Origin of the sequence: Novilysobacter viscosus (assembly GCF_046600715.1) — a bacterium.
GTDB classification, from domain to species: domain Bacteria; phylum Pseudomonadota; class Gammaproteobacteria; order Xanthomonadales; family Xanthomonadaceae; genus Lysobacter_C; species Lysobacter_C viscosus.
In genome coordinates, this window is record NZ_JBJMAV010000006.1 from 114,477 (window position 1) to 170,680 (window position 56,204).

Consider the following 56,204-nt stretch of genomic DNA (forward strand, 5'->3'; position numbering starts at 1 on the left):
GTCCGACCCTGTTCGACCACCTGCATCGGCCGCAGCCCCAGGCGCGCGAACAGCGCCAGGTCGCGTTCGGTGTCGGGGTTGCCGGTGGTCAGCAGCTTCTCGCCGTAGAAGATCGAGTTGGCACCGGCGAGGAAGCACAGCGCCTGCAACTCGTCGGACATCGACTCGCGCCCGGCCGACAGCCGCACCATTGAGCGCGGCATCAGCAGGCGGGCGACGGCAATGGTGCGCACGAACTCGAACGGGTCCAGCTCGGCGGTGCCCGACAGCGGTGTGCCTTCGACCTGCACCAGCCGGTTGATCGGCACCGAGTCCGGGTGCGCGGGCAGGTTGGCCAGCGCCTGCAGCAGGCCGGCGCGCTGGTCGCGCGACTCGCCCATGCCGACGATGCCGCCGCAGCAGGTCTTCATGCCGGTGTCGCGAACGTGCGCCAGCGTGTCCAGGCGGTCCTGGTACTCGCGGGTGTGGATCACCTCGCCGTAGAACTCCGGCGCGGTGTCCAGGTTGTGGTTGTAGTAGTCCAGCCCGGCGTCCCGGAGTGCCCGCGCGTGCTCGCCACTGAGCATGCCCAGGGTGGCGCAGGTCTCCAGGCCCAGCGACTTCACCTCGGCGATCATCGCCGCGACCTTGGGGATGTCGCGGTCCTTGGGCGAGCGCCATGCCGCGCCCATGCAGAAGCGGCTGGCGCCGGCGGCCTTGGCCTGGCGCGCCTTCTCTACCACCGCGTCGGTCGACATCAGCTTGGTGGCGTCCACGCCGGTGTGGTAGCGCGCCGCCTGCGGGCAGTAGCCGCAGTCCTCCGGACAACCGCCGGTCTTGACCGACAGCAGCGTGCTGACCTGCACCTCGGCCGGATCGAAATGCGCGCGGTGCACGCTGGCGGCGCGGTGCAGCAGGTCGTTGAACGGCAGCTCCAGCAGCGCCAGCACCTCGGCGCGCGACCAGTCCTGGCGCAGCGGCGCGGCGGGATCGCTGGATGGGGCGGCCGCGGTGCGCGCGGGCATCTCACTGACGGCAGGCATGGGGGTTTCCCGACGGACGCGGCAAGGCAGGTCCGGCAGTCTGGAAAGCATGCCCGACGCTGTCAACCTGACCCCCTCGTTCCGGGTTGACGGCCTCGGTGCACGGCTGGCCCGCCGCATCTGGCGCCCCCGTTGCCTGCTCTGCGGCGAGGCCGGCCACCTTGGATTGGATCTGTGCAGCGCGTGCGTGGAGGCGTTGCCGTGGAACCGGAGCGCCTGCGACCGCTGCGGCCTGCCACTGCCGCCTGCCCCCGAAGGGGTCGATGGCACGTCTGCGACCTGCGGGGCGTGCCTGCGGCGCCCGCCCCCGCAACGGCGGTGCGTCGCGGTCTTCCGCTACGCACCGCCGCTGGACCGGCTGCTGCCGCGGCTCAAGTTCCACGCCGACCTGGCCGCCGGCCGCCTGCTGGCGCAGCTCACCGCCGCCGGCTGCGAGGGTGCCGACCGGCCCGACGCGCTGGTGCCGCTGCCGCTGCACCGCGCCCGCCTGCGCGAACGCGGCTACGACCAGGCGCTGGAGCTGGCGCGTCCCCTGGCACGCGCGCTGGATATCCCGTTGCTCCGCGACCGGCTGGTGCGCGTTCGCGCGACCCCGCCGCAGTCGCGCCTGGACGCCGCGCAGCGGCGCCGCAACGTGCGCGGCGCCTTCGCCGTCGGTGCCGCCGGCAGGCTTCCCCGGCATGTCGCGCTGGTGGACGACGTCATGACCACCGGCGCCACCGTCCATGCCGCCACCCGCGCGTTGCTGCGGGCCGGGGCCACCCGGGTGGACGTCTGGGTGTGCGCCCGGGTGCCGTGATGGATCCAGGCCCGGCCCGTTGCGGATTCTTGACCCGCCCCACCCTGACCTGTGAACCTGCACCCCGCGCAAGCAGCAAGGAGGCCCGATGCGCCCGATCCACGTTCCGTCCCGTCGTGCCCGTTTCCGCCGCCCCCTGTTGGCCGCGGTGCTCGCACCGACCTTCTTCCTCAGCGGATGCACCACTGCCATGACCCAGCCTTCCGATGCCGGCGGAAGTGCCGGCGCGTCGTCGCACCAGAGTCTGCCGTTCGAATGGCCGCTGCGGTTTGAGAAGCACAATTTCCAGGTGATGGGCTACGAGGTCCGCGATCTAAAGGTCCACTATGCGGATCGTTGGCAGAGGTTCCGGGATGACGGCGTACTCCAGCCCTCTCGAGCCAGTTTCGGCCCGAACTATCAGTTGAACTGGGGCGGCGGGCACGGAAGCATCAAGAACTTTCCCGCGCCTGCCCGTGTGAGTTGGCGGTCCAGGGATGGTGACTCACTCGAAGCAACTGTAGATGTCGGGAAGATATTCGCGGACCAATTGATCCGCCACAGGGTGCCGCGTGAACAGATTCCTGATCACGCGACCTTCGGCCCTCCGACGGTGATTCTTGAAGTCAACGACCGCACGATCAATGTGTACATGCGCTCCTATGTTGGTACCAAGGAGCTTCAGATCCCTGGGAATCCCTACAGCCACGGGCGCGATGACGTGATTCTGGCTTACACACAGACGTACTGACTGGGGAGCTGTGCCATGGGAGGCAAGAAGCCGGACGGAGTCGGCAGCTATCGCGCTAGCGAGCATGATTTTGCTGTTTATGAGGCCGTAGAGGTTCGCCTGACGAGCCTTCCCGTTCCCACGTTGCTGCCTTCCAATTCGACCGATCACTACTTGTACGTTGCGGCGTTCGATGGCACCGGGCAGGACTTGCATCGCAAAGGCGCCTCTCCGACGAACGTCGGGTCTCTGCACCAGCAGGTCGATGAATTGGCGAGTACTGCGGGGAGCAGGGTCGCTGGAGGCTACCAAGCCGGCCCGGGCACTCAGCGGAACCCCCTGGTCCGCATCCCCGACCAGTTGTTGGGTTCCAGCGTCGACGATCGCGCCATGGCGATGTATCGGCAGTTCGCCGAACAAGTATTTCGGTGGAAAGTCGACAACCCTGCCGCCGAAGTCCACATCGCCGCCCTCGGCTACAGCCGCGGTGCGATTTCGGTCCCCGCGTTCACCCGCATGGTGGACCGGTTCGGCATCGCCCACCCCGACGGCATGGAGTTCGGGCGCGATGCCCACGGCGAAATCACCGTCGTCAGCCGCCATGCACCGCTGGTGCCACCCGGCCGGACCGCGCAGGCGGTGCTGCTCTACGACCCCGTCGCCACCGGCGTGCCCCGGGACTTCGACCTCCGCCTGCCCCCCTCGGTGATCTCGGGCCTGACCCTGATGGCGCGGGACGAGCGCCGCGCGCTGTTTCCCCACACCACCCTGATCGGCCAGGGGATGTCCGAGGACGGCCGCTTCCTGGGGGTGACGGTGCCCGGCGCGCACTCCGACGTGGGCGGCGGCAATACCCGCAACGGGCTGGAAATCCGCGCCGGCAACCTCGGCATCGACTACCTCAACGCGCTCACCGATTCGCGGCCGTTCAACAAGCGCGCGCTGCCCGAGGACCCCTCGCTGACCGTCGTCCACCGCTCGCACCAGGCCATGCTGGGCGCGTTCGCCATCGGGGCATCCGACCCGGGCGACCCGCGCTACCTGCGCGAGCGCCTGTGCGTGGTGGTGGACCCGTGCCGCGACGCGGAACCGCGCAATGACGCCCTGGCGTCACGGTTCACCACGCAGATGCCCACGATCGGCCCCGTGCCGACGGTCGCGACGGCTGCTCCGTTGCCCGACCAGATCACCATGGCCTCTTCGCACGCGCCTTCGCTGCACGATGTCGCGCACCCTGGCCACGGCATCTTCATGCAGGCACGCGACGGCCTGCATGCCCTGGACGGGTGGCAGCCCCGCGCCACGCCGGGCGACGGTGACCGGCTGGCCGCCGCACTCGCGGCGCAGGCGCAGCGCAGTGGCCTGGCCGCGATCGACCACGTGCTGCTGGCCCGTGACGGGGATCGCGTCTTCGCCGTGCAGGGTGCCCTGCACGATCCCGCACACCGGCGCACGTCGGTCGAGGCCGCGTCCGCGCTCGCCCAGCCGCTGTCGGAAAGTGCGGACGCCCTGTCGCGCGAGCCCGCCCTTCGCGAACCTCAGCACGCGCGCGACCTGCCTGCGCCACCGATGGTCGAACCCGCGTCGCGCGCGACACCCGTTCTGTAGCGGCGGACGGGCAGTCCGGCCCTTCGCTCGTCCGCCCCTTCGCCCCGCCCGGTCACCCCACGCGGACCGGGCCTGCCGCGTCAGCGCGCCGCGTACTCCAGAGCGATCCCTGCGAACACCGCCGCGCCCACCCAGTGGTTGTGCAGGAACGCGCGGAACAGCGGGGCCGGCTCGCGGCCGCGTGCGATCCAGAACTCCCATACGACGAGCACCGCCGCCACCACGACGCCCGTCCAGTAGTAGTGGCCGAGCCCGGCGCGCTGGCCCACCAGCGCCAGCGCGGCCAGGAACAGGACGTACAGCACGCCCTGGGCGACCAGGTCGAGTTCGCCGAACAGGATCGCGGTCGACTTGCTGCCCATGCGGATGTCGTCCTCGCGGTCGACCATCGCGTACCAGGTGTCGTAGGCCGTGGCCCAGAAGATATTGGCGACGTACAGCAGCCACGCCACCGCCGGTACCTCGCCGCGGATGGCCGCGAAGGCCATCGGGATACCCCACCCGAACGCCAGCCCCAGGTACACCTGCGGCAGGTGGGTGTAGCGCTTGAGGTACGGGTAGCTGGCGGCCAGCGCGATGCCGACGAAGCTGAGCAGCACCGTCAGCCGGTTGAGCGTGAGCACCAGCGCGAACGCGACCAGCATCAGCACCGCGAACACCGCCAGCGCCTCCCGCCCGCGCACCGCGCCGGTGGCCAGTGGCCGGTCCCGGGTGCGCTCCACGTGCGGGTCCAACCAGCGGTCGGCGTAGTCGTTGATCACGCAACCGGCCGACCGCGTCAGCCACACGCCGGCGCTGAACACCAGCAGCGTCCACAACGGCGGCAGGCCTTCCGCCGCCAGCCACAGCCCCCACCAGGTGGGCCACAGCAGCAGCAGCCAGCCGATCGGCCGGTCGGCGCGGACCAGCAGCCAGTACTGCGCCAACCGGTCGCGCCATGCCGGCGTTGCGCTGGGTCGGGGGGACGGCTCGCTCATGGGGCTCCTCGTGGGTCGCGGCGGTCGCTGCGGTTGCGGCCGGCGGGCCGGACCACGGCGGCAGCGCGCAGCCGCGCATTTGCCGCTAGAATGCCAGCCCCGCGCGGACCGATGCCCTTGGCTCGCCTGCGCGGATCTCAGCCAGGCGCCCGTAGCTCAGCCGGATAGAGTAGTGGCTTCCGAAGCCATTGGTCGGGGGTTCGAATCCCTCCGGGCGCGCCATCCCCTGCACGTGTGCGGGGCAGGTCCGCATGGCGGCTGGCGTTCTCCGTCGATTGCTTCACGCGCCGCGACCGGCGCGCCAACAGGTGGATCGTGCGCAACTACGACCTCGAATTCCTCAAGAAATTCTCGATGGTGATCGGCTTCCTGGTGCTGGTCACCCTGGCCCTGATCATCGGCTCGGTCATCCTGCACGGCCAGCTGCCGCCGGAAGTCGACCCGCGGGCGGCGGCCCGGACCGAGCGCCGCATCGCCCCGATCGGCGCGGTCTACGCCGGCAGCACGGGTGCCGCCGCCCAGGCCGCGGCCCAGGCTGCCGCGGCGGCGTCCGCCGCCTCGCAGGTCGCCTACGGCGGCACGCTCGACGGCGAGGTCATCTACAACAACCTGTGCGGCGGCTGCCACACCTCCGGCGCCGGCGGCGCGCCCACCCTGGTGGCCTCGCAGTGGACCGCGCGCATCGCGCAGGGCGCCGACACCCTGCACCGCAACGCGATCGAGGGTTACACCGGCGCGGCCGGGGTGATGCCGGCCAAGGGCGGCAACCCGGCGCTGTCGGACGAGCAGGTCATCGCCACGGTCGACTGGATGGTCGACAACCTGCAGTAACGGCCACCTGCACCTCGCCGAAAACGCCGCCTCCGGGGCGGCGTTTTCGTGTCCGGCCGCGGCCCGGTCCCCGCCGCGGCTGGGTATGCTCGACGCCCCGCCAGCCGCGAGGCCCCCATGGTCACTTCCCCGATGCCCACCCTGCGCCTGCTCTGCACTTGCCTGCTGCTGGCACTGGCCGGCTGCCGTTCGCTCGAACTGCCGCCGGTGCAGCCGATCGGCACGGTGCAGGGCGCGGGCGCGGAGAGCCCGCTTGCCGGCAGCCCGGTGTGGATCGAAGGGGTGGTCACCGCGGGCCTGGATGGAGCGGACGGCGCGGGGGGCGTGTTCGTGCAGGACGCCGGCGACGGCGACCTCGCCACGTCCGATGCGCTGTTCGTCACCGGCATGCCCACGGTGGCCACGCTGCCGGAAGTCGGCCAGCGGATCCGTGTCCACGGCACCGTGGGCGAGCTGGACACGGGCGGCGGTGCACGGCTGACCGCTGTGCGACCCGAGCAAATCCAGCGCCTCGGGCCGGGCGCGGTGGCGCCGGCCACCCTGCTGGCCGCGCCGTACGACTGGGAGGCCTTCGAGGGCATGAAGGTCGTGATCGTCGCCCCACTGACGCTGGCGAACGTGGATGACGCGGCGCGCAGGGGCGAGCTGCTCGTCTCGTTCGACGGGCCCCTGTGGGAGCCGGCCGAACGCGCCGCCCCCGGCAGCGACGACGCCGTCGCCCTGGCCTCGGCCAATGCCCAGCGCCGGCTGGTCCTGGACGATGGGCGGCTGGAGGAGAACCTGCCCACCGCGCCGGGCCCGCTGCCGGAGGGGATCGAGCGCGCCCGTGCCGGCAGTACGTTGGAGGACGTCGCCGGTATCGTCGACCACCGCTCCGGCACGCACCGGCTGCAGCTCACCGCGACCCCGCGGCTGCTGGCCGCGCCCCGGCCCGCACCGCCCCGGGTCGGAGGCGACACCCGGCTGGCGGCATTCAACGTCGAGAACCTGTTCAACGGCGACGGCCGGGGCGGCGGCTTCCCGACCGAGCGCGGCGCGCGCACGCCCGGGGACTTCTCCCGCCAGCTGGGCAAACAGGTCGCCGCGATCCATGCGCTGGACCCGCACGTGGCGGCACTGATGGAGTTGGAAAACGACGGCCACGGCCCCGGCTCGTCGATCGACGCGCTGGTCACCGCGCTCAACGCGGGGATCGCGGGTGCCCCCTGGCGCGCGATCGACGCCGGCCAGGGCCCCGGCAGCAATGCGATCCGGGTCGGGCTGGTCTATCGCCACGACCGGGTCCGCCCGGTGGGTTCCCCGGCGACGCTGACCGGGGGCCCGTTCGACGCACTCAGCCGGGTGCCGCTGGCCCATGCGTTCGTCGCCCTGGGCGCGGGTGGGCGACGCGGCGAACCTTTCGTGGTCGTCGCCAACCACTTCAAGTCCAAGGGGTGTAGCGAAGCGGCGGGGGCCAATGCCGACCAGGGCGACGGCGCCGCGTGCTGGAACCCGGCGCGAGTGGAATCGGCACGGCGCCTGCACGCCTGGCTGCAGAGCGACCCGACCGCCAGCGGCACCGATCAGGTTGCCATCCTCGGCGATCTGAATGCCTACGGACAGGAAATGCCACTTCGCTGGTTGCGCGAAGCGGGCTGGAAGGATGCATTCGACGGCCAGCCGGGCGCCTACAGTTACCGCTATGACGGCGAGCGTGGCCGGCTCGACCACGCCCTGCTCAGCCCGGCGCTGGCCGCCCGCCTGCGCGGCGCCGCCTACTGGCACGCCAACGCCGACGAACCACGCGCGGCCGGCTACCGCGACCCCGACAGCGCCGGCACGCCGTGGCGCAGTTCCGACCACGATCCGCTGCTGCTGGGCCTGGAGCTGGCGCCCTGAGGCGCGACGCGGACCGCACGCGGACGCCGCTGGCCGCGACACCCGCCTTCCACACCGCCCCGTATGATTGGCCGATGACCGAACCCGTCTTCCCCACAGAAGAGTCAACCGCGCTGGTGCTGGAAGGCCCGGCCGGCGCGATCGAGACCATTGTCGAGGCCGCCGAGGCCGATGCACGCCCGCTGGTCGCGGTGCTCTGCCACCCGCTGCCCACCGAGGGCGGCACCATGCACAACAAGGTGGTGACGATTGCCGCCCGCGCGCTGCGCGAGTCCGGCGCGGCCACGGTGCGCTTCAATTTCCGCGGCGCCGGGCAATCGGAGGGCACGTTCGACAATGGCGACGGCGAGGCCGACGACCTGCGAGCGGTCGTTGCCTGGGTGCGTCGCCAGCGACCGGACGCCAAGCTGTGGCTGGCCGGCTTCAGCTTCGGCGCGTACGTCTCACTCAAGGTGGCCGCCGAACTGGCGCCCGACATGCTTATCTCGATCGCCCCGCCGGCCGGCCGTGGCTGGGAATTCGACGCCATGGCGCCGCCGGAATGCCCGTGGCTGGTGATCCAGGGCGAGGCCGACGAAATCGTCGACCCCTCCGCGGTCTACGCCTGGCTGGACGGGCTCAAGGGCCTGAAGAACACGCCCGAGCTGGTGCGCATGCCCGACACCAGCCACTTCTTCCATCGCCGCCTGATGGACCTGCGCGGCGCGGTCAAGAACGGCGTGCGCCCCTACCTGCCTGCCGTGGCGACGATGCCCGATGACTGAGGCCGCGCAGCGGCCCAGCGAGCGCTACGCCCAGGGGGCCGCAATGGGCAGCTGGGACGAGGACCCCGCCCAGCACCCGGCACTGGCCCAGCTTGACCGCTTGCACGCTGCGCTGGTGGCCCCGCCCCGGCAGGGCCTGCTCGATCGCCTGCGCGGCACGACCGCGCCCGCACCCCGGGGGCTGTACCTGTGGGGCGGCGTGGGCCGCGGCAAGACCTTCCTGGTGGACCTGTTCTTCGACGGGTTGCCGATCGAGGGCAAGCGACGCACCCACTTCCACCGCTTCATGCGCGAGGTCCACGCCCAGCTCAGGACGCACGCCGGCGAGTCCGACCCGCTCAAGGCCATCGCCGGGCATTGGGGTGGCGACCTGAGGGTGCTGGTCCTGGACGAATTCTTCGTCAACGACATCGGCGACGCGATGCTGCTGGGCCGGCTGATGGAACGGTTGTTCGCCGAGGGCGTGGCGCTGGTCACCACCTCCAACATCGCCCCCGACGGCCTGTTCCAGGACGGGCTGCAGCGCGAGCGGTTCCTGCCGGCGATCGAGCAGATCAAGCGCCACTGCGTGGTGCTGGAGCTGGACAGCGACATCGACTACCGCCTGCGCGAACTGACCCGTTCGCCGGTCTACCGGGCACCGCTCGATGGCGGCAGCGAGGCATGGCTGGCACAACGCTGGGCCGCGTTGACCGCCGGCAGTCCCGACGATCCCGGCGCCGCGGGCGGGCACCTGGAGATCGACGGCCGCCTGGTCCCTGCGCGCGCGCTGGCCGAAGGCCATGCCTGGTTCGATTTCGCCGCGCTGTGCGAAGGCCCGCGCGCGGCCAGCGACTACATCGAGATCGCCACCGAGCACCACACCGTGCTGGTCGGCGACATCCCGCTGTTCGACGGCGAGAACGACGACCCCGCGCGCCGCTTCGTGCACCTGGTGGACGAGCTGTACGACCGCCACGTCAACCTGGTCTGCACCGCCGCCGCCGCGCCGACCGACCTCTACACGGGGCGCAAGCTGACGGGTGCGTTCGAGCGCACCGCCTCGCGCCTGGTCGAAATGCAGTCGGCCGACTACCTCGCCCTGGAGCACCGCGGCTGACCGCACGGAACCTTGCGCATGGACCTGGCGCTGTTCGACTTCGACGGCACGATCACCACCCGTGAGACCTTCCCGGACTTCGTCCGGCGTGCGGTGCCGCCCGGCCGGCAGCGCTGGGGTGGCGCGCTGCTGGCACCGCTGGTCGCCGGCTACCGCCTGGGGCTGGTGCCCGGCACGACGGTGCGCGCGGCAATCGTGCGGATCGGCCTGAAGGGCCTGCCGTGGGTGGAATTGGAGGCGCACGGGGAGGCGTTCGCGCGACAGGTGCTGGCGCAGGCCCTGCGCGTCGACGCAATGCGCCGCGTGGACTGGCATCGCGAGCGCGGCGACACGGTGGTGGTGGTGTCCGGCGCGCTCGACGCCTACCTGCGCCCGTGGTGCGAGTCGCACGCGCTGCCGGTCCTGTGCTCGGCGCTCGAAGTCTCCGACGGCCGCCTGACCGGTCGCTACGACGGGCCGCAATGCGTCCTCGAGGAGAAGGCCCGCCGGGTGCGTGCCAACTACGATCCCGGCCGCTTCGAGCGCATCCATGCCTACGGCGACACGCCCGAGGACGCACCCTTGCTGGCGATGGCACACGAGCGCTGGTACCGCGGCCGGCGGGTCGGCGCGGGCGGCAGCCCGTTGTCCGGGCAGGCCTGACCACCTCGCTCCGATACCACGGGGCTAGTCTTCGGCGCTGGCGGGGGCCGTCTGTTCCCGGAAGTTGCGCGGCAGGCGGTTGTGGATATCGGTGGCGGCGATCGCGGCATGGCCGACGGCGACGCTGATCTGGTTGAGGGCGCTGACGATGTCGCCGATCGCATACAGGCCCTCGACGCTGGTCTGCATCTTCTCGTCCACCAGCAGCTCCTCGTTGTCATCGACCTTCGCGCCCAGCGCCACCGCAAGCCCGGACTGGGCGTTGCCGCCGAGCACGGGATAGAGGGTCTCGAAATCGAGCCCGGTGCCGTCCCCGAACGTGACCCTGCACCCGTTGCCGGCGACGTGGGCGATGTGGCGCGGCACCGCGAGTACTTCGATGCCCGCCTCACGGGCCAGCCGGGCGCAGGCTTCGGAAGGTTCGCCGGCTTCGCTGGGCAGGGCGGCGACGCTGCGCGAGAAGCTGCGCAGGAACGCGGCGTGGCGGACGGCCTCGTCGACCGTGCCGTACACCGCGATGCGCTCGTCGCTGGCCTCGTAGCCATCGCACACCGCGCACAGCCGCACCGCGCCGCGGTCGATCGCCGCCTCCAGGTCGTCCACCGGTGGCATCACGTCGACGATGCCGGTGGCCAGCAGCACGGTGCGCGCCTTCCAGCGCCTGCCATCCTCGGCGGTGGCGACGAAGTACGCGCCGCTGCCCCCGTCTTTTCCGTCGCCCGGCTCGCGTCGCAGGCAGGCGATGCGGCCCTGTTCGATGTCCGCTCCGTAGCCCCGCGCCTGTTCGCGCAGCTTGCCCAGCAGCTCGTCGCCGCCGACTCCGAACGGAAACCCGGGGCAGTTGTGGCTGGTGGGGATCCAGCGCGCCCGGCTGCGGCCGCCATCGACCACCGCGATCCGGCGGTGGAAGCGGCACAGGTAGGTGGCCGCGGTCAGGCCGGCGGGACCCGCACCGATGATCAGCGCATCCTGGACCGGATCATCCTGGTGCGAGCCTTCCTCGTTCGAGCCTTCCCGGAGCAGGCCCTGCTGGTGTGGGCCTTCCTGGTTCGGGTCTTGGGGAGTCGACATCCGGTGGCCCTCGGCGGTGGTCGTGCACTGCAGCACGGGTGCGGTGGCGGGGCCGTGTAGGGCCGGGCGGGTTGGACTAAGGTAGGCGGACGCCGCCCTCCAGGACCTGCCATGCCCCTGCGCCTGCCGCTCACCGTCGCCTGCTGCCTTGCCCTCGCCCTTGCCACACCCGTCGCGGGCGCCGCCGAACCGGCGCCGCCGGCGGGCGACGCGCGCCTGTACGCCATCGGCACCGCGCCGTCGGCCCGCCGCATCGAGGCCGATATCCGCAAGCTGGTGTCTTTCGGCACCCGCCACACGCTGTCGGAAACCGAGTCCGACACCCGCGGCATCGGCGCGGCGCGGCGGTGGATCTTCGAGGAGTTCCAGCGCATCTCGCGCGGCTGCGGCGGCTGCCTGGAGGTGAAGTACGTCAGCGACACGGTCGCCGGCGAAACGCGCATCCCCGACCCGGTCGAGGTGGTCAGCGTCATCGCCATCCAGCGCGGCACCGCCGACCCCGGGCGTTACGTGATCATGAGTGGCGACATCGATTCGCGCGTCACCGACGTGATGGACTACACCTCCGACTCGCCCGGTGCCAACGACAACGCGTCCGGCGTGGCCGGTACGCTGGAGGCCGCGCGGGTGCTGTCGAAGCACCGGTTCAACGGCTCCATCGTCTATGCCGCACTGGCCGGCGAGGAGCAGGGCCTGTTCGGCGGCAAGATCCTCGCCGAGCAGGCGCAGAAGGAGGGCTGGCGCATCGAGGCGGTGCTCAACAACGACATGATCGGCAACATCACCGGCATCAATGGCGTGACCGACAACACCACCGCCCGCGTGTTCGCCGAGGGCACGCGTGCCACCGAAACCGAAGAGGAGGCGCGTGCACGGCGCTTCACCGGAGGCGAGGTCGATTCGCCCACGCGCAACCTGGCCCGCTATGTCGACCGCATGGCCGACCTGTACATCCCCAACCTGGACGTGATGATGATCTACCGGCTGGACCGGTTCGGCCGCGGCGGCCACCACCGCCCGTTCAACGACCTGGGCTACCCGGCGGTGCGGATCATGGAGACCAACGAGCACTACGACCGCCAGCACCAGGACCTGCGCACCGAGGACGGCGTGGTCTATGGCGACACCATCGACGGCGTCGACTTCGACTACGCGGCCAAGTTGACCGCGCTCAACGCAGTGAGCCTGGCGGGCATGGCCTGGGCCCCTCCGCCGCCGGCCGGGGTCACCATCGAGGGCGCCGTGTCCGCCAACACCACGCTCAAGTGGACGCGCCCGCCCACCGCTCTGGCGCCCAACCTGGCCGGCTACCGCGTCCACTGGCGCCTGACCACCGAGCCGCAGTGGAGCCGCAGCGTGTACGTGGGCAACGTCGGCGAGCACACGCTGGAGAACGTGGTGATCGACAACTACTTCTTCGGCGTGTCGGCGGTCGGCACCGACGGCAGCGAAAGCCCGGTGGTGTTCCCGGGCGCGGCCGGCAGCTTCGGCGGCTACGCGGCGACCGCCCACTGACCGGTGCCCACCGCCGGGAGCGGCGCCACGCGCGGCGCGCGCGAGACCTTCGTTGCCCTTCCTGCGCCTGGGCCTGATCGCGTCCGGGGGACCGATCGCGCACATCGGCTACCTGCGCGACGAATTCGTCGCGCGGCGCCGCTGGCTGGACGAAGCGCGCTTCGCGCGACTGCTCGCGCCGTGCCAGTGCCTGCCCGGCACGGCACGGCACGGCGAGCAGCCAGCCGGTTTCGCGATCGGCCTGCACCGCGCCGGACTGCGCGGTGCGCTGGCGGCGCTACGCGGGCTGCAGCAGGCGCAGGCCGAACCAGTCGTCGGCGTCGTTCCAGCGCTGCACCACCTTCAGCCCGGCGCGGGCAGCGAGGTCTTCGAAACGCGCGTCGGTGTACTTGTGGCTGTACTCGACGAGCATCTCCTCGCCCTTTCCGAATTCGAAGGCCCGCCCGTCCACCGTGGCCGACTGCGCGCGCTGCGAGACCAGGAACGTCTCGATCCGCCCGCGTTCGCGCGAGTACACCGCGCGGTGGCGGAAGCCCTCCAGGTCGAAGTCGCTGCCGATCTCGCGGTTCAGCCGCACCAGCAGGTTGAGGGTGAACTCGGCGGTGACCCCGGCCGCGTCGTTGTAGGCCGCCTCCAGCACCGCGACGTCCTTCTCCAGGTCGACGCCGATCAACGCCTGGCCATTGCCACCCATGGTCTGCCGCATCGAGCACATCAGCGCCACCGCCTCGTCGTTGGTGAAATTTCCCAGCGTGGAGCCGGGGAAGAACACCAGGGTGTGGCCCGGCTCGCGCTGCGGCTCGGGCAGGTCGACCGGTTGGGTGAAGTCCGCGCACACCGGCAGCATCTCGATGCCGGGGAAGGCCTCGGCCAGGCGTTCGGTCGCGGCCAGCACCGTGGTGCGCGAGATCTCGATCGGCGTGTATGCGACGGGGTCGGCGAGGCCTTCCAGCAGTTGCAGCGTCTTGCGCCCGCTGCCGCTGCCGTACTCGACCACGTGCGCGTGCGGCCCGACCGCATCGGCAATCCCGACGATCGCCGCATCCAGCAGCGCGATCTCCACCCGGGTGGGGTAGTACTCGGGCTGGCGGGTGATCGCTTCGAACAGCTCCGAGCCGCGCGCGTCGTAGAAGTACTTCGACGGCAGTCGCTTGGGCGAGGCAGACAACCCGGCGAGCGCGTCGCCGGTGATGTCGTCCGGGGTGGGTCGCAGGTCGGTCAGGGGAGCCATCGTGGCAGTCGTCACAGCGTTCATTGCGTCCTTCAGCACAGGTCCCTGGCCAACCGCAGGCCAGAGAACTGCCAACGGTCGGGTGGGTGGAAAAAGTTGCGGTAGCTGGCACGCACATGGCCCGGCGGGGTGGCGCAGCTGCCACCGCGCAGCACCCACTGCCCGCACATGAACTTGCCGTTGTACTCGCCGAGCGAGCCGGGCAGCGCACGGAAGCCCGGGTACGGCATGTAGGCGCTGGAGGTCCACTCCCAGACGTCGCCGAACAGCTGGCGCGTGCCCTTTCCGCTGCTGGCCGACCGCGGCTGCAGCCCGCCGGCATCGTCGGCGAAGTGGCCCTCGACGGCGTGCCCGCGGGCCGCGGCCTCCCATTCGAACTCGGTCGGCAGCCGCGCGCCGGCCCAGCGTGCGTAGGCGTCCGCCTCGAAATAGCTGACGTGGCAGACCGGCGCGTGCGGGTCGATGTCGCGCATCCCCGCCAGGGTGAACTCGCGTTGCAGGCCTTCGTCCCAGTACAGCGGCCGCGACCAGCCGTCGGCCTGGATCCGCGTGAAGCCTTCGCTCATCCACAGCGCCGGGTTGCGGTAGCCGCCGTCCTCGATGAAGGCGCGGTACTCGCCGTTGGTCACCGGGCGGCTGGCCAGCGCGTGCGCGGGCACCAGCACGCGGTGGCGCGGGGACTCGTTGTCGTAGGCGAAGGCTGCGACGTGCGGCCATGCCGGCGCACCGAGCTCGACGATGCTCTCGTCCGACTCGATCCATTCCAGCGGCTGGTCTCGACCCGCGGTCACCGGCAGGTCGTCGCGATATGCCGGCTTGAGCGGGTTGCACCAGAACGCGTGCTTGATGTCGGTCAGCAGCAGTTCCTGGTGCTGCTGCTCGTGGTGCGTTCCCAGCAGCACGGCCTGGCGCGCGTGGGCGTCCAGGTCGACGCGCTGCAGGCGTTCGCGCATGCGTGCATCGACTTCGCGCCGGTAATCGAGCACGTGCGCCAGCGAAGGCCGCGTCACCAGCCCCCGGTGCGGGCGGGCGTGCATGGTGCCAACGCTCTGGTAGTAGCTGTTGAACAGGTAATCGAAGTCGGTGTCGAACGGTGTATAGCCTTCGCGGGCGGCCAGCACGAAGCGCTCGAAGAACCATGTCGTATGCGCCAGGTGCCACTTGGCCGGGCTGCAATCGTCCATGCTCTGGACCTGCGCATCCTCGGCTGACAGCGGCGCGGCCAGGGCCTGGCTGCGCGCGCGGACCTGCTCGAAACGCCCGGCAAGGTCCGCCACGTCCGGCGGGCGGCGCCCGGCATCGGGATCGTGCGGCGAGGGTGGCGCAGAGGGTACGGAGGACAACGACATGACCGGTCGAGGATACCGGCGCACGAATCGGCAATGGTAAGGATTTCGTGATGCCGCATGCGGTGTGCGGCGTTCGATGCGCGGTGGGCTAGAGTGCCGCCGATGACCGCGCCCGATGCCCCGCTGTTCGACCTGCCCGCGGGCACGGTCTATCTCGATACCGCTGCGCAGGGTCCACGCCTGCGCAGCGTGCTTGCGGCAGGCCACGGCGCGCTGGACGCCTCGAGTGCGCCATGGCGGCTGGGGCTCGAGCAGTGGCAGGCGTCGATCGAACGCGTGCGCGCGCTCGCCGCCGGTTGCTTCGACGGTGATCCCGAAGGCGTCGCGCTGGTGCCGTCGGCCGCGTACGGGTTGGCCATCGCCGCCCGCAACCTGCCGCTGGCCGCGGGCGACGCCGTCGCCGTGCTGGAGGGACAGTTTCCCTCCAACCTGCTGTGCTGGCAGCAACGCTGCCTTGAAACCGGCGCGCGCCTGCACGCGATCCCGCGCAACGGCCCGGGGTGGACCGACGCGGTGATCGAGGCGCTGGACCGACTGCCTTCGCTGCGCGTGCTGTCGTTGCCACACGCGTACTGGCACGACGGCCGACTGTTGGACCTCGACGCGATCAGCGCGCGCTGCCACCAGAAGGGTGTGGCGCTGGTGCTCGACCTGAGCCAGAGCCTGGGCGCGCTTCCCGCGGACCTGGTGCGCTGGGCGCCGGACTTCGTGGTCTCGGTCGGCCACAAGTGGATGCTGGGGCCGACCGGGCTGGCCTACCTGTGGGCCTCGCCGCACTGGCGCGCACACGGCGTGTCGATCGAGCACCACTGGACGGCGCGCGCGGTGGACGACTGGCGGTTCCCGCTGGACCGGCCCGCACCCTACCGGGACGGTGCGCGCCGCTTCGACGCCGGCGGCGTCGCCGACCCGATGCGCCTGTCGATGGCCGAGGCCGCGCTCGGCCAACTGCACGACTGGGGCATGGCGTCATTGCCGGCACGGCTGGGCATGCGCACCCGCGCCCTGGATACCGCGTTGCGGGACGCCGGGCTCGAGGGGTGCTGCATGCCCGGACACGCGCCGCACTTCACCGGCGTTCGCGTGCCGCCGGACCGGATGACGGCCGTGGCTCCGGTACTGGACGCTGCCGGCATTGTCTGCACGCGCAGGCACGGGGTGGTGCGGATCGCACCCCACCTGCACGTGGACGAAGCGGCCATGCGGCGCGTGGCCGATACGCTCGCCGCCGCGCTGCACGCCTGACCGCGCCCACACGCAGCACCAATGTAGGAGCGGCGGAAGTCGCGAAGGGGCGGGCGGGCTGCGCGGGCCACACCCCGGATCGCCCTGCCCGGAACCATCCGGATGATCGGGGTGATCCGGCGGCGCGATCGCGACTTACGTCGCTCCTACACCGGGAGGTGGAGATCCCAGGGCTTGGCCGGGCGCGGCCTCAGCGCCCCACGCCGACATCGATGAAGCGCAGGAACTCCGCGCGCGTGCGTGCATCGTCGCGGAACGCGCCGAGCATCTTGGAGGTGATCATGCTGACCCCGCGCTTGTGCACGCCGCGGGTGGTCATGCACTCGTGGGCACCTTCCACCACCACCGCGACCCCGAGCGGCTGCAGCACGTCCTGGATCACCTGCGCGATCTGTGCGGTCATCTTCTCCTGCACCTGAAGCCGTCGGGCGAAGGTTTCCACCACGCGCGCCAGCTTGCTGATGCCCACGACCTTGCCCGCCGGCAGGTAACCGACGTGCGCCTTGCCGATGATCGGTGCCATGTGGTGTTCGCAATGGCTTTCGAATTCGATGTCGCGCAACACGATCAGCTCGTCGTACCCCTCGACTTCCTCGAAGGTGCGCTTGAGGTATTCGGCCGGGTCGTCGCCGTAGCCGCTGAACCAGTCCTGGTAGGCCTTGGCCACGCGCTTGGGCGTGTCGATGAGCCCCTCGCGGCCCGGGTCGTCGCCGGCCCAGCTGAGCAGGGTGCGCACGGCGTCTTCGGCTTGTTCGCGGGTGGGCTTGGGATGCTCTGCCATGGCGCATTCACGAAAGGTTATCGGGGCTTTGCATCCTACCCGACCCCCGGTACCGGCCTTTCGAGGCCCGGGGAACGCTACGTGCCAGCAACGTCGCGGTCCAAAAAAAAACGGAGCCGACATGCGGCTCCGTTTCCGGGATCAACGCCCCTCGCAGCGAGGGGCGTGGTCAAGCGGCTGGATCAGCGGCCGTCGCGGTCGGCGTCGCCGGGCATGCGGCGCTCGATGTGGTGCCAGCCGTCACGCACGGCCTGCTTGGCCTCGGTCCACTCCAGGCGCGAGTTGGCGCGGGTCTTGTCCCAGTTGCGCTCCAGTTCGGATTCGACGTCCTCGAAGCGCTTGCCCTGGTACTGGCCATACGTGTCGTAGCCGTACTGGTAGGCCGGCTCGTAGTCGTTCCACTCGCGGCCCGCGGTGTAGTACGGGGTGTTCTTGTACTCGGTCTTGAAATGGTCGTTGTACTCGGTCGGATTGACGGCCTCGGCGATCGAGTCGCCCGCCTTCGCGCCGACCACGCCGCCGACCACCGCGCCGACCACGCTGCCCACCGGACCACCGGCAGCGCCAATGGCCGCGCCAGTCACTGCGCCGGCAACCGCGCCGGTACCCGAACCGATGTTGTGGTCTTTCTTGACGTCGCTCATGTGTATCTCCTGCTTCGTTGTGGGGCCGTGCCGTGTTGCGGCCGGTCCATCGAAGCTAGGCGCGCGGGCGTTCGCGGGAGGTGAAGTGGACGGACAGCCGGAACCCTTGTTCATAAAGGGTTCGCGGGCCACTCAGCGTTGTCACGGCAGCGTCATTTCAGGGTCGCTACCGCCCACCACGGGGCACAACCGCTGGGTTCCGGGCGGCCATGCGTCCGCCCCTAGTTCGAGCGGTCCACCGGTCCTGCACCGGCGGCACAGCGCGCCGCGGGACGCGGCCTGCTTCAACGCGGCGCACGGAGCCGTGCGGCGAGGTTGGATACGCGATCGACGCGGCGGGACAGCGCCGTCCGCAGGACCGCTTCGCTGGCGCAGACGTGCACCTCGCGACGCGCACGGGTCAACGCGGTGTAGACCAGTTCGCGCGACAGCGGGCGTGCATCGCGTTGCGGCAGCAAGAGCCAGACGGTGTCGAACTCCGAACCCTGGGCCTTGTGCACCGTGGTGGCAAACGCGCTTTCATGCCCGGGCAGCGCAGAGGGATGGAATCCGCGTACGCCCGACTCGGCGTCGGCGAACCAGGTCGCCAGCAGGCCCCGGTCGTCGCGCAGGCACACCCCGAGGTCGCCATTGAACAGCCGGTGCCGGGCACTGTTCTCGGTCACCTGCAGCAGCCGGCCATGGAAGTGAGTCGCGGCGCGCCCACCTTCAAGCACGGCTTCGATGCGCGCGTTCAATGCCAGTGCGCCCTGCGCGCCGCCGCGCAATGCCGTCAACAGACGCAGCCCGGACGCCTGCGTGAGTGCCCGTGCCGGGTCGGCGTGCGCCGCCACCGCGCGCCAGTGGGCGAGCAGGTCGGCCGAGGCGACGGCCAATGGGTCGGCCACGTCCTCGTGGAAGTGCACGCCTGGCAGTCCGCCGCCGCGCAGCAGGGCCAGGACCGTATCGCTGTCGCCTTCGCGCGCGGCGTCTGCCAGCGGGGCCAGGTCAAGCTCCAATGATTGCCGATAGCCGCGTTGCAGGTGCACGCGGTGGCCGCGCAGGGGCGGGTCGTGGATGGCAGGCGCGGATGCCGACCGGGGAGCGGCCGAGGTCGCGAACAGGTCGCCATTGCCGGCCAGCGTGACCTGGTCTGGCGCCTCGCCGGCGGCTTCGCAGATCGATGCCAGCACCTCGCCGGCCTCCACCGACGGCAACTGGTCGGGGTCGCCGAGCAGGACCAGCCGTGCACCCTGGGGCACGGCATCGGCGAGCTTGCACATCAGCGGCAGGTCGACCATGGAGGCTTCATCGACCACCACCAGGTCCAGCGGCAGCGGGTTGCCGGCATCGAAGCGGAACCGTGAGCTGCCTGGCACGGTGCCCAACAGGCGGTGCAGGGTGGAGGCGCCCGTGGGTAGCGCATCCAGCCACGCCGGGTCGATGCCGCCGGCCCCGCGGATGCGACCGACGGCGGCGTGGACGCTCTGCGCCATCCGTTCGGCGGCGCGGCCGGTGGGTGCGGCCAGTGCGATCCGCGGAGGCGGGCGTCCAGCGAGCACCGCCTCGGCAACCAGCAGCACCAGCAGCCGGGCGATGGTCGTGGTCTTGCCCGTGCCGGGCCCGCCGGTGACCAGCAGCAGCGACTTCTCCAGCGCCAGCATCGCCGCGGAGGCCTGCAGTGGGTCGGCGGTCGCGGGCGGAAACAGGGCCTCGCGCACCGGTGCCATGGCCACGCTGTCCACCGCCGGCGGGGGCGCGGCGGCCAGGTCCAACAGGCGCCGGGCAAGCCGCTGTTCGTACTCGCGGTAGCGGCGCAGGTAGAGCAGCCCCCCTTCGAGCACCAGCGGTGCATTGGGCGCGGTCTCGTCGGCGGCAGGCAGCGCCACCCACGGCGAGCCGGCCAGCGCGGCGGTCCAGCGGTCGGGACCGGGCCACGCGATTTCGGCCTCGACGACCAGTCCGGGTCGCGCCGGGTCGAACGCGGCATGCCCCTGCGATACCGCCAGCGACGCCAGCGCCGCGCCGGCCAGTACCGCTTCCGGGGTATCGGGTTCCAGCCGGCCCAGGCTCCGGGCGAGTGCGTGATCGAGCGTGCGCAATGCACCCGCGGCGGCCAGTGCTTTCAACAGGCTCATGCGATCGCCTCCACCGCGCGGCCTGCGAACAGCGCGTCGAGCGCATGCACGAGGTCGGGATCGAACCGCCAGGCATGCACGCCCCGGCCATCGTCGCTGGTGGCATCCAGGCCACGGCAGAACAGGTAGCGCACACCGCCGAAGTCGCGCGCGTAGTCGTAGCCTTCGCCCAGGCGGAACCGCAGCCACCGGTGCAAGGCCAGCGTATAGATCAGCGCCTGCAGCTCGTACTCGCTGTGGGCCATGGCGGCGACCAGGTGCGCCGGCCCATAGCCTGGCAGCCGGTTTGATTTGTAGTCGAGCACGTACCAGCACCCGTCGTGGGTGTAGGTCAGGTCGATCAGGCCGGTCATCAGGCCTTCCAGGCGACGCCGGGTGCCGAAGCCGGTGCGCGCGGCGAGCAGGCCGTGCCCGTGCAACAGCTCGATCAGCGCATCGACCCGGGTCGGTGCCAGCGCGAACTGGAACTCGATTTCCGCCCGCCGGGAGTCCTCGGGCAGGTCGGCCAGGCGCACGCCCTCGGGCAACGCCACGGTCAGCGTCTGCCCGACCAGTGGCGCCAGTGCCTGCACGCCGTCGTCCAGGTCCCCGGCCGGATAGCCGGCCGCGCGCAGGCGCTCGATGATCGTGTCGATGTCGCCGGCGGACGCCGCGCCACCGGGCCGCCACTGCTTCCAGGCGGCGAAGTCGACGCGCTCCAGCACGTCATGCAGCACCACGCCGAAGCGCGCACCGGCGAACCGCGGGTCGAAGTCGTCGCCGGGCGCATCGATGCCCTCGACGTCCGCGGCCTCGGCTGGGTTGGCGGCCTCGTCCCGCCCGCCCGCCACCGGCTGGGTCATGGCACTGGAGACCTCGCCCTGGCCTTCGGCATTGGCCAGCTGGGTGAAGCTGTAGACCCACCAGTCGCTGGCCGGCGTGTTGCTGGCGACGCGTGCCGGGGGTACCGGGTCGGCGGATGCGGGTGGCAGCCAGGGCAGGGTGCCGGGCGGCGTGTCGTGGTCGATGTGGATCGCGCCCTCGCCCGTGGCGGCCAGCGCGTCGGTGTCGGCGATCATCGCGGCGACGGCGGCCTTGCCGTGCTGGTAGAACGCCCCGCCTGCCAGCCACAGCGCATGGCGCGCACGGGTCAGTCCCACGTAGAGCAGGCGCGCATCCTCGGCCTGTTGGGCGTCACTCCAGCGCTGCTTCACCTCGTCCCAGCCGGTGGCCGAGGGCAGCAGCTTCCAGTGCAGGGCACGGCCGCCATCGCCGGCGACGGTGACGTGGCGCCCGGCGTCGCGTGGCTTGCCGCCGATACCCGCGTACGGCAGGAACACCAGCGGGTATTCCAGCCCTTTGCTCTTGTGCAGGGTGACCACCTGCACCCGGTGCGCGTCGGATTCCAGCCGCAGCAGCCGGCTCTCGTCGGCCCCGCCGTCGTCGCTGGCGGCCGCGGCGATCGACCGCGCCAGCCAGTCCACCAGTCCGTGCAGGCCCAGCGCGCGGGACTGCTCTTCCTGCAGCAGTTCGGCCAGTTGCAGGTAGTTGGTGAGCCGGCGTTCGCCATCCAGCAGGCCCAGCTGGCGCCCGGCGTTGTCGGCGCACAGGTCGTTGACCAGCGCCAGCGGCCCGCCACGTTGCAGCCGGTCGCGCCACCCCAACGCGACGAGTTGCCATGCGTGCAGTGCCTCGGAATCGCCCTCGCCCTCGTGCGCGACGTCCCCCAGCGCGGCCAGCTGCGCGGCGTCCTGCCCGACCAGCACGGTCGCCAGCGCGGTGCGCAGGCGCCCGCTGTCGCCCCCGTGCAGCAGCGCGAGCAGCAGGACATGCAGCTCGCGCGCCTCGGCGGTGGCGAACAGGGTCTGCTTGCCGGCGGCAACGGCGGGAATCCCGGCCACCGCCAGCGCCTGGCGGATGCGCGTGGCCTCGCCGTGGGAGCGCACCAGCACCGCGATGTCGCCGGGCCGGACCGGGCGTCCCTCGATCGTCGCCTCGCCATTGCGGCCCTCATGCAGCACGCGATGGATCGCAGCCACGCAGGCGTCCGTGGCCAGTTCGCGCGAGCGCCCGGCCGGGTAAGGCTTCACCTTGCCCTTGGCGTCGGGCGGCGGCGGCGGCGCCTGCCACAGCGTCAGCGCCGGCGCCGGCCGGCCCTGGCGCAGGTGGTCATCGTCGCGTCGCAGGCCGCCCGGCCGGATGGCCGCGAACTGGATGCGCGGATCGACGAACGGGGGCGCCGCGGCGCGTCCCTGCTGGTACGCCTCCAGCGCCTGCGCGTACAGCGCCGAGATCGCGCGCAGCACGCTGGGACGCGAACGGAAATTGGAGGACAGCGCCGGCGCCTGCTCCGCGGCCTGGCGTGCCTGCAGGTAGGTTTCAACGTCGCCACCGCGGAAGCCGTAGATCGCCTGCTTGGGGTCGCCGATCACGAACAGGGCCGGTGCGCCGCTGGCCTGGCCGAACACGCGTTCGAAGATCCGCCACTGGCGCGGGTCGGTGTCCTGGAACTCGTCCACCAGCGCCACCGCGTATTGCTCGCGCAGGCGCGCAACCAGCGCCGCGGCATGTTCGCCTTCCAGCGCGTCGGCGACCCGGTCGATCAGGTCATCGTAGGTCTGTACACGCTGCTGCTGCTTGAACCGGGCGAAGCGCAGGCGGGCATCGTCGCGCAGCCGGTGCAGCAGTTCGACCCGGCGCACGTCGGGCCATTCGGCCACTTCACCCAGCGCGTCCAGGTAGGCCGGCAGCGCGTCGCAGACGGGCGAGTCCGGGGTGCGCCCCGCGCCGGTCTTGTTCGTGCGTTGCAGCAGGGTGTCTCGATGCAGCTGCGCAAGCTTGGGATGCTCGAACGGCGCGCCGGGATCCCCGGCATCGCAGCCGTCGCACCAGTGCTTCAACGCGTCGAACAACGGGGTGATCCACTCGAGCTTGTAGGAGGCGCCGTTGAGCACCTTGCCTTCGACGGCCTCCACGAGGCTGGAGCGGAACGTGTCGCCGTGGGCACGGAAGGCGTCGGCGAGCGCGGCGCTGGCGGCGCGCAGGCGCAGCGCCGGGTCGCTTGGCAGCTCATCCAGCGTGGGGCGCAGCACGCGCTCGCGCAGCAGCGGCGACAGGTCGCCGGCCAGCGTCCGCGGGCCGGCCTTCCACATTGCCAGCAGGTCGTCGGCCGCGTCGTCGGCCACGCCGTGGGTCCGCCACAGGTCAGCCGCGACGGCGTGGCGCAGGGTCGTGTCGCTGCCCATCAGCTCGGGCGTGTCGAAACCCTGTCCGGCCTCCAGTGCGTGTTCGCGCAGGACCCGCGCGCAGAAGCCGTGGATGGTGAAGATCGCCGCCAGGTCGATGTCGTGGGCGGCCGCGTGCAGGCGCCGTCGCAGCGCGTCGGCGGTTTCGGTGCCCGCGGCCAGGTGCGCGGTGACCACCTGGTGGGTCAGCGCCACGTCCGGCGCCGCGTCATCCTCAAGCGTCTGCTCGACCAGCCCGCCAGCCAGCACCAGCCGGGCCCGGATGCGACTGCGCAGTTCCTGCGTGGCCGCCTCGGTGAAGGTAACGGCGAGGACCTGGCCGATGCGCAAGCCGCGTTCGACCACCAGCCGCACCACCAGCGTCGCCAGGGTGAACGTCTTGCCGGTGCCGGCCGACGCCTCGATCGCGCGCACGCCATCCAGCGGCAACGACAGGTACGGATCGGGCGGGGCGGCGGGGCTCATTCGGCATCCTCCATGTCGAGGCCGGAGGCCATCGCCCGCAGCGCCCCGGCATCAGTGCCGGCATAGGCCTGGCCCGCGACCACCGCCCCGTAAATGGTCATGGCCAGGTCGACGAACGCCACCCGCGTGGCGTCATCCACGAACGGGTCGCGGCCGCGCAGCGCCAGGCGCAGCGCGTCGCCGTCGCCTTCGCTCCAGGCATGCTCGCCGCCGCGCCACTTCTTGGACGCGGCATCCAGGCCCTTCTCCAGCGATGGCGCGTTGTACAGCGCCCAGCCGGCATACGGCGCGAACGGCAGCGGCTCACGAAGCCCGCGCGCACGCAGTGCCACCAGTTGCCGCAGCAGTGCGCGCGCAATGTCCGGGTCAAGCGGCGTGCGCTCATGCGGTCCGACCCCGGCATCGCCGGCGTCGTGGAACTCGACCAGCGGCAGCGCCAGCCCCGCGGCCCCGGCGAACAGCCAGTCCAGCCCGTTGCGGATCGACGAAGGGCCGTTGGGCACGTCGAACCTGAGCCGGGCCAGCCCGTGCGGGTAGGCATCGACGAGGCGACCGTCCAGCGCCATGCCGTCCAGGTCGATCTCGCGCCGGAGCGCATCGGGCACGGCGCCAGCGCGCCAGTCGCGGAATGCGCGGGCATAGGCCTCGACCTCAGCCCGGGTTTTTTCCAGCGTGCGCCGCCCCAGCGGCCCGGATGGGAGCAGGCCGCGCGCGCGCAGCAGCGCATGCGTGGTGGCGTCATCCACCTCGCCCATGCACGCATCGAACACCGCTCGCCGCAACGCATGCCGGGCCAGGCCACCGCCGGGCGCCAGCAGCGGTTCGACGTCCGGCTCGCCCTGGACGGCCTCGATGTCCGCCAGCCTCAGGCCGAGCCGCTGCTGCAGGAACACCGACGCCGGGGCCTGCAGGAAGCGCCGCAACGCATCCAGCGACAGCGGGCCCGACGCGGCTTCCACCGGCGCCAGTGCGCTGCCCGGGAACCACGCCGGCAGGGCGACCCGCCGGTGCGCGGCAGGGTTCGCCGCCGGCCACCATTGCTGCCGGTACGAGAACCGGCGAGGCTCGTCGCCGGCGCCGAATGCCGCCGGTGCGAAGGGTTGCAACGGGTGGTGGACCACCAGTTGCCGGGCGGCATCGGTTCCCGGCGCGTGCTGCGCGGCCGCGGCGGCGAGCAGTTCGGTCACCAGCACCGAGGGTTCGCGCGCGCTGCCGTCGCGCGGATCCGCGCCCCGGTAGCTGAGGTAGAACACGTCCTGCGCGGCGGCGAACAGCTGCAGGAACAGGAAGCGGTCGTCGTCGCGGGTGGACCGGTCGCCGGTACGCCGCTGCGGCCCCCCCAGCTCGGCGGCCAGCCGGTTGAGGCCCGCGGCCGGGTCGCGACGCGGGAACTGGCCGTCGTCCATGCCCAGCAGGCAGATCACCCGGAACGGCAGCAGGCGCATCGGCACCATCCGGCCGATGCTGACACCGCCGGTCAGCAGCGGCGCGCGGGTATCGGCCTCGCCCAGCACATTGGCGAAGTGGGCACGCACCGCTTCGGCGGGGACCGGACCGTCGAAACCGGCGCGTGCGGCATCCGCGGCGAAGGCATCGACCAGGCTGCGCAGGCGGTCCAGCGCACGTTGCGCGGACACGCTCGCCGGCGGTCGCGGCCACAGCGTGTCGAGCAACCCGACCAGCCTGTCGCGCCAGCCCTCCGGCGGCATTGCCTCGCCCAGCCACGTGGCATGGCGCGCGAGCACCCGCAGCAGTCGCACCAGGGTGTCCAGCGCATCCAGCGCGCTCCCCTCCAGGTCCGGCAACGGCGCAACCGTCTGCCCGGTGGAGGTGGTGATCGGCGCATCGCTGCCGCTGGCGTGGCCCAGCAGCAGACGGTCCAGCGCGAAGGCCCAGGTATAGGCGTCGTCCGCCGGCGCCTCCAGGCGCGCCCGATGCGCGGCATCCAGGCCCCACCGCGCACCCGCGGCATGCAGCCACTGGTGCAGGCGAGCCAGCGACGCCGGGTCCAGGCCGGCGGACTCGGCCAGCGGCGGGCTGGCCAGCAGGTCCAGGGTTTCTTCCAGTCCGAAGCGCGCCACCGGCAGCGCCAACAGACGCATGAACCCGTCCGCCAGCGGCTCGCCCGCCAGGGGGCTGGCATCTGCCAGCGCATAGGGGATCGCGTCGTCGCGCCCGCGGCTGCCGAACACCGCATCGAAATAGGGCAGGTACGGGTCGATGTCCGGCGCCAGCACGGCGACCTCCCGCGGCTGCAGCGGCGGGTCGAACAGGCGGCCTTCCGGAGATGCCGGGTCCAGCAGCGCGCGCAGCCGGTCGTGCAGCACCTGCAGTTCGCGCAGCCGGGTGTGGCAGGCATGCACCTGCAGGCTGGGGTCGTCCCGGCGCACCTCGGGCAGGCGCGTGCGCGGGTCGTCGTCGGTGGGCGCGGTTGGCGGCGAAGGCCGGCGGTGGAACAGGTCGGACTGCAGACGCCGCAGCAGGCTGCCGTGCAGCGGGCCACCGCCGGCGCCGGGGTCGACGTCGCCGCGGATCTCCGCCACCGGATGCACCACCTCGTAGCTGCCCAGGACCGCCATGAAATCGCGACCGGCCGCGCCCCAGGCCTGCAGCAGGGGATTCTCGGTGTCCGCGCCGGCGGCGCCGGTGGCGCGCACGCGCTGCAGGTCGCCCCAGTAGTCGCGACTGGGCGAGGGCACGTAGAAGTGCAGCGTGCCCACGCGCGCCTGGGTGGCCAGCACGCGCAGCACGTCGGGCGAGACGTTGAGCGTGGCGAATGCGAACAGCCGCCGGGGCAGCCCGGTCGGGAGCGCGTCGCCGGTCTCGAAACGGTCCAGGTACTGCTGGATGCGGCGGGCGCGGTGCGCCCGGCCCGAGGCCACCTGGCGCCAGAGACCGGCCTGGGCGTCCACGGTGTCGGCGCCGGCCTCCCAGCGCAGCAGCCAGTCGCGGCGCCACGCCTGGTACTTCTCGAAGATGCCCCCGAGCTCACCGGCCAGCGCCCAGGGCTTCACTGGATCGGACCCCGACAGATAGGACCGCAGCGTCGCCATCGCCGGCGCATCCAGCACCGCCGGGTCGGTCAGTGCGCCATACAGCCGCCAGCGCAGCGCCGCGGCGTCCAGGTCATCGCGGTCACCGGGCACGTTGGCCTGCAGCGCACGCGCGACGAACTCGCCGGGCGTGAGCACGTCCAGGTTGGCGGCGATGCCGTACTCGGCCGCCAGCGTGGCCTGCAGCCAGCGGCGCATCGCGACCTGCGGGATCAGCACGGTGTCGGGGGCGAGCAGCGGCTGGCCCGGGACCGGCACGCGCAGCTCCGCCGCCAGCAGCCCGGCCAGTACCTCCAGTGAATTGGAGTGGTACAGGCGGAAGTCGGGCGCGGTCGGCATGGCGGGCATCTTGCCGCAGTGCGGTCGCAACGATCGAGACGCCGCTCGCGCGCCGCGTGCGCCAGACTGCCCGGCGCCTGCGACAATGGGCCGACAACCGCGGTTCAGCCAGCCCCGTCCAAGCTGCGCGTGTTTTGCCCGCGCACGGCCCTGCCTTCGCGCGTCCCACCCCACCTGCCCGGTGCCCATGGACCACGACACACCCATCGTCCGCCTCGCCGGCGTCCGCCTCGATCGCGGCGGACGGATGGTGCTGCGCGACATCGACCTTTCGGTCCCGCGCGGCCAGGTGGTCGCGGTGCTGGGGCCGTCCGGCAGTGGCAAGTCGACGCTGCTAGCCGCACTGACAGGCGAACTGGAGCCGTCCGCGGGCACGGTCGAGGTACTCGGCCAACCGGTGCCGCAGCGGATGCGTGAGCTGCTGGAACTGCGCAAGGGCATCGGCGTGCTGCTGCAGGGCAACGGCCTGTTGACCGACCTGACCGCGGCCGAGAACGTCGCGCTGCCGCTGCGAGCGCACACCCGCCTGCCCAGGCCGGTGATCGACCGCCTGGTGCGGATGAAGCTGCACGCGGTCGGCCTGCGCGCCGCCGCCGATGCCTTCCCGCGCGAACTCTCCGGCGGCATGGCGCGGCGCGTGGCGCTGGCCCGCGCGCTGGCGCTGGACCCGCCGCTGATGGTCTACGACGAACCCCTCACCGGCCTGGACCCGATCGCCTCCGGGGTGGTCATGGACCTGGTGCGACGGCTCAACGACATCCTCGGCCTGACCAGCATCGTGGTTACCCACCACGTCCACGAAACCCTGCCGGTGGCCGACCACGCCATCGTGATCGCCAACGGCGGGATCGTGTTCTCGGGCTCGCCGGCGCAGCTGCAGGCCAGCACCGATCCGCTGGTGCGGCAGTTCCTGGACGGCCAGCCCGACGGCCCGATCCCGTTCGATGCCGCCCCCCGCGGCGCCACCGTTGCCGAGGCCGCCTGATGCCTTTCGTCGCCACCATCCGCTCGGTCGGGCGCGCGGGGCTGTTCACGCTTTCGGTGCTGCGCGCCTCCCGGCCGACCGCGGACCTGCTGCGCGAACTGGTCCGCGAGATCTACAAGATCGGCGCAAGGTCGCTGCCGATCATCGCCGTGGGCGGCGCGTTCGTTGGCCTCTCGGTGACGCTGCTGGGCTACCGCGCGCTGGACACCTACGGCGCGGCCAACCAGGTCAGCGCGATGCTGGGCCTGGGCCTGTACCGCGAGCTGGGACCGGTGCTGACCGCGCTGCTGTTCATCGGCCGCGCCGGCAGCTCGATTGCGGCCGAACTGGGCCTGATGCGCGCCACCGACCAGATCACCGCGCTGGGCCTGATGGCGATCGACCCGGTCGGCAAGGCCGTCGCGCCGCGGTTCTGGGCGGCGGTGCTGTGCGTGCCGCTGCTGACGGCGTTCTTCTGCAGCCTGGCCATCACCGCCAGCTACTTCGAGGCGGTGCACGTCATCGGCGTGGAGTCGGGCGTGTTCTGGCAGGTCCTCAAGGACAGCGTCGACTTCGGCAAGGATTTCGCCATGGCGTTCGCCAAGGCGGCGGTGTTCGGCGCGGTCGCCGCGCTGGTGGCCGCGTACGTCGGCTTCCATGCCGAGCCGACGATCGAAGGCACTTCGGTGGCCACCACCAAGGCGGTGGTGAACGCGTCGCTGCTGGTGCTGATGTTCAATTTCGTGATGTCGGCGCTGCTGTTCCGGTAGTGCCCCCGCAACCCCGTCGCCAGCGCCTTGCGCCGGCGCCCGCCCTTTGACTCCTCGCCCTCTGACTTAGCGGGCATCGACTTCGGACAGACCGCAACCATGAGTACCCGAGCCCCCCGCATCGAATTCGCCGTCGGCGCCTTCCTGCTGCTCGCCCTGGCCTCGCTGCTGGTGCTTGCACTCGCCTCCACCAACGGCAACTTCGGCTTTGGTGGCGACCGCTACGAAGTCACCGCGCGCTTTACCAACCTCGGCCCGTTGCGCCCCAACGCGCCGGTCAAGATCGGCGGTGTCGCCATCGGCCAGGTCAGCGATATCGCGCTCGACCCGGTCAAGCTCGACTCGGTGGTGACCCTGTCCATCGACAAGCGATACGCCGACCTGCCGGCCGACACCAGCGCCGCCATCCTCACCAGCGGCCTGCTGGGCGAGAGTTACGTGGGCCTGGCGCCCGGTGGCGACCCTGAACCGCTCAAGGACGGGGATGAAATCTTCCTGACCCAGCCTTCGGTCGACCTGATGCAACTGGTCGGCAAGTACATGTTCAGCGGCGGTGCGGACAATGCACCAGGTGACGACGCCGCGGCCGAGCCGGCCGCACCGGCCGAAGGCGGGTCCGACCAGGACCTGCCGCCGTACCTGCAGTAGCCCCCTTCTTCTCTCCCTTACGGCGACGGCCCGCCCCTCCCCCAGGAGCACTCCGCATGAAGCACACCGCCATTTCCCTCGTGATCGCCAGCGCGCTGCTGGCCGCCACCCCCGCGCTGGCCCAGAAGGCCGCCCCGCAGCAGGCCGCACAGGCCCGCCAGGCGGGCTCGCCCAGCAAGCTGGTGCTGGACAACAGCACCCGCGTGCTTGCCACGCTGGAGTCCCGCCGCGCCGAGTTCACCCGCGACCGCCGCGCCTTGAGCACGTTCGTCTCGGGCGAGTTCGACCAGATGTTCGACCGTGACTACGCCGGCCGGCTGGTGCTGGGCGTGCATGGCCGCGGGGCTTCCGACACGGACGTGAAGCTGTTCTCCGACGCGCTTGCCGACAACCTGATGCAGCGCTACGGCTCCTCGCTGCTGGACTTCAACACCCGGCTGCAGGTGCGGGTGAAGTCCGAGACCCCGCTGCGCGGTGGCGCCATCGTCCGCGTGTCCACCGAAATGCTGCGCCAGGGCGGCGAGCCGATCCCGGTCGACTACCTGATGCGCAAGACCGGTGGAAAATGGCAGGTGTTCGACGTGATGGTGGAGGGCGTGAGCTTCGTGCAGACCTTCCGCAGCCAGTTCGACGGCCCCCTGCGCCAGAAGTCGATCTCCCAGGTCGCCGCCGAGCTCAAGGCCGGCAAGCTCAACGCCAGCGCCAACTGAGTGGTCGCGCCGGCGCCCACCGTGGTCCGCAACGACAGCGCGCTGGTGTTCACCGGCGCGCTGTTGCGAGAGGGTTGCGCGCCGGTGTGGAAGCAGGCGCTGCCGCTGCTGGAGGGTAGCTCCCGCTTCGACCTGCGCGCGGTCGATCGCATCGACAGCGCCGGGCTGGCGCTGTTGGCCGAGCTGGCGGACCGCTGCGATGGCGTTGAAGTGCTCGGTGAGCCGGCCGGGCTGGCCGAACTGAGAACCGCCTACCGGCTGGATGACGCGTTGGCGTTCAACGGCTGAGCCCTCGGCCCTACACTGTCCCCATGCGCCCGCCCGCCCCCACCGCTATCCCCCGCCTGCTGCTGCCCGCCCTGCTGCTGGTCGCCCCTGCCGCCACGGCGCAGGCCGTGGACGTCCCGCCCTCGGCGCAGCACCCGGTCGAGCAGCAGCGCTGCATCGACGCGCACGCGGACGATGAGGCCGGCCTTGCCCGGTGCCTGCGCGGGATCGACGGCGCGCAAGCGGCCGACCCCGCCGATGACGCCCCGTCGCCGCCGGACACGTCCTACGAGCAAAACCGAGCGCCCCCCGTCGTCGCCCCTGATCCCGACGGCGACCCGCGCACGCAGGCCGAGCGCGATTTCGACGCGTTGTACGGCGGTGGTGGCTACAACCCGGTCGCCGACCCCACCCTGCCCGAGCCCGCGGTCATTCCCGGCAGCTACGATCCCTGGGAGCGCTACAACCGGCAGATGCACCGCTTCAACAATGCCGTGGATCGCTATGTGGCACGCCCGCTGGCCCGGACCTACGTGGCGGTGGTACCGCGGCCGGTCCGCCTGGGCGTCGGCAACTTCTTCAGCAACCTCGGGCAACCGGTGTCGGCGGTCAACGCACTGCTGCAGGGCAAGCCCAGGCAGGCCGCGCAATCGCTGGGCCGGTTCGCGCTCAACAGCACCCTGGGCATCGGCGGGATCTTCGACCCCGCCAGCGACGCAACCCTGCCCCACCGCAGCGAGGATTTCGGCCAGACCCTGGGGGTGTGGGGCTGGGAGCGCTCGCGCTACGTGGAGCTTCCGCTGTTCGGGCCGCGCACGGTGCGCGACGTGGTGGGCATGGTGGGCGACGCGCCGCTGAGCCCGCTGCGCCAGGTCAGCGACGAGCAGACCCGCGTCCCGCTGCAGGGCCTGCAACTGGTCGACGTGCGCACCCAGCTGCTGTCCACCGACAGCCTGCGCGAAGGTGCCGAGGACGATTACGCACTGGTGCGCGATGCGTGGATGCAGCGGCGCAACTACCAGATCTTCGGCGACCGCCTGGACGAGGAAGCCGGCGATGACCTGCCCGAGTACCTGCGCGAGGAGTTCAACCCCACCGTCCCGGTCGATGCGATCCCAATGACGCCGATGGGGGGCGGGAACTGAGGCATCCGGGGGGGGGTGACGCCCATTCGTCGCTCCGCGCCACCGCTGCGCATCGCCTTGTAGGAGCGGCTTCAGCCGCGATCGATTGCCGCGACGGCCCCCGGTAGGAGCGACGTGAGTCGCGATACGCGCACCCCTCAGGTCATCCGCGTTCGCGACTCACGTCGCTCCTACGTCGCTCCTGGAACGAAAACGGGTTTGCGCGTAGGCGCCGCTGCACACGCGGCGGGCCGGTTCCGATCGCGGTTGAAGCCGCTCCTGCAGCGGCCCGTGCGAATGCCGGCACGCAGGCCGGGGCGATCAGGCGACCTCGTCGCCTTCGGTTTCGCCGTCGTCCAGCGAGGTGCCCAGCAGCTGCCGGCTCTGGTCGCTGGGCAACTGCTCCACGCCGCGCAGCTTGCGTTCGATCGTGCGGGTCTTGCGGCTGGCCTCGCCGAGGCTCTTGCCGACGGTGCTGATCTGCTTCTCGGCCTTTTCGAGAATTCCGGCGAACTTGCCGAACTCGCTCTTCACCGCGCTCAGCACCTGCCAGACCTCGCTGGACCGCTGTTCGATGGCCAGCGTGCGGAAGCCCATCTGCAGGCTGTTGAGCAGCGCGGTGAAGGTGGTCGGCCCGGCCAGCACTACCCGATGCTCGCGCTGCAGCAGGTCCACGAGCCCGGCGCGGCGGATCACTTCGGCGTACAGGCCTTCAGTCGGCAGGAACATCACCGCGAAGTCGGTGGTGTGAGGCGGGCACACGTACTTGTCGCTGATGGACTTGGCCTGCACGCGGATCGCCCGCTCCAGCTGCGCGGTTGAACTCTTGACCGCATCGATGTCGCCCTTCTCCTGCGCATCGATCAGGCTTTCGTAATCCTCACGCGGGAACTTGGCGTCGACCGGCAGCCACACCACCGTATCGGCGTCGCCGCGCCCGGGCAGGCGGATCGCGAAGTCCACCGCCTCCGCGCTGTCGGGCCTGACCCGCACGCTGCGGCCGTACTGCTCCATCGTCAGCGTCTGCTCGAGGATGTTCTCCAGTTGCACTTCGCCCCAGCCGCCGCGGTCCTTGACGTTGGTCAGGACGCGCTTGAGGTCGCCCACGCCGGTCGCCAGCTGCTGCATCTCCCCGAGCCCGCGCTGCACCTGCTCAAGGCGCTCGGACACCAGCCGGAAGGACTCGCCCAGGCGGGTCTCCAGCGTGCTCTGCAGCTTCTCGTCGACGGTCGCGCGCATCTGCTCGAGCTTGCTGGCGTTGTCGGCCTGCAACTTCTGCAGTTGCTGCTCCAGCGTGGCGCGCATCTCGCCGATGCGCTGCTCGTTGCGCTGGGTAAGCTCGGCCAGGCGCTGGCCGAGCCCGTCGGCAAAGCGCTGCTGCTGTTCGGCGCCCTCGCTGCGGGCCTTGCGCGCGTCCTCGGCGACCGCGATGCGGAACTCGTCCAGCCGGCGGTCGGTGCGTTCGGTGAGGTCGACCAGCTTGCCGCCAAACCCCTCGATGCGCGCGGCCTGCTGAACGCCCAGGCTGTCGAGCTGCTGGCGCAACTCGGCGCGGCCTTCGCGCTGCTCCTCGCGCAGCGCGGCCTCGAGCCGGTCACGGTGGTCCTGCAGGGCCGCATCGGGGCGCCGGCGCAGCAGGACCACCAGCAGGCCGACGGCGGCCAGCGTGGCCAGCAGCAGCGCCACCAGCAAAAAAAGGACGAGCGCGGAATCGGTCATCGCGCAAGTGTAGCGGCGGCGGTCGCAGGGGCTGCGGTGCGGGCGTTGGATTGCCTTCCTGGCCTCACCTGCAGGAGCAGCTTCAGCCGCGATCGCTCGTCGTCCCGTCAGCCAGACATGCGCCGCAACGCGACTGCGGTTCGTTGTAGGAGCGACGTGAGTCGCGACCGCGTAGTCTGGACAGGTGCGCGGGTCGCGACTCACGTCGCTCCTACAGGGGGGCCCTAGTGGTCGGCCGATCGCGGCTGAAGCCGGTCCTACAGAAGGCCCCGCTGCTCAATCCAGCACGCGGCAGAACACCGCCTTCAGATACCGGCTTTCCTGCGCCTGCGCCAGGAACGGGTGGTCCGGGCCGGCGCCGGAGACCTTCAACACCTGCACCGTGCGGTTGGAGTAGAAAGCCGCCCGCCGCAGCATGTCGAGGAACTGCTCCTCGCTGACCAGGCCGGTGCAGGAAAACGTCGCCAGCAACCCGCCGGGCTTGACCACGCCCAGCGCCAGCTTGTTCATGTCCAGGTACTTCTTGAGCGCGGGGATCACCTGCTCGCGGTCACGGGTCATCTTGGCGGGGTCGAGGATGACGACGTCGAACTGCTCGCCGGCGTTGGCCGCATCACGCAGCCACGGGAAGATGTCGGCCTGCACGAAGCGCGGGCGCACGCCGTTGAGTTTCGCGTTGCCCTTGGCGATCTCGATCACATCGCCGTCGATGTCGACGCCCACAACCTCGGCCGCGCCTCGGACGGCGGCATACACCGCGAAGCCGCCGGTGTTGCAGCACAGGTCCAGTACGCGGCGGTCTTCGACATGCTGGCTGAGCCATTGCCGGTTCTCGCGCTGGTCGGCGAAGAAGCCGGTCTTGTGCGCGCCGGCGGGGTCGGCGCGGAACTTCACGCCGTGCTCGGTGATGATGGCGGGCGCGGCGGGTTCGGTGCCGGAGCTGTTCCACGGCTTGAAGTCGAACGACTCCTGCTTCTGCACGTGCTCGTCGGCAAAGGCGTGGAAGCGGCAGCCGGGGAACTGCTCGCGCAGCGCCTCGTAGATCCACTCGCGGTGGCGGAACGCGCCGGCGCTGAAGAACTCCACCACCAGCAGGTCGGCGTAGCGGTCCACGACCAGCCCGCTGATGCCGTCGCCCTCGCTGTGGACCACGCGCCAGGCGTCGCTGGCCGCGTCGAGCTTGAGCACGTCGCGGCGCAGCCCGACGGCCGCGGCGATCTTGCGCGAGAACCAGCCGGCATCGACCGGCACGCGCTGGTCGGTCTCCAGCACGCGCACGGCAATGCGCGAATGACCGTTGTAGAAGCCGCGGCCGATCCACTCGCCGTCCACGCCCACCACGTCCACGATCGAGCCGGGCTTGGGGCGCTGCGCGGGCTTCTCGACCAGGCGCTGGAAGATCCACGGATGGCTGGATTTCCACGCGTTCTTGAGGTGGACGGTGGGGATGGCGTCGTGGGGCTGATTCATCGCGCCATTCTACGCGGCGCCCGCTTGAGTCCCTGCGCGCCTGCTCCCTCCCCTGCCGGCAGGGGTGCGCCGGGGAGACGTGCTTGCGCTGACGAGAGACCCGGCCACGCGGCGCCAGAAGCACACCCTCCCAGCCTGTCCCAGCCTTGCAGCGGGATGTGCGAAGCCGCGCCACCTTGCAATCCCCGCGGGCGCCGCCACACAGGTGCCATGCACCTGCCCGCCCCTGCCGACCCCATCGACGCCAAGGCCCAGCGCGCGCACGACCGCCGTCGCTGGCTGCGCGCGCTCAACCTGAGCCTGTTGTCGGTGCTGGTGCTGTTCGCGGTGTTCACCGCCCAGGGCGGGATCGACCTGGGCACGTGGGCGGTGCGGCCTCGCTCGCTCGATGGACTGCGCGGCATCCTGGCCGCACCGCTGCTTCACGGCTCCATCGGCCACGTCGCGACCAATGCCATCGCCCTGCTGATGCTCGGCACGCTGGCCGGCGGCCTGTACCCGCGCGCCACCGGCTGGGCGTTGCCGCTGATGTGGCTCGGCTCCGGGCTCGGCGCCTGGTGGCTGGGCGAGGCCGGCAGCCGGCACCTGGGCGCCAGCGGGGTCACCCACGGACTCATGTTCATGGTGGCCACGCTCGGGTTGCTGCGCCGCGACCGCCCGGCGGTGGCGGCGGCGATGATCGCGTTCCTGCTCTACGGCGGCATGCTGATGTCGGTGCTGCCACGCGAGGCGGGCATCTCCTGGCAGTCCCACCTGGGGGGCGCGGTGGGTGGCGTGGTCGCGGCATGGCTGCTTCGCCGGCGAGACCCGCAGCCGCCGCGCGCGCGCTACAGCTGGGAGGACGAGGACGAAGGCGTCGATGCCACCGCACAGGCGGCCCGTGACGCGCTCGAGCCGCCCTCGCCCGACGAGGTACCGGTGATCTGGGAGCGGCCGGTGGAACCACGCGGCACCGTGCTGCGGTTCCGGCCGCGGGACGCGCGCAGTGGCGATCCGCACGATGGCCCGCCCTAGGGCAACGGCCATGCGCGTCCAGCGATGGCCCGATGCGCCGACGGCGCTGGACCGTGCCTGCAAGCCGGTGCCCGCGTGAGCCCCTGCCCCCGCGCCACCGTGCGCAGGTGGACACTGCGTCCAGCCACGGCGGTCATGCTGCTTGCACTGCTGCTGGCCGGATGCACGCCTGGGGGCCACGATGCGCCTGCCACCGATGCTGCCGCCCGCATCCGGGCGGACGTGCAGGTGCTGGCCGACGACCGCATGCAGGGCCGGCTGACCGGGACGCCCGGCTACAACCGCGCCGCCCGCTACGTCGCGGTGCGCATGCGCCGCACCGGCCTGGCGCCGGCCGGCGATACGGGCTACTTCCAGCGCGTGCGCCTGCAGGGCTCGCAGGCGGTCACCGGGCGCGCGCGGCTCGCCGTCCACGCCGGTGGGCACACGGTCCGGCTGGCGCCGGGCCGCGACGTCCTGCCGGCACCGGGCTTCGAAGCGGTGGTTTCGCTGGCGGGCGTCCCGGCGGTGTTCGCTGGCCGCGGCGTGCACGCGCCGGCGCTGGGACATGACGACTTCGCCGGCATCGACGTGGACGGAAAGGCGGTACTGCTGCTGGCGGGCGCGCCGGCGCGCTTCGAACCCGACGTGCGGGCCTTCTTCGGTGCGACCGATACCAAGCTGCAAGAACTCGCCCGGCGCGGCGCGGTCGCCGCCGTGTTCCTGCGCACCCCGGCCGACGAAGCCGCGCTGCCGTGGTCGCGGCTGGCCGACCTGCTGCAACGTCCCGCCATGCGCCTGGCGGATTCTTCCGCATCGCCGCTACGCGCGGTCATGCATGTGCGTGCCGATTCCGTCGATGCCCTGCTCGCCGGCACGGGCCACACACTCGCGCGATTGACCGCGGAGCGGGGTGCCCGAAATCCGCCGGCGCTGGAGCTCCCCGTCCGGCTCGACCTGGCCGCGGTGTCACGTCTGGCGCCGGTGGATTCGGTGAACGTTGTCGGCCGCTTGCCTGGCTCCAACCCGCGTGCGGGGGGACGGGTCGCAGTCACCGCCCACCTCGACCACCTGGGCATGGCGACCGCGGGCGACGACCGCGTTTTCAACGGCGCGATCGACAACGCATTGGGCGTGGCGGTGATGCTGGAAGGCGCGCGGCAGATGGCCGGCGCCGGCGCACCCGCCCGCGATACGGTCTTCGTCGCGCTCACTGGCGAGGAACAGGGGCTGCTGGGCGCGAAGGCCTTCGTGCAGGACGCCCCGCAAGGTTCGCTGGTCGCCAACCTCAACCTCGACATGCCGCTGCTGCTGGTGCCGACCCGCGACGTTGGCGTGGTGGGCGCCGGGCGCTCGCAACTGGGCGACCACCTCCGCGAGGCCGCCACAGGGATGGGCGTGCATCTGACGCGCGAGCCCAGGGGCGCCCAGGACGCATTCGTGCGCAGCGACCAGTTCGCGTTCGTTCGCCAGGGGGTGCCTGCGCTGTACCTGGCAGGCGGCACGGACGCATCGCACGGCGACGATGCCGCCGCCGCCAGGGCGGCCTTCATGCGCGAGCGCTACCACCGGCCGGGCGACGACACGGGACAAGCCATCGCATGGAACGACGCCGCCCGCCTGGCCCGGCTGGTGGCGCGGACCGCGGCATCGGTGGCCGATGCACCGCGAGCGCCGGCGTGGCGCGAGGGCGACTTCTTCGGCGGGCGTTTCGCGGGCACCGCGTCGCTGGAGTCGCCCACGGCACCATGACCTCCCGCCGTGGCGGCGGGTCGTGGTGCGTGCTATCCCTGCCCTCCCCACAACGACACAGGACCGTCGCCATGCACCAGTGGTTTTTCCATTCCGGCAGCGATGCCAGCCGCATCGGCCCGCTGGACGAAGATGCCGCGCGCGAGCACGCCCGCCGCCACCCGGATGCGCGCTGCTGGCGCGAGGGCTTCGCCGACTGGATGCCGGTGCGCTCGGTGCCCGAACTGGCCGTCACCCCCCCCGGCCCGCCGCCGCACCTGCCCGCCGTGCCCAGTGGCGACAGCAGCCTCAGCGACCAGGTCGACTACCGGATCGTCGGCAACGACATGCCGTTCGTCGAAGTGGAGCTGGACCCGGGCGAGAGCGCCATCGCCGAGGCCGGCGCGCTGATGTACAAGGACGCCTCGGTGCAGATGGACACGGTGTTCGGCGACGGCCGCCACAGCGGTCAGGGCGGCGGCTTCATGGACAAGCTGCTGTCGGCCGGCAAGCGGGTGATCACCGGCGAGAGCCTGTTCACCACCATGTACACGCACACCGGCACCGGCAAGGCGCGGGTCGCGTTCGCCGCGCCCTACCCGGGCACGGTGGTGGCGATGAAGCTGTCCGAACACGGCGGGCGCCTGATCTGCCAGAAGGACAGCTTCCTGGCCGGCGCGCGCGGCGTGGCGATCGGCATCCACTTCCAGCGCAAGATCCTCACCGGCCTGTTCGGCGGCGAGGGTTTCATCATGCAGAAGCTCGAGGGCGACGGATGGGTGTTCGTGCACGCCGGCGGCACGCTGGTGGAGTTCGACCTCAAGCCCGGCGAGCGCCTGGACGTGGACACCGGTTGCGTCATGGCCTTCCACGACACGGTGCAGATGGACGTGCGCGCGGTCGGTGGCATCAAGAGCATGCTGTTCGGTGGCGAAGGCGTGTTCCTGGCCTCGCTGACCGGCCCGGGCAAGGTCTGGCTGCAGTCGCTGCCGTTCTCGCGCATGGCCGGGCGCATGCTGGCGGCGGCGCCGCAGGCCGGTGGAAAGGACCGTGGCGAAGGCTCGGTGCTCGGCGGGCTGGGCCGGATCCTGGACGGTGACAACCGGTTCTAGGGACGGTCAACAGGGACAAGGGAGGAGGGAGGAGGGCTGCCGGGCGCCCCGGCGACAGCCGCATCCTTGCCGCCCTGCGGGCGACCCAACGGCCTCCGGTCGGACGCCGTTGGGGTGCCACCGGCTATCCTCCGCGCCCCTTGTTTACGAAATCGTCCATGCCCGCCCTGCTTCGCCTCCGCCTGTCGGTGCCGTGCGCCGCCGTCGTCCTGCTGGCCTCCTGCGGCGGAGGCGAGGCCGTGCGCCCGACGACGCCGGCACCGGCGCCACCGGTGGCGGCCGCCAAGCCCAAGCCGGTGCGCATCGGCCTGGCGCTGGGCGGCGGCGCGGCCAAGGGCTTCGCCCACATCGGCGTGATCAAGATGCTGGAGGCCAACGGCATCACGCCGAACGTGGTAAGCGGCACCAGCGCCGGCAGCGTGGTCGGCGCGTTGTACGCCAGTGGCATGGACCCGTTCGCGCTGCAGGAGAAAGCCGTCGCCCTGGACGAGTCCAGCATCCGCGACGTGCGCCTGTTCTCCGGCGGACTGGTGCAGGGCCAGGCGCTGCAGGACTACGTCAACGACCAGGTCGGCAACCGGCCGATCCAGTCGCTGTCCAAGCCGTTCGCGGCCGTCTCCACGTGGCTGGAGACCGGCGAGCGCTCGGTTTTCGTGCGCGGCAATACCGGCCAGGCGGTGCGCGCGTCCAGCGCGGTGCCGGGCGTGTTCGAGCCGGTGCGCATCGGCGCGCGCAGCTTCGTCGACGGCGGCGTGGTCAGCCCGGTGCCGGTGGACGCGGCGCGCCAGCTGGGCGCGGAGTACGTGATCGCCGTGGACATCTCCAGCAAGGCCAGCGGCACCACGCCGACGCACCTGCTGGGCGTGGTCAACCAGTCGATCGCGATCATGGGCCAGACGCTCGGCAGGCAGGAGCTGGCGCGGGCCGACGTGGTCATCCGCCCCGCGGTCAGCGACATCGGCGCTGCGGATTTCGAGCAGCGCAACGTCGCGATCCTGGCCGGCGAACGCGCCGCGCTGGCTGCGCTGCCGCAGATCCGCAAGGCATTGGCGGCCGAGCGTGCGAGGCGGGTGGCGGCGCTCGCGCCCAGGCCCGCCCCGAAGCCGCCGGAACCGGAGTGCGAGCGCAGCTGGGTCGGGGCGATCAATCCGTTCGGGAAGGATTGCGCCAACGAGTGACGCGGTGCAGGTCGGTCCACGCGCGCAGCGAACACCCGCGCCATCGTTCCGCAAAGGCGGTAGCTCCACCGTGGCCCCACGCCGCCGACTGTCGCCCCACCCGTTTGCGCAACGGCATGCATTCCCGCCTCCCCGGGAATGACGGCTAGCGCAGACGCCCGCGCTGCCGGCACTCAACCCGCCTCGCGCGGCCCCACCGGCACGCCGCCGAACGCCTTCACCGTACGCAGCACGAAGCTGGAGTTGACGTCGGCCACGCCGCTGGCATTGAGCAGCCGGTCCAGCAGGAAGCGCGAGAAGTGGTCCAAATCGCGCACCACCACGTGCAGCAGGTAGTCCATGTCACCGGTCAGCGCGTGGCAGGCGACCACCTCGTCCCAGCGCGCGATGGCCTCCACGAAACGTGCGACGTGCTCCACATCGTGCTTCTCCAGCTGCACCCGCACGAATGCCTGCAGGCCCAGGCCGACGCGCTCGGGGTCGACCTCGGCGCGGTAGCCGGCGATCACCCCGTCGCGCTCCAGCCGCTGCACCCGGCGCAGGCACGCGGAGGGCGAGAGGTGCACCCGCTCGGCCAGTTCGGCGTTGGTCAGCCGGCCTTGCCGCTGGAGCTCGGCGAGCAGGTGCAAGTCGATGCGGTCCAGTTCGGCTTCGCGCATTTTTATTCGCCTGAATGGCATATCGGCGCAACTATGGTGCGTCATAGTCGGGCCGCGGTGCAATAACGCAACCCCGTTGCGCCGCAACGGCGCTACGCTGGTCGACCACCGAAGGTACGGAGACCTGCCATGAGTGCCACCGCCCCCCGCCGCCTCGAGAACCTCCAGACCGACAAGGGCAAGGTGCCGGTCTACGCCACCGGCATCATCGACCAGCCGTGGGACGACTACGGCGAGGAAGACCACGCCACCTGGGCCGTGCTCTACGAGCGCCAGCGCGACGTGCTCAAGGGCCGCGCCTGCGACGAGTTCCTCGCCGCGCAGGACGCGATGGGCATGTCACCCGACCGGATTCCGAAATTCGCCGAACTCAACGAGGTGCTGTCGAAGGCCACCGGCTGGACGCTGATCGGCGTGGAAGGCCTGCTGCCGGAGCTGGATTTCTTCGACCACCTGGCCAATCGACGCTTCCCGGTGACCTGGTGGATACGCCGCCCGGACCAGGTCGACTACATCGAGGAACCCGACCTGTTCCACGACCTGTTCGGCCACGTGCCGCTGCTGATGATCCCGGTGTTCGCCGACTACATGGAGGCGTACGGGCGCGGCGGGGTCAAGGCGCACGCGATCGGTCCCGACGCGCTGCAGAACCTGACCCGGCTGTACTGGTACACGGTCGAGTTCGGCCTGATCCGGCAGCAGGACGGCCTGCGCATCTACGGCAGCGGCATCGTCTCGTCCAAGGGCGAATCGATCCATTGCCTGGAAAGCGACGCGCCCAACCGCATCGGGTTCGACCTGGAGCGGATCATGCGCACCCGCTACCGCATCGACACCTTCCAGAAGACCTACTTCGTGATCGACGGCTTCGAGCAGCTGATGGAGGCGACGGGGCCGGACTTCACCCCGATCTACGGGAAGCTCGAGACGCTGGAATCTATCCCGGCCGGTACCGTCCTCGAATCCGATCGCGTGTTCCACCGCGGTACGGGGGAGGGGTGGGAAACGGGCGGCGACGTCTGACCAGGGGAACGAGCCAGGCTGCGGCCGGACGCCGGGCGCGGGCGACAGCACCCGGGTCTGTTTGCCCTCTTTGGAGGGCTACTTCATACGGACGGCCACGCGCTGGCCGGAGGCCGGCAGGTCGAAGGCGATCCGGCCGAATCCCGGGCGCTTGAACACCAGTGGATCGTTGGAAAACCCGTAGCCGTCCTTGGGGATGCCCAGCAGGCCGACGTCGAACTTGCGGTTCCCGTCCCTGTCGTGGATGACCATCACGCCGTACCGGCCCGCCGCCAGGCCATCGAAGCGCACCTTGAGCCGGTCGCTGCCATCAGGCATCACGTGCTGCTTGCGCACCGGCTCGCCGGTGCCATTCCACGCCGCCTCGGAGGCGTAGACGAACACCGTCAGGCGGCCGGCCTGCGTACCGATATCGTGAATGTCCACCGAAAGCTCGGCTGAAGCGGCAGGGCTGGCGACCAGCGCGCTCAGCAGGGTCGCGCACGCGAAGCGGCGCAGGGCGTGGCTGGGGGACATGGGAGTCTCCATCAGGAAAAGGGTGCGGGAGCGGGGCGGGAAGGGGCGTTTGTGGTCGGTGGGCGGTTTCAGGCACGTGCTGCGCGCGGCATCGCGGCTTGAGGGCCGGTGAAGCGGTACTTGCGGTCCAGCCAGCTCTTGGCCGCGATCGACAGCACCACCGGCGCGAACCAGGCGGTGTAGAACAGCGTCCCGGAGGCGATGTCGGGCAGCAGCCGCGGCAGGCCGATGGCCAGGAAGGCGATGTGGGTGGCCGCGCCGTTGCCGACCATCGCGCCGTAGTGCTCCTGCATCCACCAGCGCGGCTGAGCGGGGATGACCCGGCGCCGGCGCCACATGTCGACGCCGATCATCAACCCGACCAGCGAGAACCCCATCAGCAGCGGCTGGCCCATGCTGACCCCGGTCGCCAGCACGACCGCGCCGGCGACCGGGTTGGCCACCATCAGCACGCGGTAAACGCCGCCCAGGTACCGCTGCGGCGCGGCCTTGTCGCGCACCGCCCGCCATGCGAGCCATACGGTCGTCGCCACCAGCACCACCAGGTAACCCAGGAACACCGCGGCCACCCAGCGGCCGTCGGCGACACGCTGGCCGACCATCGGCAGTGCGCTCAGCAGCACCCCGCACATCGCCAGCAGGTAGCCGCGGCCGGCCAGCACGTGGGCGCGACCGCCCTTGCGCAGTACCGCGGCCAGCCAGAACGTTGCCAGGGCGACCGTGCCGAAGGTGACGTGGAGGGCGACGATTACGGAGTAGGCGGTCATGGCGGCGGGTTCCGGACAGGGGAGCCCAGCATCGCGGGCGCCGCCAGCCGCGCGCAGTCCCGGCGGTCACCGCTTGCGGGTGCCGGAAGTCACTTTCGCTGCCGCGCGCATTGCCAGACCGGCACGCGGCCCGCAGCATGGCGCCATGACCAGCGTCCTGCGCCAGCTGTTGCAACCCATGAACCTGGCCGGGCTTTGCACGCTGCTGGCGGTGGCGCTGTCGCTGCGCTGGGTCCCCGCCGGCGACGCGGTGCTGGCATGGAGCGTGCTGGTCGTGTTCACCGTGCTGTTCCTCGGACACGACGCCGTCGCCAAGCGGGCCCGGTGGCTGGGCCATGGCCTGCTGGCGCTGCTGCCGCTGTTGGCGCTCACGCTGGTGTGGCTGAGCCCGGGCGTGGGCACCGCGCAGGTGCTGCTGGTGATCTGGACGGCGGTGATCGCGATGACCTGGCCGCCGCGGGTGGCGCTTGCGGCGGTGGTGCTGGCCGACATCGTGATCTACCTCATCCTTCAACGCAGCGGCCATAACGCACCGCTGACGGTGACGCTGCTGTACGCCGGCTTCCAGGCTTTCGCCGCCCTGGTCGCGCATTACGCGATGACCGCCGAGCGCTCGCGCGACCAGTTGGCCCTCGTCAACGCCGACCTGCTCGCCACCCGTGCGCTGCTGGCCGACAGCGCGCGCGACGGCGAGCGCCTGCGGCTGGCACGCGAACTCCACGATGTCGCCGGGCACAAGCTGACCGCGCTGACCCTCAACCTGCGCGCGCTGGCCGGCGACCCGGCGCTGGCCGGACGCACCGAACTCGGCGTGGCCGAGCGCATGGCCGCCGAACTGATGGGCGACATCCGCGGCGTGGTGCAGGCGATCCGCGACAACCGCGGCCTGGACCTGGCCACCGCGCTGCATGCGCTGGCCGCGCCATTGCCGCGGCCGCGGCTGCAGTTGTCACTGGACGAACGGCTGCGGATGGATGACCCCGAGCGCGCGCAGCTGTTGCTGCGCGTCGTGCAGGAGGCACTGACCAATGCCGCCCGCCACGGGGATGCGGCGGTGCTCCGGGTCGATCTCACCTGCGATACCCGGCGCGGGGGCCTGCAGCTGCGGCTGGCCGACGATGGGCGTTTGCGCGCCCCGCTGCGCGAAGGCAATGGCCTGGCCGGCATGCGCGAGCGCGTGGAAGGCGCCGGCGGCGAGTTCAACGTTCGGCCCGGCGATGCCGGTGGGGTTTGCATCGACGTGTGGCTGCCGGCATGACCGCGCCGGTCGCCACCGTCGCGCTGGCCGATGACCAGGCCCTGGTGCGTGCAGGGCTGCGTGCCCTGCTGGAGCGGCAGGGCATCGTGATCGCATTCGAGGCCGGCGACGGCGAAACCCTGCTCTCGCTATTGCAGGCCACCGCTGTCGACGTCGTGCTGAGCGACATCCGCATGCCGGGCGTGGACGGACTCGAGGTGGCGCGGCGGCTTCGCGAGGCGGGAGACGCGACGCCGGTGCTGTTGCTGACCACGTTCGACGAACCCGACCTGATGCTGCAGGCCACCGACGCCGGTGCGCGTGGGTTCCTGCTCAAGGATGCCGCGCCCGGGGACCTGCGCGAAGCGATCGTCCGCCTGGCCGCCGGGGAGACCCTGCTGCAGCCGGTCAGCACCGATCCGGTGCGCGCGCGCTACCGCTACCACGCCGACGACGCGCCGCGCGAACTTTTCACCGAGCGAGAGGTGGCGATCCTGCGGTTGCTGGCCGGCGGCTACTCCAACAAGGAGATCGCCCGGGCGATGTTCCTGGCCGAGGGCACGGTGAAGAACTACGTGTCCACGATCCTCGACAAGCTCGACACCCGTGACCGCACGCGCGCGGTGCTCAAGGCGATCACCCTGCGGATCATCTGATCTGCCGGGGTCCGGTGCGCAGCCCGGCCCCGGGCGTCACGCAAGCGTCGCCTGGCTTACACCGCGCGGTCACGGCGCGATGGCCAACATGCGCGGCCTTCTCAGCCCCTGCGACCGCCGCCGTGCACTTTCGCCGCATGAACTTCACTGCCGACGAACTCCGCCAGGAACTGGCCCATGCCGACGCCACCCTCGACGAGGCCGCCCGCCATGCCGGGCGCGGCCTGGAGCCACTGCTGGAGCGCCGGCTGGACGCGCACCTGCGCAGCCTGCGGGTGATGCTGGGCCCGGATGGCGCGTCCGCGGCGTTCGATGCGGTCGACGCGGCCAAGCGGGTGGTTGAATCGGCCGAGCCGGCGGCACCGTTGCGGATGCTGGCGATGGCACGCGAGACCCTCACCGGCCTGGCGCGCCGGCGTATGCGCGCGATGGAGCCCGGCCTGGCGGCCTGATTGACCAGCCCCCGCACACGCGCCGCGTGTCCGGATACCCCGGCAGCGGGTGTTCGGCGACAATGGCGCCCCGCCGCCTAGTCGATCCACGCCATGCCCAGCCTGCCGCAACGTACCGCGCCGTCGATATCCCTGACCCAGTTCCTGATCGAGGCGCAACGTGCCGGCCACGTCAGCCCCGACCTGCGGCTGCTGATCGAGGTGGTGGCGCGCGCGTGCAAGCGTATTTCCATCGCCGTGGGCAAGGGCGCGCTGGGCGGTGTGCTGGGCGAGGCCGGCACCGACGGCGAGGCCAGCATGAACATCCAGGGCGAGGCGCAGAAGAAGCTCGACGTGATCGCCAACGACGTGCTGATGGAAGCCAACGCCTGGGGCGGGCACCTGGCCGGCCTGGCGTCGGAGGAAATGGACCACAGCCAGCCGATCCCGGATGTGTATCCGCGCGGGAACTACCTGCTGCTGTTCGATCCGCTGGACGGCAGCTCCAACATCGACGTCAACATCTCGGTCGGCACGATCTTCTCGGTGCTGCGCTGCCCCGACGGCGTGACTACGCCGTGCGACGAGAACTTCCTGCAACCGGGCACCGCGCAGGTGTGCGCGGGCTACACCACGTACGGTCCGAGCACGATGCTGGTGCTGACCGTCGGGCACGGCACCCATGCGTTCACCCTGGACCGCGAGATCGGCAGCTTCATGCTGACCACGCGCGACATGCGCATCCCCGGGGAAACCCGTGAGTTCGCGGTCAACATGTCCAACCAGCGCTTCTGGGAAGCACCGATGCAGGAGTACGTCGGTGACCTGCTCGCCGGTAGCGAAGGCCCGCGCGGCAAGGACTTCAACATGCGCTGGGTGGCCTCGATGGTCGCAGACGTACACCGCATCCTGACCCGTGGCGGCATCTTCAGCTATCCGCTGGACCGCAAGTGCGCGGCCAAGGGCGGCAAGCTGCGGCTGATGTACGAAGCCAACCCGATGAGCCTGCTGGTCGAACAGGCCGGCGGCGCGGCCAGCACCGGCCGCCAGCGCATGCTGGAGGTGCAGCCGACCGGCCTGCACCAGCGGGTACCGGTGTTCCTGGGCAGCCGTCGCGAAGTGGAAACAGCCGTCGAGTACCACCGTCGCCACGACGGCCCTGAAGCCGAGGCCCGCTCCAACGCCAACGCCAACGCCAACGCCAACGCCAACGCCAACGCCATCGGAGCATGACAGCACGCGGGTAGCGCGGACCCGCTGGCCGACGCAATTGTCACTCCAGTGGCCGCGGATCCCCACGCCCTGCGTTGATGCCCGTTGCCGCGGGGCCGGGTGCGGGTCGCTCCCCAAGCCGCGGCCGCTGGAGGCGACGTCCCGGGGGTTGACCTGCGCAGTGCCATTGCCGGCGCGACCTGGTCGACCTCGATGCAGCCCTGCGTGCCCCGGGCTGCGACGTTGCCAGGAAGGCCCGGTCCGGCCGCGCTATGGTCGGCCCCCGCCGGGCAGGGCGACGGGTGGGACAGGTTGCAGCGCGGCAACGCCAAGCGGGCGCGGCGCGTGCGCCCGCCGTCGGTCTCAGCGGAGGGCCGGCACCGGGCCGCGGGCTTCCACGCGTTCCGGGCGGCCGCTGCGGGCGGGACCGGCCGCTCCGCTTTTGCAACCGCCAGACCGCATGCGACGATGGCCGCTTTCCCGATGGATTGCGATTCCGCGATGACCGCGCCGACCCCGCAGGACGACTTCGTCGAGGTCTATCCCGACGCGCTGGACCCGGCGTGGTGCCAGGCCCTGGTCGAGCGTTTCGCCGCCAGTCCGGACGGGCGTCCGGGGCGGGTCGGCAGCGGGGTGATGCCGGAGCTCAAGGACAGCCTCGACCTGACGATCAGCGGCCGCGAGGACTGGCGCGAAGCGGAAGCGGCGCTCAACCAGGCGGTGTTCCGCAGCCTGATGCACTACCTGCGGCGCTACCCCTACGCGCTGATCGCGCCGCTCATGCTCGAGGTCCCCGGTGCGCAGGGCGGTCGCCACCGCCTGACCGCCGAACGGGTACAGGCGATGGACGACAAGGCGCTGGGCGACGTGATGCAGACGGTGTTCCGGCCTGGCGCGATCAACCTGCAGCGCTACGCCGGTGGCCGCGGCGGGTATCCGTACTGGCACTGCGAGCTGTACCCGCGGGATCCACGCGCCGACACCCTTCACCGCCACCTGCTGTGGACGGTGTACCTCAACGACGCTTTCGAGGACGGCGGGACCGAGTTCCTCTACCAGCGCCGGACGATCGCCCCGCGCACGGGGTCACTGCTGATCGCGCCGGCCGCGTTCACCCACACCCACCGCGGCAACCGCCCCTGCGGGGGTGACAAGGTGATCGCCACCAGCTGGGTGTTGTTCCAGCGCGCCGAGGCGCTGTTCGGCGGATAGCGGCGGACCCCGGGGGACCAGGGCGCCGGTCGATGCCGCGTCAGGTGCGGGCGTGGTTGAGCACCAGCCAGTAGAGGCCCACCTGCTTGACCGCCCACACGAACTGCTCGAAGTCCACCGGCTTCTGGATATAGCTGTTGACGCCCAGCGCATAGCTGGCCTCGACGTCGAACGGTTCGGTGCTGGTGGTCAATACCACCACCGGCAACGTGCGGGTGGCTTCGTTGGCACGGATCGCCTGCAGCACTTCGCGGCCATCGACCTTGGGCAGGTTGAGGTCGAGCAGCACGATCGAGGGCACGTCGGCGGGATCACGCCCGGCGTGGGCCCCGCGCGCGAACAGGTAATCCAGGGCCTCGGCGCCGTCGCCGACGACGACCAGGTTGTTGGCGATCTTGGCTTCGTCGAATGCGATCCGGGTCAGCTCGACGTCGTCCGGATTGTCTTCAACCAGCAGGATGTCCTTGTGCATCGGCAATGTCCTCGGCCGCAAGCGCGGCGGGCAGTTCAATATGGAAGGTGGCGCCCTGGCCGGGGACGGATTCGCCGCGGAGCGTGCCGCCATGGCGTTCAACGATGCGGTGGGCCGCGGCCAGGCCCAGGCCATGGCCGCCTCCGGCATCGGGTCCGTGCAGGCGCTGGAAGGGCTCGAACAGCTTGTGAGCATAGCGCATGTCGAATCCGCTTCCGTGGTCTCGCACGCGCAGGTGGACGCGCCCGTCGCGGGTCTCGCCGTCCACGACGATGCGCGTTGGCGCATCGCCCTGCGAGAACTTCCACGCGTTGCCCAGCACGTGCGCGAACATGAGCTTCAACAGCCGTTCGTCGCCCTGGGCCCACAGGTCGGACGCGACCTCCAGCTCCGCGTCGCGGCCGGGTTCGGCGTCCTGCAGTTCGGCCAGCACCCAGTCGGCCAGCAGGGTCAGGTCGACGGGCATGGACTTGATCTCGCCGCGGGTGGCGGTGGACAGGTCACCCAGCCCGACGAGCAGCCCGCCCATGCGCACGGCCGCCGCGCGGATGCGCTGCAGGTGGTCGCGGGCGGTGTCGTCCAGCTGCGTGCCACTTCGCTTGTCCAGCAGGCCGGCGAAGCTCTCGATGGAGCGCAGCGGCGCGCGCAGGTCGTGGGCGACCGCGTCGGCGAACATCTGCAGCTGTTTGCGCGATGCCCGTGCGGCCCGTGCCTCAAGGTCGACGGCGGACGCGGCCGTGGGGTCGGGATCGTTGGCCGGGCCCGCATCGCCCGGAACGGGCTCGCCGGTCGTTTCGCGAATGGTCACCAGCACATGCTGTTCCGCCCGCCCGGGGCGCCCGTCCAGGGCGAACGGTGAAAGCGTCAGCTGCATTCGGGTGGAAGGGCCGCCCGCAGGCTGCCAGCGCACGGCGGTGTCCGCGGCAGGACGCGTTCCCTGAGCAACGGCATCGATCGCTGAGTCCAGCACGGCCCGGTCGTCGGCGTGGAACAGCGGGGAGGCCTGGGTGCCACGGACATGCTGCAGCGATCGACCCAGCTGCTGCTCGGCCGCCGGGTTGAGGTACTGCCAGCACCCCAGCGGGTCCAGGATCGCCACCGGCATCGGCAGCGCCGCCAGGGCCAGCCGGTACATCGCATCCGGCATGGGGCGGTCTGCGGCCTGCGGCTTGGCTTCGAACAGGGACATCGGGGCTCTCTTTTTCGCGCGAGTCTAGCGGCGCGCCAGGTGACGGGGCGGTGCACGCAGGGGCGCCCCGGTCCCGCACAATGCGCGGCTATGGACGTCCCCCAGATCCTCTTCCTGCTGATCCTGGCGGGCGCACTGTACCTGTTCGTCACCGAAAAGCTTCGCGTCGACGTGACTGCGATGCTGACCCTGCTCGCGCTGGTGCTGACTGGCGTACTCGATTCACGCCAGGCGCTGTCCGGGTTCGCCAGCGAGCCGGCGATCATCATCGCCGCGGTGTTCGTGATCTCCGGTGGCCTGGCCGCGACCGGCATCACCGAACGCATCGGCCAGTGGATCGGGCAGGTCGGGGGACGCAGCGAGACGCGGGCCATCTCGGTGGTGATGCCGGTGGTGGCGGCGCTGTCCTCGTTCACCCACCACGTGATGGTGACGGCGATGATGCTGCCGATCCTGACCCGCTTCGCCAAGGCGCGCGGCCTGTCGGCTTCGCGCCTGCTGATGCCGATGTCGTTTGCCGCCTCGCTCGGCACCACGCTCACCCTGGTCAGCGCGCCCGCGTTCCTGCTGGCCAACAACCTGATCGAGCGCACCGGCAGCGACAGCCTGGGCATCTTCTCGATCACCCCGATCGGCATCGCGCTGGTGCTGGTGGGCGTGGCCTACATGCTGCTGGCCCGGTGGATACTGCCCAAGCGCGGCAGTGACTCGGGCGACGACGAGTACATGCGGCTGGACCGCTACCGCACCGAACTGCTGATCGTGGAGGGTTCACGCTGGAGCACCCGGCCGCTGTCGGAGCTGAACAAGGCGCTGGGCGACAAGTTCCGGCTGCTGGGCTGGTTGCGCGATGGCAAGCGCCGACGCGACCTGGGCGATAGCAGCCCGCTGCTCACCGGCGACGTGCTGCTGGTGGAGGCCTCGGCCGATGCGCTGGCATCGCTGCACGACGACGAAGGCCTGGACCTGCATGCGATCGCGCGCTTCGGCCACACCGTCACCGGCGACGGTGAGCCGCAGCTGGTGCAGGCGGTGGTGGCGCCGGGTTCGGAGTTCATCGGCCACTCGGTTCGTGAACTCGACTTCTCGCGCCGGTTCTCGGCGGTCATCGCCGGGCTGTGGCGGCGCGACGGGGCGATCGCCTCGCGCCTGGCCGATGCGCGCCTGCGCGAAGGCGACCTGCTGGTGCTGTGGGGCAAGTCGGCGCGCTTTGCCGAGTTGGCCGCGCACCACGGATTCCTGATGCTCGTGCCGTTCGCCGGCGAGGCCAAGCGGCGCGTTCGCGCACCGCTGGCGCTGGCCATCCTCGGCCTGACGATCCTTGCCGCGGCGACGGAATGGCTGGCGGCACCGGTCGCCTTCCTGATGGGCGCGGTGGCGATGGTCGCGCTGCGGTGCGTGGCCATCGACCAGGCCTATCGCGAAATCGACGTGCGCATCTTCGTGATGATCGCCGGGGTGATTCCGCTGGGCATCGCAATGGAGCAGACCGGCACCGCGCAGCTGTTCGCCACCGGGATGCTGCGCCTGGTCTCTGACTGGCCGAGCCTTGCGGTGCTGCTGGTGATGTTCTCGGTGGCCGGCCTGCTCACCCAGATCCTCTCGGACGCGGCCACCACGGTGCTGCTGGGTCCGGTCGCGGTTGCGGTTGCGCAGGCATTGGGCCTGCCGCCCACGCCGTTCGTGGTGTGCACCGCACTGGGGGCGGTGGTGTCGTTCCTGACCCCGATAGGCCACCACGGCAACCTGTTGATCCTCGGCCCCGGGCAGTACCGCTTTGCCGACTTCCTGCGCATCGGCCTGCCGCTCACCGCGCTGATGGCGCTGGTCAGTGCCTGGATGGCGCGCTGGCTGTGGCTGGACGGGCCGTTGTTCTGAGCACGGGCTGGCCACGGGTGCGCGAAGGACCCGTTCGCTGGACCGCGTGGCCTGCCACCGCGCCGGCTGAATCGTTAAGCCCGACCGCATTCACCGCGTTCAGCTTGGCCCGCTCCGTATACGCTCGATTGCGAGGCACCTGCCTAGAATGGCCGGATGAACAGCGCCCTGCCGGCTCCGCTCAACCGCCTCGTCGAACGCACCGACGCCGTCGCCACCTCGGTGATCGGCCCGCTGGCCGAACGTGTCGACCGCGAGGCGGCCTGGCCCGAGGAGGGCCTGCGGGCCCTGCTGGCCGAAGGCCTCGGCGGGCTGACGGTCCCCGCGCCCGTGGGCGGGCTGGGGCACGGGTTGCTCGGGTTGGCCGCGGTGACCGAGGTGGTGGGTCGCGCCTGTGCGTCCACGGCAATGTGCTTCGGGATGCACTGCGTGGGCGCGGCGGTGATCGCCGCCAAGGCCGGCCACCACCACCAGGAGCGCTACCTGCGCCCGATCGCCCGCGGCGAGCACCTGACCACGCTGGCGGTGTCGGAGTCCGGCACCGGCGCCCACTTCTTCCTGCCGCAGACCCGCATGGGTCGCGAAGGCGACAGTTTCGTGCTGAGCGGACAGAAGCAGTTCGTCACCAACGGTGGCCATGCCGACTCCTACGTGCTGTCCACGTGCGCCGACCAGGAGGCCATCGGTGGCGAATTCAGTTGCCTGGTGGTGGATGCCGACAGCCCCGGGATCGAATGGGGCGATCCGTGGCGCGGCCTGGGCATGCGCGGCAATTCGTCGCGATCGATGCGCGTCGAAGGGGTGCGGGTACCGGCGACCGGACTGCTGGGCGAGGAAGGCGACCAGGTCTGGTATGTCTTCGAGGTTGTGGCGCCGTACTTCCTGACCGCCATGGCGGGCACCTACCTGGGCGTGGCCAAGGGCGCGCTCGACCTGGTGATCCAGCACATGCGCGAGCGGCGCTACGCGCACTCCGGGCAGTCGCTGGCCGACATCGAAGTGCTGCAGCACCGGGTGGGCCAACTGTGGATGCAGGTCGAGAAGAGCCGATTGCTGCTGCAACACGCAGCGCGCCAGGGCGACCTGGGCGCGCCGGATGCGCTGGCGGCGATCCTGGCGTGCAAGGCCGATGCGGCCAATACCGCGGTGGCGGTCACCAATGAGGCGATGACGCTCGGCGGTGGGATGGCCTACCGGGAAAACAGCACGCTGGCGCGGATGCTCCGCGATGCGCGCGCCGCCCACGTCATGTCGCCGACCACGGACCTGCTGACCACGTGGACCGGACGGCACGTGCTGGGCCTCGGCCTGTTCTGAATCCGATGACCGTCTACCTGGTCCAGCCATCGGCTCCCCCCGGGTCCGCCCGATGGCGCGACGACACGCTGGCCGCGCTTCGCGCCGACGCGATGGACGCGCGGGCAGCCGAAACGCCGCAGGCGGTGGTGGATGCCACCGGGCCGGACGCCGGTCCGATGGTCGTCGTGCTCGGCCCGCACATGGAAACCCCCTTGCCGGTTGCGCGCTGGCTGGCATCGCGCATCGACGGCGCCCGGTTCGTGTTCGTGCTGGATGCCGCACGTGCGGCCGAGTTCCGCCAACAGGCCAGCTACGGCGCTCCGCCGGGCGGCCGCTGGATCAGTGTCGTGGCCGGTGCGCCCGACATGGTTGATCGGATCCGCAACGAGCTGCAGCGTGCCGGGCAGGATGACCGGCTGCGTTCGACCCTGGAGCGCATGCGGCTGCAGATGCCCGAACCGCGGTTACCCGACGCGGCCGAGTACCAGCGCCTCGTTGCCTCCGACCGCTACCTGGCGAGCGTGTTGCGGCATGCACACGATGCCATTGTGTCGGTCAACCATGCCGGCAACGTGGTGTCGTGGAACAAGGGCGCCGAGCTGCTGTTCGGCCTTACCCTGGTCCAGGCCCAGCGCCAGCCGTTGCCCGCACTGTTCTGCGACCAGGCCGCCGCCGGTGAAGCGATGGCGGTCGCGATGACGGGTTCGTTCCGCATGGCCGGGCTGGAGCTGGAGCGCGCGGGCGTGGTACGCCATGTCGACGCCAACTTCGGACCACTGCACGAGGACGGGCAGCGGGTGGTTGGGGCGGTAGTGATCCTGCGCGACATCACCGAGCGCCACCGTGCCGAGGAGGAGCGCCAGGCCAGTTCGCGACAGAAGGACGAGTTCCTGGCAATGCTGGCCCACGAGCTGCGCAACCCGTTGGCGCCGATCCGCAACGCGACGCAGGTCCTGTCCATGCTCAACCAGGACGAACCGCAGAGCCAGCGGGCCACCGAGATCATCGCGCGCCAGACCGACCACATGGCCGGACTGATCGAGGACCTGCTGGACGTGGCGCGAGTGACCCGCGGCACCATCGCGCTGGATCGCCATGTGATCCCGCTTGCCGACGTGGTGACCGATGCGATCGAGCAGGCCCGCGGCCTCATAGAGACCCGTGGACATCGCCTGACCCACCAGACGTTGACCGAAGGGCTGCACGTATTGGGGGACCGCAAGCGCCTGACCCAGGTGCTGGCCAACCTGCTGGTCAACGCGGCCAAGTACACCCCTGAAGGCGGCGACATCGGGCTAACCCTGTCGGGCGATGACCATGAGGTCACCATCACCGTCAGCGATTCGGGCATGGGCATGGATCCCGAGCTCCGTGACCGGGTGTTCGACCTGTTCGTACAGGCCGAGCGCACGCCGGACCGCGCCGCCGGTGGCCTGGGCATCGGCCTGGCGCTGGTGCGTTCACTGGTGGCGATGCACGGCGGCGCCGTCGCCGCGCACAGCGCAGGCATTGGCCGCGGCAGCCGCTTCGAGGTCCGGCTGCCGCGGGCGTGGCCGACCCGGTCGCCCGCCAGCATCGACCCGCGCAACGGAGCCGGTTCGATTCAGCCCTTGAAGCTGATGGTGGTCGACGACAGCGAGGACGCCGCGCATTCCCTGGGCGTCCTGCTGCAGGCCAGCGGCCACCAGGTCGACGTGGAGATCGACCCGCGCATGGCGCTGGCCCGCGCGAGCGGAGAGTTGCCGGACGTGTTCATCCTCGACATCGGGATGCCGCACATCGACGGTTATGAACTGGCGCGCCGCATCCGCGCGATCCCGACCGAGAGGCGCCCGGTCCTGATCGCGCTGACGGGTTACGGCCATGCATCGGACCGCGAGCGGGCGAAGCTGGCCGGGTTCGACCACCACCTGGTGAAACCGCTGGAACCGGGTGAATTGCTCGAACTCCTGGGCCGGATCGCCGTCGAGGCCTGATCCGTGCCGGGGCCGGCGACGGCCCGGGCCGTGAGCGGTCGGCAATAGGCTACCCTCGGCCGGTCGCATCGGCGGCGGCATGACTTGCACGGTTCGCGGGGATCCCATGTTCGATTGGCTGCACGGCCTGTGGCAGGCGTTTGTCTCGATCCCGCACCTGTGGATGTACCTGGCGGTGGGATGGATCGCCTACGTCATCGGCCTGGGGGGTTGGATCGTCCTGCAGAAGCGCGAGCCGGCCGCGACGATCAGCTGGCTGGTCAGCCTGGCCGCACTGCCGTACCTGGGGTTCCTGATCTACTACGTGTTCGGGCCGCAGCGCATCAAGCGCCAGCGACTCCGGCGCGGGCGTGCACGCGCGTCGCTGCCGCCGCCACCGGCCGGGCTGGACCCGAGCGCGGAAGCGATCGAACTCGCCCGCGTGGTGCAGTCGACCACGCGGCTGCCGCCAACCACCGCCACCCGCGTCGACCTGCTGGTGGATGGCGGCGGCAAGTACCCGGCGCTGCTGGAGGCCATTGCCGGCGCGCAGACCCGCATCCACCTGGAGTACTACATCTACGAGCCGGACCGGACCGGCACCTCGCTGCGCGACGCGCTTGTCGAGCGTGCACGCGCGGGCATCGAGGTACGCCTGCTGCTGGATGCCATCGGATCGAGCAGGGTCAACCGGCGGTTCCTGGCGCCGCTGGTGGAGGCGGGCGGCGAAGTGGCCTGGTTCCATCCGCTGCGGCTGCGGTGGTTCTGGAAGCGTCCGTGGCTGAATCTGCGCAGCCACCGCAAGATCGTGGTGATCGACGACGCCATCGGCTTCACCGGCGGGATGAACGTCAGCGACGAACAGGACGAACGACTCCGCGGCGACGCCTACCGTGACCTTCACCTGCGCCTGGAAGGCCCGGTGGTACGCGAGCTGCAGCTGGTCTTCATCGAAGACTGGATCTACGCCACCGGACAGCCGCCGCTGGCCATGCCGGACGGGCCCGGGACGCCGGGTGGCATCGCCACGCAGGTGGTGGTGTCCGGGCCTGATTCGGCCTGGGAGGCCATCCATCGGGTTCACGTCAGTGCGATCCACGCGGCGCATCGCCGGGTGTGGCTGGTCACGCCCTATTTCGTCCCGGGCGAGGCGGCGCGCATGGCGCTGACATCGGCGGCGCTGGGCGGGCTCGATGTCCGCCTGCTGGTGCCCAAGCTCAGCGACAGCCGGCTGGTGACGTTCGCCGCACGCTCCTACTTCGACGAGTTGCTGGCGGCGGGCGTCGCCATCTACGAGTACGGCCCGCGCCTGCTGCACACCAAGGCGCTGCTGTGCGACGACGACTTCGCCATGGTCGGCAGCGCCAATTTCGACCACCGCAGTTTCCGGCTCAACTTCGAGGTGTCGGTGATGTTCGCCGATGCCCAGCTATCGGCCCGCCTGGCCGAGCTGATCGAGGGCGAATGCGCCGACTGCGTGCGCGTGCAGGACCACCGCGCGCGTCCGCTGTGGCGTGAACGCCTGCCCGAGGCGCTGGCGCGGTTGGTGTCGCCGTTGCTCTGATCCGCGCACAAAAGGGGCTTGAGGCGACCGGCCGGGCGGCTAAACTGGCGCGGTCCTTACGGGGGAGTCCGCCCATGTGGCCCTG

Annotated in this window: 48 protein-coding genes, 1 tRNA gene and 1 pseudogene (2 of these 50 cut by a window edge); 33 read left to right on the top strand and 17 right to left on the bottom strand. The window is 71.1% G+C overall.

All coding sequences use genetic code 11. The features are described from left to right. A protein-coding gene (gene bioB / locus ACJQWL_RS10695; protein ID WP_411300897.1) for a biotin synthase BioB crosses the window boundary here: on the bottom strand, positions 1-1,004 show its 5' portion. 70 nt of this gene lie to the left of the window's left edge; only the first 1,004 of its 1,074 coding nucleotides appear in the window; it begins with the start codon at positions 1,002-1,004; the stop codon falls past the left edge of the window. Between the two features lie 67 nt (positions 1,005-1,071). On the opposite strand from bioB, the gene ACJQWL_RS10700 reads away from it, so the two are divergent. The 3 genes from ACJQWL_RS10700 to ACJQWL_RS10710 all read left to right on the top strand — a co-directional run bounded on the left by ACJQWL_RS10700 (position 1,072) and on the right by ACJQWL_RS10710 (position 4,138). Beyond that, positions 1,072-1,821, top strand: a complete 750-nt coding sequence (locus ACJQWL_RS10700) for a double zinc ribbon domain-containing protein (protein ID WP_411300894.1) — start codon at positions 1,072-1,074, stop codon at positions 1,819-1,821. Between the two features lie 88 nt (positions 1,822-1,909). Then, positions 1,910-2,551: a hypothetical protein gene (locus ACJQWL_RS10705; RefSeq protein ID WP_330969056.1), complete on the top strand. Its 642-nt coding sequence runs from the start codon at positions 1,910-1,912 to the stop codon at positions 2,549-2,551. 15 nt (positions 2,552-2,566) lie between these two features. Further along, a complete protein-coding gene (locus tag ACJQWL_RS10710) occupies positions 2,567-4,138 on the top strand; it encodes an XVIPCD domain-containing protein (RefSeq protein WP_330969055.1) in 1,572 nt (523 codons plus the stop codon). An 80-nt stretch (positions 4,139-4,218) separates the two neighbouring features. Here ACJQWL_RS10710 and ubiA read toward each other — a convergent pair whose 3' ends face one another. Beyond that, on the bottom strand, positions 4,219-5,115 hold the full coding sequence (gene ubiA, locus ACJQWL_RS10715) for a 4-hydroxybenzoate octaprenyltransferase (RefSeq protein WP_330969054.1): 897 nt from the start codon (positions 5,113-5,115) through the stop codon (positions 4,219-4,221). A gap of 145 nt (positions 5,116-5,260) precedes the next feature. On the opposite strand from ubiA, the gene ACJQWL_RS10720 reads away from it, so the two are divergent. The 6 genes from ACJQWL_RS10720 (at position 5,261) to ACJQWL_RS10745 (ending at position 10,329) form a co-directional block, all read left to right on the top strand. Continuing rightward, positions 5,261-5,337: transfer RNA gene (locus tag ACJQWL_RS10720), tRNA-Arg, on the top strand. A gap of 93 nt (positions 5,338-5,430) precedes the next feature. Then, a complete protein-coding gene (locus ACJQWL_RS10725; protein ID WP_330969053.1) occupies positions 5,431-5,946 on the top strand; it encodes a c-type cytochrome in 516 nt (171 codons plus the stop codon). A 117-nt stretch (positions 5,947-6,063) separates the two neighbouring features. Further along, positions 6,064-7,824, top strand: coding sequence for an ExeM/NucH family extracellular endonuclease (locus ACJQWL_RS10730; protein WP_411300895.1), 1,761 nt, complete (start codon positions 6,064-6,066; stop codon positions 7,822-7,824). A gap of 74 nt (positions 7,825-7,898) precedes the next feature. After that, positions 7,899-8,588: an alpha/beta hydrolase gene (locus ACJQWL_RS10735; protein WP_330969051.1), complete on the top strand. Its 690-nt coding sequence runs from the start codon at positions 7,899-7,901 to the stop codon at positions 8,586-8,588. Further along, positions 8,581-9,687, top strand: coding sequence for a cell division protein ZapE (gene zapE, locus ACJQWL_RS10740; protein ID WP_330969050.1), 1,107 nt, complete (start codon positions 8,581-8,583; stop codon positions 9,685-9,687). Before ACJQWL_RS10735 ends, zapE begins: the two co-directional genes overlap by 8 nt. A gap of 18 nt (positions 9,688-9,705) precedes the next feature. Beyond that, the gene (locus ACJQWL_RS10745; protein WP_330969049.1) at positions 9,706-10,329 is read left to right on the top strand and encodes an HAD family hydrolase; all 624 of its coding nucleotides are present in this window, start codon (positions 9,706-9,708) and stop codon (positions 10,327-10,329) included. A 24-nt stretch (positions 10,330-10,353) separates the two neighbouring features. Here the strand turns inward: ACJQWL_RS10745 and ACJQWL_RS10750 are convergent, their stop codons facing one another. Beyond that, positions 10,354-11,400: an NAD(P)/FAD-dependent oxidoreductase gene (locus ACJQWL_RS10750; RefSeq protein ID WP_330969048.1), complete on the bottom strand. Its 1,047-nt coding sequence runs from the start codon at positions 11,398-11,400 to the stop codon at positions 10,354-10,356. Positions 11,401-11,511: 111 nt separating this feature from the next. On the opposite strand from ACJQWL_RS10750, the gene ACJQWL_RS10755 reads away from it, so the two are divergent. Together ACJQWL_RS10755 and ACJQWL_RS10760 are read left to right on the top strand one after the other, a co-directional pair. Beyond that, complete coding sequence (locus ACJQWL_RS10755; RefSeq protein WP_330969047.1) at positions 11,512-12,915, top strand: M28 family metallopeptidase; 1,404 nt, start codon at positions 11,512-11,514, stop codon at positions 12,913-12,915. 52 nt (positions 12,916-12,967) lie between these two features. Continuing rightward, a pseudogene (locus ACJQWL_RS10760) lies at positions 12,968-13,162 on the top strand (chromate transporter); the annotation flags it as partial. Positions 13,163-13,192: 30 nt separating this feature from the next. Here the strand turns inward: ACJQWL_RS10760 and egtD are convergent. Together egtD and egtB are read right to left on the bottom strand one after the other, a co-directional pair. Beyond that, complete coding sequence (gene egtD / locus ACJQWL_RS10765) at positions 13,193-14,170, bottom strand: L-histidine N(alpha)-methyltransferase (protein ID WP_330969046.1); 978 nt, start codon at positions 14,168-14,170, stop codon at positions 13,193-13,195. 8 nt (positions 14,171-14,178) lie between these two features. Beyond that, complete coding sequence (gene egtB / locus ACJQWL_RS10770; protein WP_411300898.1) at positions 14,179-15,489, bottom strand: ergothioneine biosynthesis protein EgtB; 1,311 nt, start codon at positions 15,487-15,489, stop codon at positions 14,179-14,181. A 108-nt stretch (positions 15,490-15,597) separates the two neighbouring features. Between egtB and ACJQWL_RS10775 the strand changes: the two genes are divergently transcribed. Then, on the top strand, positions 15,598-16,740 hold the full coding sequence (locus ACJQWL_RS10775) for an aminotransferase class V-fold PLP-dependent enzyme (protein WP_330969044.1): 1,143 nt from the start codon (positions 15,598-15,600) through the stop codon (positions 16,738-16,740). Between the two features lie 190 nt (positions 16,741-16,930). On the opposite strand, the gene folE is transcribed toward ACJQWL_RS10775, so the two are convergent. From folE to recC, 5 genes are all read right to left on the bottom strand, one after another. Beyond that, positions 16,931-17,521, bottom strand: coding sequence for a GTP cyclohydrolase I FolE (gene folE, locus ACJQWL_RS10780; protein ID WP_330969043.1), 591 nt, complete (start codon positions 17,519-17,521; stop codon positions 16,931-16,933). A gap of 182 nt (positions 17,522-17,703) precedes the next feature. After that, positions 17,704-18,165, bottom strand: a complete 462-nt coding sequence (locus ACJQWL_RS10785) for a glycine zipper domain-containing protein (RefSeq protein ID WP_330969042.1) — start codon at positions 18,163-18,165, stop codon at positions 17,704-17,706. A gap of 284 nt (positions 18,166-18,449) precedes the next feature. Continuing rightward, positions 18,450-20,282: an exodeoxyribonuclease V subunit alpha gene (gene recD, locus ACJQWL_RS10790; RefSeq protein ID WP_330969041.1), complete on the bottom strand. Its 1,833-nt coding sequence runs from the start codon at positions 20,280-20,282 to the stop codon at positions 18,450-18,452. Next, on the bottom strand, positions 20,279-23,971 hold the full coding sequence (locus ACJQWL_RS10795) for a UvrD-helicase domain-containing protein (RefSeq protein WP_330969040.1): 3,693 nt from the start codon (positions 23,969-23,971) through the stop codon (positions 20,279-20,281). Before ACJQWL_RS10795 ends, recD begins: the two co-directional genes overlap by 4 nt. Next, the gene (recC, locus tag ACJQWL_RS10800; RefSeq protein WP_330969039.1) at positions 23,968-27,363 is read right to left on the bottom strand and encodes an exodeoxyribonuclease V subunit gamma; all 3,396 of its coding nucleotides are present in this window, start codon (positions 27,361-27,363) and stop codon (positions 23,968-23,970) included. The genes ACJQWL_RS10795 and recC overlap by 4 nt, the downstream gene beginning before the upstream one ends. A gap of 187 nt (positions 27,364-27,550) precedes the next feature. Here recC and ACJQWL_RS10805 point away from each other — a divergent pair, with 187 nt between their 5' ends. The 6 genes from ACJQWL_RS10805 (at position 27,551) to ACJQWL_RS10830 (ending at position 31,867) form a co-directional block, all read left to right on the top strand. Beyond that, the gene (locus tag ACJQWL_RS10805; RefSeq protein WP_330969038.1) at positions 27,551-28,348 is read left to right on the top strand and encodes an ABC transporter ATP-binding protein; all 798 of its coding nucleotides are present in this window, start codon (positions 27,551-27,553) and stop codon (positions 28,346-28,348) included. Next, the gene (locus tag ACJQWL_RS10810; protein ID WP_330969037.1) at positions 28,348-29,097 is read left to right on the top strand and encodes an MlaE family lipid ABC transporter permease subunit; all 750 of its coding nucleotides are present in this window, start codon (positions 28,348-28,350) and stop codon (positions 29,095-29,097) included. The genes ACJQWL_RS10805 and ACJQWL_RS10810 overlap by 1 nt, the downstream gene beginning before the upstream one ends. Before the next feature lie 99 nt (positions 29,098-29,196). Next, positions 29,197-29,745 carry an outer membrane lipid asymmetry maintenance protein MlaD gene (gene mlaD / locus ACJQWL_RS10815; RefSeq protein WP_330969036.1) on the top strand — a complete coding sequence of 183 codons (549 nt, stop codon included), beginning with the start codon at positions 29,197-29,199 and terminating at the stop codon, positions 29,743-29,745. Between the two features lie 56 nt (positions 29,746-29,801). Beyond that, positions 29,802-30,455 carry an MlaC/ttg2D family ABC transporter substrate-binding protein gene (locus ACJQWL_RS10820; RefSeq protein WP_330969035.1) on the top strand — a complete coding sequence of 218 codons (654 nt, stop codon included), beginning with the start codon at positions 29,802-29,804 and terminating at the stop codon, positions 30,453-30,455. A gap of 21 nt (positions 30,456-30,476) precedes the next feature. Then, positions 30,477-30,743, top strand: coding sequence for an STAS domain-containing protein (locus ACJQWL_RS10825; protein WP_330969034.1), 267 nt, complete (start codon positions 30,477-30,479; stop codon positions 30,741-30,743). A 23-nt stretch (positions 30,744-30,766) separates the two neighbouring features. Then, a complete protein-coding gene (locus tag ACJQWL_RS10830; RefSeq protein ID WP_330969033.1) occupies positions 30,767-31,867 on the top strand; it encodes an MlaA family lipoprotein in 1,101 nt (366 codons plus the stop codon). Positions 31,868-32,167: 300 nt separating this feature from the next. Here the strand turns inward: ACJQWL_RS10830 and ACJQWL_RS10835 are convergent, their stop codons facing one another. Next, entirely contained in the window at positions 32,168-33,565 is a 1,398-nt protein-coding gene (locus ACJQWL_RS10835) for a DNA recombination protein RmuC (RefSeq protein WP_330969032.1), read from the bottom strand. A 276-nt stretch (positions 33,566-33,841) separates the two neighbouring features. After that, the gene (locus tag ACJQWL_RS10840) at positions 33,842-35,035 is read right to left on the bottom strand and encodes a class I SAM-dependent rRNA methyltransferase (RefSeq protein WP_330969031.1); all 1,194 of its coding nucleotides are present in this window, start codon (positions 35,033-35,035) and stop codon (positions 33,842-33,844) included. 210 nt (positions 35,036-35,245) lie between these two features. Here ACJQWL_RS10840 and ACJQWL_RS10845 point away from each other — a divergent pair, with 210 nt between their 5' ends. The 4 genes from ACJQWL_RS10845 to ACJQWL_RS10860 all read left to right on the top strand — a co-directional run bounded on the left by ACJQWL_RS10845 (position 35,246) and on the right by ACJQWL_RS10860 (position 40,049). Continuing rightward, the gene (locus ACJQWL_RS10845) at positions 35,246-36,049 is read left to right on the top strand and encodes a rhomboid family intramembrane serine protease (RefSeq protein ID WP_330969030.1); all 804 of its coding nucleotides are present in this window, start codon (positions 35,246-35,248) and stop codon (positions 36,047-36,049) included. Between the two features lie 135 nt (positions 36,050-36,184). After that, entirely contained in the window at positions 36,185-37,780 is a 1,596-nt protein-coding gene (locus ACJQWL_RS10850) for a M28 family peptidase (RefSeq protein ID WP_330969029.1), read from the top strand. 71 nt (positions 37,781-37,851) lie between these two features. Beyond that, positions 37,852-38,871 (top strand): TIGR00266 family protein, encoded by a 1,020-nt coding sequence (locus ACJQWL_RS10855; protein ID WP_330969028.1) that lies wholly within the window; start codon positions 37,852-37,854, stop codon positions 38,869-38,871. A gap of 158 nt (positions 38,872-39,029) precedes the next feature. Next, on the top strand, positions 39,030-40,049 hold the full coding sequence (locus tag ACJQWL_RS10860; RefSeq protein ID WP_330969027.1) for a patatin-like phospholipase family protein: 1,020 nt from the start codon (positions 39,030-39,032) through the stop codon (positions 40,047-40,049). A 173-nt stretch (positions 40,050-40,222) separates the two neighbouring features. Here ACJQWL_RS10860 and ACJQWL_RS10865 read toward each other — a convergent pair whose 3' ends face one another. Next, positions 40,223-40,708 carry an Lrp/AsnC family transcriptional regulator gene (locus ACJQWL_RS10865; RefSeq protein WP_330969026.1) on the bottom strand — a complete coding sequence of 162 codons (486 nt, stop codon included), beginning with the start codon at positions 40,706-40,708 and terminating at the stop codon, positions 40,223-40,225. Between the two features lie 129 nt (positions 40,709-40,837). Here ACJQWL_RS10865 and phhA point away from each other — a divergent pair, with 129 nt between their 5' ends. Next, positions 40,838-41,731 carry a phenylalanine 4-monooxygenase gene (gene phhA, locus ACJQWL_RS10870; protein WP_330969025.1) on the top strand — a complete coding sequence of 298 codons (894 nt, stop codon included), beginning with the start codon at positions 40,838-40,840 and terminating at the stop codon, positions 41,729-41,731. Between the two features lie 78 nt (positions 41,732-41,809). On the opposite strand, the gene ACJQWL_RS10875 is transcribed toward phhA, so the two are convergent. Beyond that, positions 41,810-42,247 (bottom strand): DUF2141 domain-containing protein, encoded by a 438-nt coding sequence (locus ACJQWL_RS10875; protein WP_330969024.1) that lies wholly within the window; start codon positions 42,245-42,247, stop codon positions 41,810-41,812. Positions 42,248-42,315: 68 nt separating this feature from the next. Continuing rightward, complete coding sequence (locus ACJQWL_RS10880; RefSeq protein ID WP_330969023.1) at positions 42,316-43,014, bottom strand: DUF2306 domain-containing protein; 699 nt, start codon at positions 43,012-43,014, stop codon at positions 42,316-42,318. A 145-nt stretch (positions 43,015-43,159) separates the two neighbouring features. Here ACJQWL_RS10880 and ACJQWL_RS10885 point away from each other — a divergent pair, with 145 nt between their 5' ends. From ACJQWL_RS10885 to ACJQWL_RS10905, 5 genes are all read left to right on the top strand, one after another. Beyond that, positions 43,160-44,272: a sensor histidine kinase gene (locus ACJQWL_RS10885; RefSeq protein WP_330969022.1), complete on the top strand. Its 1,113-nt coding sequence runs from the start codon at positions 43,160-43,162 to the stop codon at positions 44,270-44,272. Beyond that, entirely contained in the window at positions 44,269-44,907 is a 639-nt protein-coding gene (locus tag ACJQWL_RS10890) for a response regulator (protein WP_330969021.1), read from the top strand. Before ACJQWL_RS10885 ends, ACJQWL_RS10890 begins: the two co-directional genes overlap by 4 nt. 137 nt (positions 44,908-45,044) lie before the next feature. After that, positions 45,045-45,359 carry a hypothetical protein gene (locus ACJQWL_RS10895; protein ID WP_330969020.1) on the top strand — a complete coding sequence of 105 codons (315 nt, stop codon included), beginning with the start codon at positions 45,045-45,047 and terminating at the stop codon, positions 45,357-45,359. A gap of 93 nt (positions 45,360-45,452) precedes the next feature. Continuing rightward, positions 45,453-46,571 (top strand): class 1 fructose-bisphosphatase, encoded by a 1,119-nt coding sequence (locus tag ACJQWL_RS10900; RefSeq protein WP_330969019.1) that lies wholly within the window; start codon positions 45,453-45,455, stop codon positions 46,569-46,571. Between the two features lie 480 nt (positions 46,572-47,051). Then, a complete protein-coding gene (locus ACJQWL_RS10905; RefSeq protein ID WP_330969058.1) occupies positions 47,052-47,762 on the top strand; it encodes a 2OG-Fe(II) oxygenase in 711 nt (236 codons plus the stop codon). 40 nt (positions 47,763-47,802) lie between these two features. Here the strand turns inward: ACJQWL_RS10905 and ACJQWL_RS10910 are convergent, their stop codons facing one another. Then, a complete protein-coding gene (locus tag ACJQWL_RS10910) occupies positions 47,803-48,234 on the bottom strand; it encodes a response regulator (protein WP_330969018.1) in 432 nt (143 codons plus the stop codon). Next, entirely contained in the window at positions 48,209-49,423 is a 1,215-nt protein-coding gene (locus ACJQWL_RS10915; protein ID WP_330969017.1) for a PAS domain-containing sensor histidine kinase, read from the bottom strand. The genes ACJQWL_RS10910 and ACJQWL_RS10915 overlap by 26 nt, the downstream gene beginning before the upstream one ends. A gap of 90 nt (positions 49,424-49,513) precedes the next feature. Here ACJQWL_RS10915 and ACJQWL_RS10920 point away from each other — a divergent pair, with 90 nt between their 5' ends. The 5 genes from ACJQWL_RS10920 to ACJQWL_RS10940 form a co-directional block, all read left to right on the top strand. Further along, the gene (locus ACJQWL_RS10920; RefSeq protein ID WP_330969016.1) at positions 49,514-51,301 is read left to right on the top strand and encodes an SLC13 family permease; all 1,788 of its coding nucleotides are present in this window, start codon (positions 49,514-49,516) and stop codon (positions 51,299-51,301) included. Positions 51,302-51,457: 156 nt separating this feature from the next. Next, positions 51,458-52,618, top strand: a complete 1,161-nt coding sequence (locus ACJQWL_RS10925; RefSeq protein ID WP_330969015.1) for an acyl-CoA dehydrogenase family protein — start codon at positions 51,458-51,460, stop codon at positions 52,616-52,618. Positions 52,619-52,623: 5 nt separating this feature from the next. Continuing rightward, positions 52,624-54,576, top strand: a complete 1,953-nt coding sequence (locus ACJQWL_RS10930; protein WP_330969014.1) for a hybrid sensor histidine kinase/response regulator — start codon at positions 52,624-52,626, stop codon at positions 54,574-54,576. A 106-nt stretch (positions 54,577-54,682) separates the two neighbouring features. Then, the gene (cls, locus tag ACJQWL_RS10935) at positions 54,683-56,119 is read left to right on the top strand and encodes a cardiolipin synthase (RefSeq protein WP_330969013.1); all 1,437 of its coding nucleotides are present in this window, start codon (positions 54,683-54,685) and stop codon (positions 56,117-56,119) included. A gap of 74 nt (positions 56,120-56,193) precedes the next feature. Beyond that, on the top strand, positions 56,194-56,204 hold the beginning of the coding sequence (locus ACJQWL_RS10940) for a hypothetical protein (protein WP_330969012.1). It continues 250 nt past the right edge of the window; the window shows 11 of its 261 coding nt (coding positions 1-11); the start codon lies at positions 56,194-56,196; its stop codon lies beyond the right edge, outside the window.

Excerpts from the sequence above, each read along its gene's own strand:
- ACJQWL_RS10835 (WP_330969032.1), bottom strand. The coding sequence starts at position 33,565 with ATGACCGATTCCGCGCTCGTCCTTTTTTTGCTGGTGGCGCTGCTGCTG.
- cls (WP_330969013.1), top strand. The coding sequence starts at position 54,683 with ATGTTCGATTGGCTGCACGGCCTGTGGCAGGCGTTTGTCTCGATCCCG.
- ubiA (WP_330969054.1), bottom strand. The coding sequence starts at position 5,115 with ATGAGCGAGCCGTCCCCCCGACCCAGCGCAACGCCGGCATGGCGCGAC.
- mlaD (WP_330969036.1), top strand. The coding sequence starts at position 29,197 with ATGAGTACCCGAGCCCCCCGCATCGAATTCGCCGTCGGCGCCTTCCTG.
- ACJQWL_RS10730 (WP_411300895.1), top strand. The coding sequence starts at position 6,064 with ATGGTCACTTCCCCGATGCCCACCCTGCGCCTGCTCTGCACTTGCCTG.
- ACJQWL_RS10840 (WP_330969031.1), bottom strand. The coding sequence starts at position 35,035 with ATGAATCAGCCCCACGACGCCATCCCCACCGTCCACCTCAAGAACGCG.
- recD (WP_330969041.1), bottom strand. The coding sequence starts at position 20,282 with ATGAGCCTGTTGAAAGCACTGGCCGCCGCGGGTGCATTGCGCACGCTC.
- ACJQWL_RS10700 (WP_411300894.1), top strand. The coding sequence starts at position 1,072 with ATGCCCGACGCTGTCAACCTGACCCCCTCGTTCCGGGTTGACGGCCTC.
- ACJQWL_RS10705 (WP_330969056.1), top strand. The coding sequence starts at position 1,910 with ATGCGCCCGATCCACGTTCCGTCCCGTCGTGCCCGTTTCCGCCGCCCC.
- ACJQWL_RS10900 (WP_330969019.1), top strand. The coding sequence starts at position 45,453 with ATGCCCAGCCTGCCGCAACGTACCGCGCCGTCGATATCCCTGACCCAG.
- recC (WP_330969039.1), bottom strand. The coding sequence starts at position 27,363 with ATGCCGACCGCGCCCGACTTCCGCCTGTACCACTCCAATTCACTGGAG.
- phhA (WP_330969025.1), top strand. The coding sequence starts at position 40,838 with ATGAGTGCCACCGCCCCCCGCCGCCTCGAGAACCTCCAGACCGACAAG.
- ACJQWL_RS10865 (WP_330969026.1), bottom strand. The coding sequence starts at position 40,708 with ATGCGCGAAGCCGAACTGGACCGCATCGACTTGCACCTGCTCGCCGAG.
- ACJQWL_RS10895 (WP_330969020.1), top strand. The coding sequence starts at position 45,045 with ATGAACTTCACTGCCGACGAACTCCGCCAGGAACTGGCCCATGCCGAC.
- ACJQWL_RS10905 (WP_330969058.1), top strand. The coding sequence starts at position 47,052 with ATGACCGCGCCGACCCCGCAGGACGACTTCGTCGAGGTCTATCCCGAC.
- ACJQWL_RS10745 (WP_330969049.1), top strand. The coding sequence starts at position 9,706 with ATGGACCTGGCGCTGTTCGACTTCGACGGCACGATCACCACCCGTGAG.
- zapE (WP_330969050.1), top strand. The coding sequence starts at position 8,581 with ATGACTGAGGCCGCGCAGCGGCCCAGCGAGCGCTACGCCCAGGGGGCC.
- ACJQWL_RS10885 (WP_330969022.1), top strand. The coding sequence starts at position 43,160 with ATGACCAGCGTCCTGCGCCAGCTGTTGCAACCCATGAACCTGGCCGGG.
- ACJQWL_RS10880 (WP_330969023.1), bottom strand. The coding sequence starts at position 43,014 with ATGACCGCCTACTCCGTAATCGTCGCCCTCCACGTCACCTTCGGCACG.
- ACJQWL_RS10820 (WP_330969035.1), top strand. The coding sequence starts at position 29,802 with ATGAAGCACACCGCCATTTCCCTCGTGATCGCCAGCGCGCTGCTGGCC.
- ACJQWL_RS10855 (WP_330969028.1), top strand. The coding sequence starts at position 37,852 with ATGCACCAGTGGTTTTTCCATTCCGGCAGCGATGCCAGCCGCATCGGC.
- ACJQWL_RS10785 (WP_330969042.1), bottom strand. The coding sequence starts at position 18,165 with ATGAGCGACGTCAAGAAAGACCACAACATCGGTTCGGGTACCGGCGCG.
- ACJQWL_RS10830 (WP_330969033.1), top strand. The coding sequence starts at position 30,767 with ATGCGCCCGCCCGCCCCCACCGCTATCCCCCGCCTGCTGCTGCCCGCC.
- ACJQWL_RS10750 (WP_330969048.1), bottom strand. The coding sequence starts at position 11,400 with ATGTCGACTCCCCAAGACCCGAACCAGGAAGGCCCACACCAGCAGGGC.
- folE (WP_330969043.1), bottom strand. The coding sequence starts at position 17,521 with ATGGCAGAGCATCCCAAGCCCACCCGCGAACAAGCCGAAGACGCCGTG.
- ACJQWL_RS10845 (WP_330969030.1), top strand. The coding sequence starts at position 35,246 with ATGCACCTGCCCGCCCCTGCCGACCCCATCGACGCCAAGGCCCAGCGC.
- ACJQWL_RS10775 (WP_330969044.1), top strand. The coding sequence starts at position 15,598 with ATGACCGCGCCCGATGCCCCGCTGTTCGACCTGCCCGCGGGCACGGTC.
- ACJQWL_RS10850 (WP_330969029.1), top strand. The coding sequence starts at position 36,185 with ATGCTGCTTGCACTGCTGCTGGCCGGATGCACGCCTGGGGGCCACGAT.
- ACJQWL_RS10860 (WP_330969027.1), top strand. The coding sequence starts at position 39,030 with ATGCCCGCCCTGCTTCGCCTCCGCCTGTCGGTGCCGTGCGCCGCCGTC.
- ACJQWL_RS10930 (WP_330969014.1), top strand. The coding sequence starts at position 52,624 with ATGACCGTCTACCTGGTCCAGCCATCGGCTCCCCCCGGGTCCGCCCGA.
- ACJQWL_RS10795 (WP_330969040.1), bottom strand. The coding sequence starts at position 23,971 with ATGAGCCCCGCCGCCCCGCCCGATCCGTACCTGTCGTTGCCGCTGGAT.
- ACJQWL_RS10920 (WP_330969016.1), top strand. The coding sequence starts at position 49,514 with ATGGACGTCCCCCAGATCCTCTTCCTGCTGATCCTGGCGGGCGCACTG.
- ACJQWL_RS10890 (WP_330969021.1), top strand. The coding sequence starts at position 44,269 with ATGACCGCGCCGGTCGCCACCGTCGCGCTGGCCGATGACCAGGCCCTG.
- ACJQWL_RS10915 (WP_330969017.1), bottom strand. The coding sequence starts at position 49,423 with ATGTCCCTGTTCGAAGCCAAGCCGCAGGCCGCAGACCGCCCCATGCCG.
- ACJQWL_RS10710 (WP_330969055.1), top strand. The coding sequence starts at position 2,567 with ATGGGAGGCAAGAAGCCGGACGGAGTCGGCAGCTATCGCGCTAGCGAG.
- ACJQWL_RS10875 (WP_330969024.1), bottom strand. The coding sequence starts at position 42,247 with ATGTCCCCCAGCCACGCCCTGCGCCGCTTCGCGTGCGCGACCCTGCTG.
- ACJQWL_RS10910 (WP_330969018.1), bottom strand. The coding sequence starts at position 48,234 with ATGCACAAGGACATCCTGCTGGTTGAAGACAATCCGGACGACGTCGAG.
- ACJQWL_RS10755 (WP_330969047.1), top strand. The coding sequence starts at position 11,512 with ATGCCCCTGCGCCTGCCGCTCACCGTCGCCTGCTGCCTTGCCCTCGCC.
- ACJQWL_RS10810 (WP_330969037.1), top strand. The coding sequence starts at position 28,348 with ATGCCTTTCGTCGCCACCATCCGCTCGGTCGGGCGCGCGGGGCTGTTC.
- ACJQWL_RS10805 (WP_330969038.1), top strand. The coding sequence starts at position 27,551 with ATGGACCACGACACACCCATCGTCCGCCTCGCCGGCGTCCGCCTCGAT.
- ACJQWL_RS10925 (WP_330969015.1), top strand. The coding sequence starts at position 51,458 with ATGAACAGCGCCCTGCCGGCTCCGCTCAACCGCCTCGTCGAACGCACC.
- egtD (WP_330969046.1), bottom strand. The coding sequence starts at position 14,170 with ATGAACGCTGTGACGACTGCCACGATGGCTCCCCTGACCGACCTGCGA.
- ACJQWL_RS10735 (WP_330969051.1), top strand. The coding sequence starts at position 7,899 with ATGACCGAACCCGTCTTCCCCACAGAAGAGTCAACCGCGCTGGTGCTG.